Source organism: Streptomyces sp. NBC_01471 (genome assembly GCF_041438865.1).
Lineage (GTDB): Bacteria > Actinomycetota > Actinomycetes > Streptomycetales > Streptomycetaceae > Streptomyces.
This window is the reverse complement of the sequence record NZ_CP109450.1, coordinates 4,737,987-4,793,081: the sequence shown is the minus strand read 5'-3', so window position 1 is coordinate 4,793,081 and position 55,095 is coordinate 4,737,987. Positions and strand designations below refer to the sequence as shown.

The 55,095-nt window shown below is 70.6% G+C and carries 60 protein-coding genes and 2 pseudogenes (2 of these 62 running past the window's edge); 38 read left to right on the top strand and 24 right to left on the bottom strand.

The window, feature by feature from the left end; all coding sequences use genetic code 11:
- The 8 genes from OG285_RS21455 to rsmI form a co-directional block, all read right to left on the bottom strand.
- Positions 1-1,301, bottom strand: the 5' portion of a protein-coding gene (locus tag OG285_RS21455; RefSeq protein ID WP_356834104.1) for a PQQ-binding-like beta-propeller repeat protein. 643 nt of this gene lie to the left of the window's left edge; only the first 1,301 of its 1,944 coding nucleotides appear in the window; it begins with the start codon at positions 1,299-1,301; its stop codon lies beyond the left edge, outside the window.
- 43 nt (positions 1,302-1,344) lie between these two features.
- Positions 1,345-3,153, bottom strand: a complete 1,809-nt coding sequence (locus tag OG285_RS21450; RefSeq protein ID WP_371791933.1) for a PQQ-binding-like beta-propeller repeat protein — start codon at positions 3,151-3,153, stop codon at positions 1,345-1,347.
- Positions 3,154-3,383: 230 nt separating this feature from the next.
- Complete coding sequence (locus tag OG285_RS21445) at positions 3,384-5,192, bottom strand: ABC-F family ATP-binding cassette domain-containing protein (protein WP_356834100.1); 1,809 nt, start codon at positions 5,190-5,192, stop codon at positions 3,384-3,386.
- Between the two features lie 92 nt (positions 5,193-5,284).
- On the bottom strand, positions 5,285-6,208 hold the full coding sequence (locus OG285_RS21440) for a 4-(cytidine 5'-diphospho)-2-C-methyl-D-erythritol kinase (RefSeq protein WP_371791932.1): 924 nt from the start codon (positions 6,206-6,208) through the stop codon (positions 5,285-5,287).
- Positions 6,205-7,113 (bottom strand): 16S rRNA (adenine(1518)-N(6)/adenine(1519)-N(6))-dimethyltransferase RsmA, encoded by a 909-nt coding sequence (gene rsmA, locus OG285_RS21435; protein WP_356834096.1) that lies wholly within the window; start codon positions 7,111-7,113, stop codon positions 6,205-6,207. Before rsmA ends, OG285_RS21440 begins: the two co-directional genes overlap by 4 nt.
- Before the next feature lie 86 nt (positions 7,114-7,199).
- A complete protein-coding gene (locus OG285_RS21430; RefSeq protein ID WP_371791931.1) occupies positions 7,200-8,081 on the bottom strand; it encodes a TatD family hydrolase in 882 nt (293 codons plus the stop codon).
- A gap of 98 nt (positions 8,082-8,179) precedes the next feature.
- The gene (locus OG285_RS21425; protein ID WP_356834092.1) at positions 8,180-8,605 is read right to left on the bottom strand and encodes a hypothetical protein; all 426 of its coding nucleotides are present in this window, start codon (positions 8,603-8,605) and stop codon (positions 8,180-8,182) included.
- A 246-nt stretch (positions 8,606-8,851) separates the two neighbouring features.
- Positions 8,852-9,793 (bottom strand): 16S rRNA (cytidine(1402)-2'-O)-methyltransferase, encoded by a 942-nt coding sequence (rsmI, locus tag OG285_RS21420; protein ID WP_356834090.1) that lies wholly within the window; start codon positions 9,791-9,793, stop codon positions 8,852-8,854.
- Positions 9,794-9,854: 61 nt separating this feature from the next.
- Here rsmI and OG285_RS21415 point away from each other — a divergent pair, with 61 nt between their 5' ends.
- Positions 9,855-11,624: a phospholipid carrier-dependent glycosyltransferase gene (locus OG285_RS21415; protein ID WP_356834088.1), complete on the top strand. Its 1,770-nt coding sequence runs from the start codon at positions 9,855-9,857 to the stop codon at positions 11,622-11,624.
- A 253-nt stretch (positions 11,625-11,877) separates the two neighbouring features.
- Positions 11,878-12,663 carry an NUDIX domain-containing protein gene (locus OG285_RS21410; protein WP_371791930.1) on the top strand — a complete coding sequence of 262 codons (786 nt, stop codon included), beginning with the start codon at positions 11,878-11,880 and terminating at the stop codon, positions 12,661-12,663.
- On the opposite strand, the gene OG285_RS21405 is transcribed toward OG285_RS21410, so the two are convergent.
- A complete protein-coding gene (locus tag OG285_RS21405) occupies positions 12,647-13,654 on the bottom strand; it encodes an XRE family transcriptional regulator (protein ID WP_371791929.1) in 1,008 nt (335 codons plus the stop codon). The genes OG285_RS21410 and OG285_RS21405 overlap by 17 nt on opposite strands.
- A gap of 885 nt (positions 13,655-14,539) precedes the next feature.
- On the opposite strand from OG285_RS21405, the gene OG285_RS21400 reads away from it, so the two are divergent.
- The 19 genes from OG285_RS21400 (at position 14,540) to OG285_RS21310 (ending at position 28,561) form a co-directional block, all read left to right on the top strand.
- Positions 14,540-14,743 (top strand): hypothetical protein, encoded by a 204-nt coding sequence (locus OG285_RS21400; RefSeq protein WP_356834082.1) that lies wholly within the window; start codon positions 14,540-14,542, stop codon positions 14,741-14,743.
- Positions 14,744-14,854: 111 nt separating this feature from the next.
- Positions 14,855-15,121 carry a DUF6284 family protein gene (locus OG285_RS21395; protein WP_371791928.1) on the top strand — a complete coding sequence of 89 codons (267 nt, stop codon included), beginning with the start codon at positions 14,855-14,857 and terminating at the stop codon, positions 15,119-15,121.
- On the top strand, positions 15,118-15,309 hold the full coding sequence (locus OG285_RS21390; RefSeq protein ID WP_371791927.1) for a hypothetical protein: 192 nt from the start codon (positions 15,118-15,120) through the stop codon (positions 15,307-15,309). The genes OG285_RS21395 and OG285_RS21390 overlap by 4 nt, the downstream gene beginning before the upstream one ends.
- Positions 15,309-15,593, top strand: a complete 285-nt coding sequence (locus OG285_RS21385; protein ID WP_371791926.1) for a DUF6303 family protein — start codon at positions 15,309-15,311, stop codon at positions 15,591-15,593. Before OG285_RS21390 ends, OG285_RS21385 begins: the two co-directional genes overlap by 1 nt.
- On the top strand, positions 15,590-16,591 hold the full coding sequence (locus tag OG285_RS21380) for a DUF2637 domain-containing protein (RefSeq protein WP_371791925.1): 1,002 nt from the start codon (positions 15,590-15,592) through the stop codon (positions 16,589-16,591). The genes OG285_RS21385 and OG285_RS21380 overlap by 4 nt, the downstream gene beginning before the upstream one ends.
- Positions 16,588-17,097 (top strand): hypothetical protein, encoded by a 510-nt coding sequence (locus OG285_RS21375; protein ID WP_371791924.1) that lies wholly within the window; start codon positions 16,588-16,590, stop codon positions 17,095-17,097. Before OG285_RS21380 ends, OG285_RS21375 begins: the two co-directional genes overlap by 4 nt.
- The gene (locus OG285_RS21370) at positions 17,094-17,432 is read left to right on the top strand and encodes an RRQRL motif-containing zinc-binding protein (protein WP_371791923.1); all 339 of its coding nucleotides are present in this window, start codon (positions 17,094-17,096) and stop codon (positions 17,430-17,432) included. The genes OG285_RS21375 and OG285_RS21370 overlap by 4 nt, the downstream gene beginning before the upstream one ends.
- Before the next feature lie 21 nt (positions 17,433-17,453).
- Positions 17,454-17,786 carry a hypothetical protein gene (locus OG285_RS21365; protein ID WP_371791922.1) on the top strand — a complete coding sequence of 111 codons (333 nt, stop codon included), beginning with the start codon at positions 17,454-17,456 and terminating at the stop codon, positions 17,784-17,786.
- An 80-nt stretch (positions 17,787-17,866) separates the two neighbouring features.
- The gene (locus tag OG285_RS21360) at positions 17,867-18,199 is read left to right on the top strand and encodes a DUF6257 family protein (protein ID WP_371791921.1); all 333 of its coding nucleotides are present in this window, start codon (positions 17,867-17,869) and stop codon (positions 18,197-18,199) included.
- Between the two features lie 95 nt (positions 18,200-18,294).
- Positions 18,295-20,481: an FtsK/SpoIIIE domain-containing protein gene (locus tag OG285_RS21355; RefSeq protein ID WP_371791920.1), complete on the top strand. Its 2,187-nt coding sequence runs from the start codon at positions 18,295-18,297 to the stop codon at positions 20,479-20,481.
- A 242-nt stretch (positions 20,482-20,723) separates the two neighbouring features.
- A complete protein-coding gene (locus tag OG285_RS21350) occupies positions 20,724-20,888 on the top strand; it encodes a hypothetical protein (protein WP_371791919.1) in 165 nt (54 codons plus the stop codon).
- 22 nt (positions 20,889-20,910) lie between these two features.
- Complete coding sequence (locus tag OG285_RS21345) at positions 20,911-21,069, top strand: pRL2-8 (protein ID WP_371791918.1); 159 nt, start codon at positions 20,911-20,913, stop codon at positions 21,067-21,069.
- 71 nt (positions 21,070-21,140) lie between these two features.
- On the top strand, positions 21,141-21,782 hold the full coding sequence (locus tag OG285_RS21340) for an XF1762 family protein (RefSeq protein ID WP_371791917.1): 642 nt from the start codon (positions 21,141-21,143) through the stop codon (positions 21,780-21,782).
- A gap of 92 nt (positions 21,783-21,874) precedes the next feature.
- On the top strand, positions 21,875-22,765 hold the full coding sequence (locus tag OG285_RS21335) for a bifunctional DNA primase/polymerase (protein WP_371791916.1): 891 nt from the start codon (positions 21,875-21,877) through the stop codon (positions 22,763-22,765).
- A 161-nt stretch (positions 22,766-22,926) separates the two neighbouring features.
- Positions 22,927-23,118 carry a hypothetical protein gene (locus OG285_RS21330; protein WP_371791915.1) on the top strand — a complete coding sequence of 64 codons (192 nt, stop codon included), beginning with the start codon at positions 22,927-22,929 and terminating at the stop codon, positions 23,116-23,118.
- The gene (locus tag OG285_RS21325; RefSeq protein WP_371791914.1) at positions 23,115-24,671 is read left to right on the top strand and encodes a DUF3987 domain-containing protein; all 1,557 of its coding nucleotides are present in this window, start codon (positions 23,115-23,117) and stop codon (positions 24,669-24,671) included. The genes OG285_RS21330 and OG285_RS21325 overlap by 4 nt, the downstream gene beginning before the upstream one ends.
- Positions 24,672-24,973: 302 nt before the next feature.
- A complete protein-coding gene (locus tag OG285_RS21320) occupies positions 24,974-25,222 on the top strand; it encodes a helix-turn-helix transcriptional regulator (protein ID WP_371791913.1) in 249 nt (82 codons plus the stop codon).
- A 71-nt stretch (positions 25,223-25,293) separates the two neighbouring features.
- Entirely contained in the window at positions 25,294-26,550 is a 1,257-nt protein-coding gene (locus OG285_RS21315) for a tyrosine-type recombinase/integrase (protein ID WP_371791912.1), read from the top strand.
- A gap of 343 nt (positions 26,551-26,893) precedes the next feature.
- Positions 26,894-28,561: a penicillin-binding transpeptidase domain-containing protein gene (locus OG285_RS21310; protein WP_371791911.1), complete on the top strand. Its 1,668-nt coding sequence runs from the start codon at positions 26,894-26,896 to the stop codon at positions 28,559-28,561.
- Positions 28,562-28,765: 204 nt separating this feature from the next.
- On the opposite strand, the pseudogene OG285_RS21305 reads toward OG285_RS21310, so the two are convergent.
- Positions 28,766-29,620, bottom strand: a pseudogene (locus tag OG285_RS21305) (LysR family transcriptional regulator); the annotation flags it as partial.
- Between the two features lie 176 nt (positions 29,621-29,796).
- Between OG285_RS21305 and OG285_RS21300 the strand changes: the two are divergent.
- The 3 genes from OG285_RS21300 to OG285_RS21290 all read left to right on the top strand — a co-directional run bounded on the left by OG285_RS21300 (position 29,797) and on the right by OG285_RS21290 (position 32,595).
- A complete protein-coding gene (locus OG285_RS21300) occupies positions 29,797-31,152 on the top strand; it encodes an MFS transporter (protein ID WP_356834049.1) in 1,356 nt (451 codons plus the stop codon).
- A gap of 112 nt (positions 31,153-31,264) precedes the next feature.
- Positions 31,265-31,753, top strand: coding sequence for a YbaK/EbsC family protein (locus OG285_RS21295; RefSeq protein ID WP_356834046.1), 489 nt, complete (start codon positions 31,265-31,267; stop codon positions 31,751-31,753).
- Positions 31,750-32,595, top strand: coding sequence for a DMT family transporter (locus tag OG285_RS21290; protein ID WP_356834044.1), 846 nt, complete (start codon positions 31,750-31,752; stop codon positions 32,593-32,595). Before OG285_RS21295 ends, OG285_RS21290 begins: the two co-directional genes overlap by 4 nt.
- 60 nt (positions 32,596-32,655) lie before the next feature.
- On the opposite strand, the gene OG285_RS21285 is transcribed toward OG285_RS21290, so the two are convergent.
- Complete coding sequence (locus OG285_RS21285) at positions 32,656-34,410, bottom strand: ankyrin repeat domain-containing protein (protein ID WP_371791910.1); 1,755 nt, start codon at positions 34,408-34,410, stop codon at positions 32,656-32,658.
- 221 nt (positions 34,411-34,631) lie between these two features.
- The gene (locus tag OG285_RS21280; RefSeq protein ID WP_371791909.1) at positions 34,632-35,972 is read right to left on the bottom strand and encodes an MFS transporter; all 1,341 of its coding nucleotides are present in this window, start codon (positions 35,970-35,972) and stop codon (positions 34,632-34,634) included.
- A gap of 62 nt (positions 35,973-36,034) precedes the next feature.
- Here OG285_RS21280 and OG285_RS21275 point away from each other — a divergent pair, with 62 nt between their 5' ends.
- From OG285_RS21275 to OG285_RS21265, 3 genes are all read left to right on the top strand, one after another.
- Entirely contained in the window at positions 36,035-36,400 is a 366-nt protein-coding gene (locus tag OG285_RS21275; protein WP_371791908.1) for a MerR family transcriptional regulator, read from the top strand.
- 61 nt (positions 36,401-36,461) lie between these two features.
- Positions 36,462-36,956 (top strand): MerR family transcriptional regulator, encoded by a 495-nt coding sequence (locus OG285_RS21270; RefSeq protein ID WP_356834035.1) that lies wholly within the window; start codon positions 36,462-36,464, stop codon positions 36,954-36,956.
- Between the two features lie 76 nt (positions 36,957-37,032).
- Positions 37,033-37,365, top strand: a complete 333-nt coding sequence (locus OG285_RS21265; RefSeq protein WP_371791907.1) for an NIPSNAP family protein — start codon at positions 37,033-37,035, stop codon at positions 37,363-37,365.
- Positions 37,366-37,385: 20 nt separating this feature from the next.
- Here OG285_RS21265 and OG285_RS21260 read toward each other — a convergent pair whose 3' ends face one another.
- The gene (locus tag OG285_RS21260; RefSeq protein ID WP_371791906.1) at positions 37,386-38,282 is read right to left on the bottom strand and encodes a helix-turn-helix domain-containing protein; all 897 of its coding nucleotides are present in this window, start codon (positions 38,280-38,282) and stop codon (positions 37,386-37,388) included.
- Positions 38,283-38,478: 196 nt separating this feature from the next.
- Between OG285_RS21260 and OG285_RS21255 the strand changes: the two genes are divergently transcribed.
- Positions 38,479-39,204, top strand: a complete 726-nt coding sequence (locus OG285_RS21255) for an alpha/beta hydrolase (protein WP_371791905.1) — start codon at positions 38,479-38,481, stop codon at positions 39,202-39,204.
- 18 nt (positions 39,205-39,222) lie between these two features.
- On the opposite strand, the gene OG285_RS21250 is transcribed toward OG285_RS21255, so the two are convergent.
- The 6 genes from OG285_RS21250 to OG285_RS21225 all read right to left on the bottom strand — a co-directional run bounded on the left by OG285_RS21250 (position 39,223) and on the right by OG285_RS21225 (position 41,866).
- Positions 39,223-40,140, bottom strand: a complete 918-nt coding sequence (locus OG285_RS21250) for a hypothetical protein (protein ID WP_371791904.1) — start codon at positions 40,138-40,140, stop codon at positions 39,223-39,225.
- The gene (locus OG285_RS21245; protein ID WP_371791903.1) at positions 40,080-40,499 is read right to left on the bottom strand and encodes a hypothetical protein; all 420 of its coding nucleotides are present in this window, start codon (positions 40,497-40,499) and stop codon (positions 40,080-40,082) included. The genes OG285_RS21250 and OG285_RS21245 overlap by 61 nt, the downstream gene beginning before the upstream one ends.
- Before the next feature lie 19 nt (positions 40,500-40,518).
- Positions 40,519-40,827: a chaplin family protein gene (locus OG285_RS21240; protein WP_371791902.1), complete on the bottom strand. Its 309-nt coding sequence runs from the start codon at positions 40,825-40,827 to the stop codon at positions 40,519-40,521.
- A 148-nt stretch (positions 40,828-40,975) separates the two neighbouring features.
- Positions 40,976-41,170, bottom strand: coding sequence for a hypothetical protein (locus OG285_RS21235; RefSeq protein WP_371791901.1), 195 nt, complete (start codon positions 41,168-41,170; stop codon positions 40,976-40,978).
- Positions 41,160-41,588, bottom strand: a complete 429-nt coding sequence (locus tag OG285_RS21230; RefSeq protein WP_371791900.1) for an ATP-binding protein — start codon at positions 41,586-41,588, stop codon at positions 41,160-41,162. The genes OG285_RS21235 and OG285_RS21230 overlap by 11 nt, the downstream gene beginning before the upstream one ends.
- Positions 41,588-41,866 (bottom strand): hypothetical protein, encoded by a 279-nt coding sequence (locus OG285_RS21225; protein WP_371791899.1) that lies wholly within the window; start codon positions 41,864-41,866, stop codon positions 41,588-41,590. Before OG285_RS21225 ends, OG285_RS21230 begins: the two co-directional genes overlap by 1 nt.
- A gap of 173 nt (positions 41,867-42,039) precedes the next feature.
- On the opposite strand from OG285_RS21225, the gene OG285_RS21220 reads away from it, so the two are divergent.
- The 7 genes from OG285_RS21220 to OG285_RS21190 all read left to right on the top strand — a co-directional run bounded on the left by OG285_RS21220 (position 42,040) and on the right by OG285_RS21190 (position 48,540).
- On the top strand, positions 42,040-42,861 hold the full coding sequence (locus tag OG285_RS21220) for a helix-turn-helix domain-containing protein (RefSeq protein ID WP_371791898.1): 822 nt from the start codon (positions 42,040-42,042) through the stop codon (positions 42,859-42,861).
- Positions 42,851-43,069, top strand: coding sequence for a DUF397 domain-containing protein (locus OG285_RS21215; protein WP_371791897.1), 219 nt, complete (start codon positions 42,851-42,853; stop codon positions 43,067-43,069). The genes OG285_RS21220 and OG285_RS21215 overlap by 11 nt, the downstream gene beginning before the upstream one ends.
- A gap of 200 nt (positions 43,070-43,269) precedes the next feature.
- Positions 43,270-43,443 (top strand): Rv0909 family putative TA system antitoxin, encoded by a 174-nt coding sequence (locus OG285_RS21210; RefSeq protein ID WP_356834012.1) that lies wholly within the window; start codon positions 43,270-43,272, stop codon positions 43,441-43,443.
- A gap of 426 nt (positions 43,444-43,869) precedes the next feature.
- A complete protein-coding gene (locus tag OG285_RS21205; protein WP_356834010.1) occupies positions 43,870-44,499 on the top strand; it encodes a hypothetical protein in 630 nt (209 codons plus the stop codon).
- A 194-nt stretch (positions 44,500-44,693) separates the two neighbouring features.
- The gene (locus tag OG285_RS21200) at positions 44,694-46,127 is read left to right on the top strand and encodes a chloride channel protein (RefSeq protein ID WP_371791896.1); all 1,434 of its coding nucleotides are present in this window, start codon (positions 44,694-44,696) and stop codon (positions 46,125-46,127) included.
- Between the two features lie 220 nt (positions 46,128-46,347).
- The gene (locus tag OG285_RS21195) at positions 46,348-47,418 is read left to right on the top strand and encodes a serine hydrolase (RefSeq protein ID WP_356834008.1); all 1,071 of its coding nucleotides are present in this window, start codon (positions 46,348-46,350) and stop codon (positions 47,416-47,418) included.
- A gap of 339 nt (positions 47,419-47,757) precedes the next feature.
- Positions 47,758-48,540, top strand: coding sequence for a DUF4232 domain-containing protein (locus OG285_RS21190; RefSeq protein ID WP_371791895.1), 783 nt, complete (start codon positions 47,758-47,760; stop codon positions 48,538-48,540).
- Positions 48,541-48,665: 125 nt separating this feature from the next.
- Here the strand turns inward: OG285_RS21190 and OG285_RS21185 are convergent, their stop codons facing one another.
- Together OG285_RS21185 and OG285_RS21180 are read right to left on the bottom strand one after the other, a co-directional pair.
- Positions 48,666-49,445: an SDR family NAD(P)-dependent oxidoreductase gene (locus OG285_RS21185; protein WP_371791894.1), complete on the bottom strand. Its 780-nt coding sequence runs from the start codon at positions 49,443-49,445 to the stop codon at positions 48,666-48,668.
- A 7-nt stretch (positions 49,446-49,452) separates the two neighbouring features.
- Positions 49,453-50,610, bottom strand: a complete 1,158-nt coding sequence (locus tag OG285_RS21180) for a serine hydrolase domain-containing protein (RefSeq protein ID WP_371793578.1) — start codon at positions 50,608-50,610, stop codon at positions 49,453-49,455.
- A gap of 261 nt (positions 50,611-50,871) precedes the next feature.
- On the opposite strand from OG285_RS21180, the gene OG285_RS21175 reads away from it, so the two are divergent.
- Positions 50,872-51,900, top strand: a complete 1,029-nt coding sequence (locus tag OG285_RS21175) for an SDR family NAD(P)-dependent oxidoreductase (RefSeq protein WP_371791893.1) — start codon at positions 50,872-50,874, stop codon at positions 51,898-51,900.
- Positions 51,901-52,065: 165 nt separating this feature from the next.
- Here the strand turns inward: OG285_RS21175 and OG285_RS21170 are convergent.
- A pseudogene (locus tag OG285_RS21170) lies at positions 52,066-52,221 on the bottom strand (IS630 family transposase); the annotation flags it as partial.
- Between the two features lie 138 nt (positions 52,222-52,359).
- Complete coding sequence (locus OG285_RS21165; RefSeq protein ID WP_371791892.1) at positions 52,360-53,025, bottom strand: TetR/AcrR family transcriptional regulator; 666 nt, start codon at positions 53,023-53,025, stop codon at positions 52,360-52,362.
- Positions 53,026-53,121: 96 nt separating this feature from the next.
- Between OG285_RS21165 and OG285_RS21160 the strand changes: the two genes are divergently transcribed.
- Positions 53,122-53,964 (top strand): NmrA family NAD(P)-binding protein, encoded by an 843-nt coding sequence (locus tag OG285_RS21160; RefSeq protein WP_371791891.1) that lies wholly within the window; start codon positions 53,122-53,124, stop codon positions 53,962-53,964.
- Positions 53,965-53,995: 31 nt separating this feature from the next.
- Positions 53,996-54,724 (top strand): SDR family NAD(P)-dependent oxidoreductase, encoded by a 729-nt coding sequence (locus tag OG285_RS21155; protein WP_371791890.1) that lies wholly within the window; start codon positions 53,996-53,998, stop codon positions 54,722-54,724.
- A gap of 72 nt (positions 54,725-54,796) precedes the next feature.
- Here OG285_RS21155 and OG285_RS21150 read toward each other — a convergent pair whose 3' ends face one another.
- Positions 54,797-55,095: the 3' portion of an ABC transporter ATP-binding protein gene (locus OG285_RS21150; RefSeq protein ID WP_356833994.1), read on the bottom strand. It continues 487 nt past the right edge of the window; 299 of the gene's 786 nt are visible here — the last part of the coding sequence; its start codon lies off the right edge, out of view — the gene reads right to left on this strand; it ends in the stop codon at positions 54,797-54,799.

Sequence of the window (55,095 nt, the reverse complement as noted above, 5' to 3'; positions counted from 1 at the left end):
AACGTGGAGAGCGGCGCGCCCGTCTTCGGGTTCAGGTTCTGAACGCTGATCTGCGGGCTGCTGTAGTCGCCGCACTTGCGGACGGCGACCAGGGCCGTGGCTCCGCCGGCGTATCCGGCGTCCTCGCACTGGTCGGTGCTGACCTTGGGCGACCAGCGCAGCTCGCCCTTCTCCAGGCCCCACGCGGCGCCGCCGCTGGTGCTGCCGGTGGCGACGGTGTCGCCGCCCAGGGTGACTTCGTCGACGCTGACCTTGCGGTCGCCGTCCTTGTACGACTTCTGCCAGAGCAGCTTGCCGCTGTCGAGGTCGAGCGCGGCGACCTCCGAGCAGCCCCAGAACGGCTTGGCCTTCGTCGGCACCTTCGGCTGGAAGGCGATGGCCGTCTTGTCGTCCTTGCTGACGTGGCTCGTCGCGGCGCAGAGCGGGCCCGGCAGCGGAAGCTTCCAGACCTGGGTGCCCTTGACCGCGTCGTAGCCGTAGACCGCGTCGACGCCGGACTTCACATACAGCTTGTCGGTGGCCCAGGACCCGTTGACGCCGGTGACGTCCTTGACCTTCGGGGCCGGCATCTGGAAGAGGACCTTGGAGTTGGTGTCGGCCGGCACCTTCTCCTTGCCGCCGGCGCCCGCTGTGCCGGAGCCGTTCTTGCCGCCGCCGCCCGTGGGGCCCGCGCTCGACACGTTGGGCTCCTTGTCGCCCTTGCTGGACGAGTAGACGAAGCCCGCACCCACGATCAGCACGATGGCGACGACCGCGGAGGTGATGATCTTCGCGTTGATGCCGAACTTCGCGCCACCGGTGCCGCCGCCCACGAGGCCGCCGTGCTGCGGCTGCATGGGCACCGTCGGGTACTGGTTCGCCGGGTACGGGTGCGCCGGTACGCCGGGCTGTTGCTGCTGGGGGAAGCCGTACGCGGGGCCGCCCGGCGGCGGCTGCTGCGGATAGCCGTAGCCGGGCTGGTCCGACTGCTGCGGATTCGGATAGCCGTACACCGCGCCCTGCGCGGGCCCGGCCTGCGGCTGACCCGGCGGGGTCTGCGGCGGACCGGCGGGCGGCGGGGTCTGCGGTGCCGGCGGGGTCTGCGGTGCCCGGGAAGGCATCTGCGGCGGGACCGGCGGGGTGGTGCCGGGCGGGGTGTTCGCGGGCGGATTGTTCCCGGGCGGGGCCGGGGCCGGGGCCGGGGCTGGGGCCGGAGCACCGTACCCGCCTGCCGGGGACTCCTTGGACGCGCCGAACCCTCCCTGCGGTGGTCCGTTGGGCGGCTGCGGTGGTCCGTTGGGCGGCTGTGGCGGCTGATTCATCGTTCTGCCTTCGAGGAGGGGGAGTTGAGGATCCGGGGACAGCTCACTTGCCGAAGACCAGCATCGTCTTCTCGGTGGTGTCGCCCCTCTTTCCCCTGACCTGGCCCGACATCAGGAAGAACCGGCCGTCCTGATAGGCGACCAGCTTCGAGTAGAAGGAGTTCTCGATGCTGGACGTCGACTGCGGGTTCTGGAGGACCACACTCGCCTTGCCGCCCGTCGACGGAATGCTGACGACCGCGCCACCGCCGTCGTACGAGGGCTCCTTGTACGCGATGAGGTTGGGGCCGTCCATCCGCAGCGGCAGCATCGTACGGTCGCTGCCCGCGGGCGCCCGCCACTTCTCCTTGCCGGTGTTCAGGTCGAACGCGACCACGTCGTTCGCGCCGCTCTTCACCTCGGTCGGCAGATACAGCGTGTTGGCGTCGGCCGCCGTGCCGACACAGCCCTGGAGGTCACGGTCGATGATCGACAGACCGCACTCGGGCTGGAAGCTGTCCTTCGTGGTCAGCTGGGAGCGCCGGGTTCCGTCGTGCTTGAGGACGGAGATGTTCCAGGACTTCTTCTTCTCGTTGGTCGAGTAGATGACCAGCGGGTCGAGCGAGTAGACCTTCTTGACCTGCCAGCCCGCGGGGAGCGGGAACGTCCACCTGGACTTGCCGGTCGACGGGTCGAGCTCCTGCATCTGCTCGGACGCGTCCGGCTGGTTGTTCTTGGTGCACGACTCGACCGCGATCAGCTTGGCGCCGCCCGCGAACGCGTCCGGCTGGCACGCGCCTGCCATCCGCCCGAAGATCTTGTGCCCGTCGCTGACCGAGAAGGCGCTGGAGGGCCCCATCCGGCTGGCGGTCACGGTGTCGCCCGCGATCGTCAGCTCCAGGGAGCTCATGATGTCGAAGCTGCCCTCCTGCGGGATTTCCTTCTTCCAGCCGCCCTTGCCCGTCTTCAGATCGATGGCCTGCATCTGGTTGCAGTCGGCCTTGTCGGTGTCGTTGCTCTTGTACGCGATGACGATCTTGCTGTCGGGAGTGGTCTGGCGGGGCGCCGCGCAGATCGTGTGCGGTACCGGCACGCTCCACTTCTCCTTGCCGTCGTTCACCCCGTACGCGGTGACCGTCTTGTACATGGCGCGCACGACGACATCGCCGGAGAACCACATGCCGTAGTTCTGGGCGCCGTCCCGCGGCAGCGCGACCTTGTTGGTCTGCAGCCACAGGACCTTGTCCTCACCCGCCTTGCGGCCGGAGTTGAGGTTGTCGTCGCCCGCGCGCCCGTCACCGCTGCCGTCGTCCTGGTCGGCACTGGCGGAGGCCAGCGGATCGCCGTCCGTGTTCTTGCTGTCGCTCGCGACCGGCTTCTCGCGGCCGCCGTCACCGCTGTTGACGGCGAAGAAGACCCCGCCACCGATGACGAGCAGCGCCGCGACGGCCGCGCCGATGATGATGCCCGGCTTGCCCTTGAAGGGGTTCTTGCCCCCGCCCTGCGGCGGGACCGGTGCGCCCGGGTACTGCTGCTGCGGGTAGCCGTAGGGGCCCTGCTGCTGGCCGTACGGTCCCTGCGGCTGCTGCCCGTACGGACCGGGCTGCTGCGGATACCCGTAGGGGCCGGGCTGCGGCTGCTGCGGGGCCTGTTGCGGGTATCCGTACCCGGGCTGCGGCCCGGACGGCGGTCCCTGCGGCGGTCCCTGCGGCGGCTGGGCGGGTGCGGACGGCTGCCCCGGCGGTGTCTGGGGCGGCGGCGGCATCTGCGGCGGCCGGGCGGGCGGCGGCGGGGCGCCGAAGCCACCCGGCGGAGGGTCCTGCGGAGCGCCGAAACCGCCCTTCGGCGGCTGCTGGTCGGGCGGCTGAGTCATCAGCACATACCTCTTTACGCGGGGTCCGCTGCCCGACCGGCCTCCCCCGCAATTCCGGCAGCCATAAGCGCCGGAAAGGAGCGAATCGGGTGTGGATCCCACACATCAACGTCAGTCGAGCGGGAGTTCTTTGTATCACCCGGAGAACATGGCGAGAGGGCCCGGTCCGCCCCTGTGCCCAAGGGAGAACCGGGCTGTGATGCCGCCGTTATGGATGTCCCGCCACCGGACTACGCGTCCTCGGCGAGCTCCAGCCAGCGCAGTTCCAACTCTTCGCGCTGACCGGCCAGTTCCCGCAGCTCGGCGTCCAGTTCGGCCACTTTTCCGAAGTCTGTGGCGTTCTCGGTGATTTGCGTGTGCAGCTTGCTCTCCCGGTCGGAGAACTTGTCCAGCTGCCGCTCGATCTTCTGGAGCTCCTTCTTCGCGGCGCGGCCGTCCTTGGCGGACACCGCACCGGGGACCTCCTTGGCCACGGCCTGCACGGCGGCCGGGGTCTGCGCGTCGATCACCTTCCGGCGGCGCTCCAGGTACTCGTCGACACCGCGCGGCAGCATCCGCAGGCTCGCGTCGCCGAGCAGCGCGAAGACGCGGTCCGTGGTGCGCTCGATGAAGAACCGGTCGTGCGAGATCACGATCATCGACCCGGGCCAGCCGTCGAGGAGGTCCTCCAGCTGGGTCAGGGTCTCGATGTCCAGGTCGTTCGTCGGTTCGTCGAGGAACAGCACGTTGGGCTCGTCCATCAGCAGCCGCAGGATCTGCAGGCGCCGCCGCTCACCGCCGGACAGGTCGCCGACCGGCGTCCACTGCTTCTCCTTGGAGAAACCGAACTGCTCGCAGAGCTGGCCCGCGGTCATCTCGCGGCCCTTGCCGAGGTCGACCCGGTCCCGTACCTGCTGCACCGCTTCGAGGACCCGCAGGGTGGGCTTGAGTTCGGCCACCTCCTGCGAGAGGTAGGCGAGCTTGACGGTCTTGCCGACGACGACCTTGCCCGCGGCGGGCTGGGCGTCGCCCTGCGTACGGGCCGCCTCGGCCAGCGCGCGCAGCAGCGAGGTCTTGCCCGCGCCGTTCACCCCGACCAGGCCGATCCGGTCGCCGGGGCCGAGCTGCCAGGTCAGGTGCTGCATCAGCAGCTTGTCCCCGGCGCGGACGGTGACGTCCTCCAGCTCGAAGACGGTCTTGCCGAGCCGCGCGTTGGCGAACTTCATCAGCTCGGAGGTGTCGCGCGGCGGCGGCACGTCGGCGATGAGCTCGTTGGCGGCCTCGATGCGGTAACGCGGCTTGGACGTACGGGCGGGGGCGCCGCGCCGCAGCCAGGCCAGCTCCTTGCGCATCAGGTTCTGCCGCTTGGACTCCTCGGTGGCCGCGATGCGTTCGCGCTCGGCCCGCGCGAAGACGTAGTCGCTGTAGCCGCCCTCGTACTCGTGGACGGCGCCGCGCTGGACGTCCCACATCCGGGTGCACACCTGGTCGAGGAACCAGCGGTCGTGGGTGACGACGACGAGCGCGGAGCGGCGGGCGCGGAGGTGGCCGGCGAGCCAGGAGATGCCCTCGACGTCGAGGTGGTTGGTGGGCTCGTCGAGCACGATCAGGTCCTGCTCGGCGATGAGCAGCTTCGCCAGGGCGATCCGGCGGCGCTCACCGCCGGAGAGCGGGGCGATGACGGTGTCCAGGCCCTGGGCGAACCCGGGGAGGTCGAGCCCGCCGAAGAGCCCGGTCAGCACGTCCCTGATCTTGGCGTTGCCCGCCCACTCGTGGTCGGCCAGGTCTCCGATGACCTCGTGCCGGACGGTGGCCTGCGGGTCGAGGGAGTCGTGCTGGGTGAGGACGCCGCTGCGCAGGCCGCCGTTGTGGGTGACCCGCCCGGTGTCGGGCTCCTCCAGCCGGGCGAGCATCCGGATGAGGGTCGTCTTGCCGTCTCCGTTGCGGCCGACGACGCCGATACGGTCTCCCTCGGAGACGCCGAGTGAGACACCGTCCAGCAGGGCACGGGTGCCGTAGACCTTGCTGACGGCCTCGACATTGACGAGGTTGACGGCCATTGACGCTCCAGAGACGGGGGTGATCGATCTCCAGCGTACTGGCCCTGGCCAGTGGGACCTGCGGCCGCTGCCCCGGAGCAGCTCCCCCGCGCTCAGCCCCGCAGGACCGTCGCCCCCGCCACCCCCGACACCGCGACCCGCGCGGACCGGCACGTGCCCGATGCCGGCAGCTCCGCCGCGATCCGCTCCGCCGCGTCCGCGTCCTTCGCCAGGAACGCCGTCGTCGGGCCGGAGCCGGAGACCAGCGCGGCCAGCGCACCGGCCGCGGTGCCTGCCGCGAGGGTGTCCGCCAGGGACGGGCGCAGCGAGAGCGCCGCCGGCTGGAGATCGTTGGACAGGGCGCCCGCCAGGGCCGCCGTGTCGCCGGTGCGCAGCGCGGCGATCAGCGCCGGTGACGCCTGCGGCGGGCCGGCGCCGGGCGTGAGGCGGTCGAACTCACGGAAGACCGTCGGGGTGGAGAGCCCTCCGTCGGCCATCGCGAACACCCAGTGGAACGGACCGCCCACCTCCAGCGGCGTCAGCCGCTCGCCCCGGCCGGTGCCGAGCGCCGCTCCGCCGACCAGGCTGAACGGCACGTCACTGCCCAACTCGGCGCAGAGACTGAGGAGTTCGTCGCGCGAGGCGCCCGTGGACCAGAGTGCGTCGCAGGCCAGCAGGGCGCCCGCGCCGTCCGCGCTGCCGCCCGCCATACCGCCCGCGACGGGGATGTCCTTGGCGATGTGGAGGTGCACGCGGGGCTCGGTGCCGTACCGGGCGGCGAGGAGTTCGGCCGCCCGCGCCGCGAGATTCGTACGGTCCAGGGGGACCAGCCCGGCGTCGGGGCCGGTGCAGGTGACGCGCAGGGTGTCGGCGGGGGTGACGGTGACCTCGTCGTACAGCGACACCGCGAGGAAGACATTGGCCAGGTCGTGGAAGCCGTCGGGGCGCGCGCCACCCACCGCGAGCTGGACGTTGACCTTGGCGGGTACGCGGACGGTGACGCCCGCCGTCGTCGCCGTGCCGTCATGGACCGTCATGCCTTGTCCTCCGGCGCCTGCTTGCCCTCCGCGATCCGGGCGAACTCCTCCACCGTCAGCGACTCCCCGCGCGCCTGCGGTGAGATCCCCGCGGCGACCAGTGCGGCCTCGGCCGCCGGCGCCGACCCCGCCCAGCCGGCGAGCGCGGCGCGGAGGGTCTTGCGGCGCTGGGCGAACGCCGCGTCGACGACCGCGAAGACCTCTTCCCTGGTGGCCGTGGTCGCGACCGGTTCGGTGCGCCGGACCATCGACACCAGGCCCGAATCGACGTTCGGCGCGGGCCAGAACACATTGCGGCCGATGGATCCGGCCCGCTTGACGTGTGCGTACCAGTTGGCCTTGACCGAGGGCACCCCGTACACCTTGTTGCCGGGTTCGGCCGCGAGCCGGTCGGCGACCTCCGCCTGGACCATGACCAGCGTCCGCTCGATCGAGGGGAACCGGGCCAGCATCGTCAGGAGGACGGGGACCGCCACGTTGTACGGGAGGTTCGCGACCAGCGCCGTGGGCGGCGGGCCGGGGAGTTCGGTGACCTGCATCGCGTCGGAGTGGACGAGTGTGAAGCGGTCGGCGCGGGCGGGCAGCCTGGCCTCGACCGTCGCGGGCAGCGCGCCCGCCAGCACGTCGTCGATCTCGACGGCGACCAGCCGGTCGGCCGCTTCGAGGAGCGCCAGGGTCAGCGAGCCGAGGCCGGGGCCCACCTCCACGACCACGTCGTCCCGGGTCACCTCGGCGGTCCGGACGATCCTGCGCACCGTGTTGGCGTCGATGACGAAGTTCTGGCCGCGCTGCTTCGTCGGGCGTACGCCGAGCGCGGTGGCCAGTTCACGGATGTCGGCGGGGCCCAGCAGGGCGTCGGAGACTTCGGATGCCTGGGGGGATGCCTCGGGTTCAGTGCTGCTCACCCGTCAAGCCTACGGCCGCGCGGAGGCCCCGGGGCGCGCTGGGCGCGCACCCCGCTCGCACGGCGCACTTCACGCTCACGCCGGTCTCACACGGTGTCGCCGTCGAGACCGAAGGCCCGGACCGTGTTGGCCATGATCGCGGCGGCCAGTTCGTCCTCACCCGTGTTCCGCACCGCCGCCATCGCCCGGACCGTCACGGGAATGAGATACGGCGCATTCGGCCGTCCTCTATAGGGGGCGGGGGTAAGAAAAGGCGCGTCCGTTTCGACAAGGACGAGTTCCAGCGGGGCGACGGCGAGTGCGTCACGCAGCGGCTGGGCGTTCTTGAACGTCATGTTCCCGGCGAAGGACATGAAATAGCCGCGGGCCGCGCAGACTTCGGCCATTTCGGCGTCACCGGAATAGCAGTGGAATACGGTCCGGTCCGGCGCCCCCTCCTCCGCCAGAATGCGGAGTACATCGGCGTGGGCCTCGCGGTCGTGAATAACCAGCGCCTTGCCGTGCCTTTTCGCCATCTCGATGTGCGCCCGGAACGAGCGCTCCTGGGCGGCCACGCCCTCCGGCCCGGTCCGGAAGTGGTCGAGGCCGGTCTCGCCGACGGCCCGCACCTGCGGGAGCCCGGCCAGCCGGTCGATCTCGCCGAGCGCCTCGTCCAGCGCGCCGTCGCCGCCGGGGGCGCGGGCCTCCTGCCGCGACCAGGTGTCACTGTCCCCCAGCACGATGCGGGGCGCTTCGTTCGGGTGCAGGGCGACCGCCGCGTGCACGTTCTCGTACGCGGCGGCCGTCTCGGCCGCCCAGCGGGAGCCCTTCAGGTCGCACCCCACCTGGACCACGGTGGTCACTCCGACGGACGAGGCCCTGGCCAGGGCCTCGTCCACGGTGGTGTCCTGCATGTCCAGATGGGTGTGCGAGTCGGCCACCGGCACGGCGAGCGGTGCGGGCAGCGGCGGCGCGGTGTCCTTGCTCATGGCACCCGATCTTATGGGGGCACCTCCCAGCCCCTGGGGCTGGGGGAGGGCCGCCTCGCGAGGGCCCGACCCGCGGTGGACGCGGTGCGCGCGGCGCTCTAGCCGCGGTGCTGGAAGGGGTGCAGCAGATCCCGGAGCTGCCAGTGGTGGTGCTCGTCAGGTGCGGGGGTCGCCCCGCCCACGGTCGCTGCGGACCCGGCGTCCGTCCCCCGGTGTGCGGTGTCCCTGTCCGCCCCGGCCGGACCGGCGGGGGACGTGACGTTGTTCGGGTAGTGGAGCAGATTCTGCACCGATGAGACCCGCCCAGACCTCATGATGCGTACGACGTGACCGCCGCAGTTCACACAGCTCGGATTGGAAAGCGGCGATGGCACCCGGTCGCCGTCAGCGCGGTATACGACAAAGTTCTCACCGGAAGCGCCTACGTGGTGCTCTATCTCGTACGCCTGCTCCCAGCCATGACCACACCGCATACAGGCGAAGGAATACGCCTCGTGGGCGGTGCTTTCAACTATCTCACTCATGCCAGCTCCTCTTGTCCGACGGACAAGCCTTCCGTGGGGCGATTCCGTCCCACTTCCCAGTGGACGCCTCCGGGTCCCGGAATGCATCAGGTGCTGCCTACTATTGGACCGGTTTTGGCCTGCTCGTGGCCTAAGGCCCCGTGATCACGTTGCCCGCTTTGCCAAGCGCGCGGGTCCTTTACCTCCCGGTGGCACAGGGTCCCGTCCGGCGCCGCACGGCCACCGCCCGCAGCCGCTCGCGCACCCTCAGGAGCCGTGCGGGCCACGGTCCTTTGCTGCGTCTTTGGCTGCGTCTTTGGCTGCGTCTTTGGCTGTGCCCTTCGCCGAGTCCTTGGCCGCGTCCCTGGCCGCGTTCTTGGCCGCGACCACCGCGTCGAACACCTCGCGCTTGGGCAGCCCCGCGTCGGCGGCGACCGCGGCGATGGCCTCCTTGCGCCGCTCCCCCGCCTCCTCGCGCACCTGCACCCTGCGCACCAGCTCGGCGGGGTCGAGCTCCTCCGGCCCGGTGTCGGGGGCGCCCTCGACCACGACCGTGATCTCGCCCCGTACGCCCTCCGCCGCCCACTCGGCGAGCGCCTTCAGCCCCCCGCGCTTCACTTCCTCGTACGTCTTGGTCAGCTCACGGCAGACCGCCGCCCTGCGGTCGTCGCCGAAGACCTCCGCCATCGCGGCGAGGGTGTCGTCCAGCCGGTGCGGGGCCTCGAAGTACACCAGCGTCCGGCGCTCGGCCGCGACCTCGCGGAGCCTGCCGAGCCGCTCGCCCGCCTTGCGCGGCAGGAAGCCCTCGAAGCAGAAGCGGTCCACCGGCAGCCCGGAGAGCGCCAGCGCGGTCAGCACGGCGGACGGGCCGGGGACCGCCGTGACCTTGATGTCCTGCTCCACGCACGCGGCGACCAGCCGGTAGCCGGGGTCGGAGACCGACGGCATCCCCGCGTCCGTGACCAGCAGCACCCGCGCCCCGCCGGTCAGCGCCTCGACCAGCTCCGGGGTGCGGGCCGACTCATTGCCCTCGAAGTACGAGACGACGCGTCCCGTCGTCTGGACGCCGAGCGCCTGGGTCAGCCGGCGCAGCCGCCGGGTGTCCTCGGCGGCGACGACATCGGCCGTCGCCAGCTCCTCGGCGAGCCGGGGCGGCGCGTCCGACACGTCACCGATGGGGGTCCCTGCGAGTACCAGCATTCCTGTCACGACTCCATTCTCCCAGCCCCGTGCACACCACTCTCACAGTCGGGTTCCCTACGATGGCGCGGTGACGAGTACAGCGCCTCAAGCCGTGAAGGGCCACGACGCCGGGGAACAGCCGCCCGCCTGGGGGCGCGGGCTGCGCCGCTTCGGGTACGCGGGCCCGCGCGAAACGGGTCTGCGCGAGCGGCTGGTGCCGCCGTACGCCTCGCCCGGGCCACAGGTGTGGAGCGTGCTCGGCCTCTCCCCGGCCTTCGCGGAGCGGCTGCTGCGCTGGTCGGCCTGGGGCGGTCCGCTCCTCGTCACGCTGGTCGCCGGGGTGCTGCGGTTCTGGAACCTCGGCAGCCCGCACGCCGTGATATTCGATGAGACGTATTACGCGAAGGACGCCTGGGCCCTGATCCACCAGGGCTACGAGGGCCACTGGCCGGACGACATCAACAACGCGATCCTGGCCGACCCCTCACGGGTCTCGGTGCCGTCCGACCCCGGCTACGTGGTGCACCCTCCGATGGGCAAGTGGCTCATCGGGATCGGTGAGCACTTCTTCGGGTTCACGCCGTTCGGCTGGCGCTTCATGACCGCGCTGCTCGGCACGCTCTCGGTGCTGATGATCTGCCGGATCGGCAGGCGGCTGCTGCGCTCGACGTTCCTGGGGTGCCTGGCGGGCGCGCTGCTGACGGTCGACGGGCTGCACTTCGTGATGAGCCGCACCTCGCTGCTCGACCTCATCGTGATGTTCTTCGTCGTGGCGGCCTTCGGGGCGCTGCTGATCGACCGGGACAGAACCCGGGCCCGGCTCGCCGCCGCTCTGCCGGTGGGCGAGGAGGGCGGGCTGCGGCCCGACAGCGGTGTGGCGAGCACGCTCCGGCTGGGCGCGCGGCCCTGGCGGATCGCCGCCGGGGTGCTGCTCGGGCTGTCCGCGGCGACCAAGTGGAACGGCCTGTACGTCCTGGTCTTCTTCGCGGTGATGTCGGTGCTCTGGGACGTGGGCGCCCGCCGCACGGCGGGCGCCGTCCGTCCGTACCGGGCCGTCCTGCGCCACGACGTGCTGCCGGCCTTCGTCTCGACGGTGCCGGTCGCCGTGGTGACGTACCTGCTCTCCTGGACCGGCTGGTTCGTGACCAAGGGCGGTTACTTCCGCGACTGGGCGAACCAGCGCGCCGGTCTCTCGCCCGACCACGTCAAACTGCCGGTGCTCGGCACGGTCCACCTGCCGCAGTTCGACATGAGCTGGGTCCCGGCGTCGCTGCGCAGCTTCTGGCACTACGAGGCCGAGGTCTACAGCTTCCACGTCAATCTGACCGAGGGGCACCAGTACCAGTCGAACCCGTGGAGCTGGCTCGTGGTGGGCCGCCCCGTCTCGTACTTCTACGAGTCCCCGAAGCCGGGCGTCGACGGCTGCCCGCAGGGCACCGAGAGCTGCGCCCGCGAGGTGCTGGCGATCGGCACCCCGCTGCTCTGGTGGGCGGCGTGCTTCGCGGTCCTGTACATCCTGTGGCGCTGGGTCTTCCGCCGGGACTGGCGGGCCGGAGCCATCGCGTGCGGGATCGCGGCCGGGTATCTGCCCTGGTTCATGTACCAGCAGCGGACGATCTTCTTCTTCTACGCGGTCGTCTTCGTGCCGTTCCTGTGTCTGGCTGTCGCCATGATGATCGGGGCGATCCTGGGGCCGCCCGGGTCGAGCGAGCGGCGCAGGGCGGTGGGCGCGATCGGCGCGGGTGTGCTGGTGCTGCTGATCATGTGGAACTTCATCTATTTCTGGCCGCTGTTCACCGGGGACGCGATCCCGCTGAGCCAGTGGAACAACCGGATGTGGCTGAACACCTGGATCTAGCAGCGAACACAAGGCGCGCGGCGCAGAAGTCGTCGCGCTTTCCCGTGGTCGACGGCGGTCGTTGTTGGTCGTCGTTGGGTGTCCTCAGACGGCCCACACACGGCCCCGTACCGAGGTGCATCCCGAACGGTCACACCGGATCGCCCTGCCTCTGAGTAGGAGGGGTCCGTAAGGCGCCTTACGGACCCCGCGCAAGCGCTTTACGCTGGTCCGCGCCACCATTAAGCCCCTAGGAACGGAGAGTGCTTCACGGATGGGACCCAAGTCAGCAAAGGTCTACGAAGCAATCCGTGCACGGCTCGCATCCGGCGAACTGGCGCCCGGCGACAAGCTGCCCTCCGAACGCACCATGGTGGAAGACCTCGGCATCGGCCGCACGGCCCTGCGCCAGGTACTCGCGAAACTGGTTGCCGAGGGGGCTATCGAGGTCCGGGGCCGCAGCTCGTACCGGGTCCCCGGAAGGGCCAGCGTCACCCGCCCCGAGGAACTCGCCCCGTGGAAGATTCACGGCGAACGAACCCTCTACGACAATCGCTGGGTCAAGCTCGAACTCTGGGATGTCGAACCCCCCGGCGTCCAGCGGTTCGAGCATCACGTAGTGAAGCTCCAACACGTCGCAATCTCCGTCGTGCTGGATGATCGGGACCGTGTACTCCTGCTCTGGCGGTACCGATTCGTTCCGCAGCAGTGGGGCTGGGAACTTCCCGGGGGGATCGTGGACCCGGGCGAGAGCGCACACCAAACGGCAGTACGCGAAGTCGAGGAAGAGACAGGGTGGCGGCCAACCAACCTGGACCACGCGGTGACCTATCAGCCGATGGTCGGGATGGTCGACTCCCCGCATGAAATCTTCGTGGGCCGGGGCGCCGAGCACGTGGGAGAACCCACGGATGCGGAAGAGGCCGGCCACGTCGAGTGGGTTCCATTGGCTGACGTGCCGCGCTTGATGGCTCAGGGCGATCTCATGGGCTCCGGGACCCTGGTCGGCCTGCTGCATGTGCTGGCGAACCGCAGTGGATCCCCTACAACTCCCGCGTAAGGAGATCGATACGGCGGCGATGCCGTACGGACCCCGTACGGCTGGCCAGTAGTCGCGCCGCGCGCAGGTGAGTATCGACCTGGTCGTACTCACCGCGCGCCAGGTGCGCCTGCGCAAGATCGCACCGGAGCCCCGCCTGTGCCCGGACGAACGTCGGGTCCACTCGCTCAAGAGCCCCGTACAGTTCGGTGACTGCGTCGCCGTCACCTAACATCGCAAGGACGTTGCCTCGCCATCGTTCGAGGTGAGACCCGTTGAGGAAGATGCTCAGCATGTCGGGGTCTCGGTCCTCCGCCCCGGCCGGAATGCTCGCGGCCGCAGCGTCGAGCGCTCGTCTGCTGTCGATCGGCAATCCTGCGCGGGCGCACACTTCAGCCTCTGTTGAGTAGAGCCACGCCAGCAGTCGGGGAGAGCCTTGCCGGCCAAGGATCCTCTGTGCGTCACGCACGAGATCGACAGCCAGAGCAGGGCGGCCCGCATCGCACAGGACGTACGCCTGCTCCCCCATCGCATGAGCCAGGTACATGGGGGCTTCCGCATCCCTGGCGGCCCTCTTCGCAACCTCGTAGTGGCGCCAGGCCCGCTCAACTGCACCAGCGTCCAGCCCCTGCCAAGCCGCCAAGGTGGAGGCACCGGCCAAGGCGAGCGCCACGGGCCGACGAGTGCCCGGCAAGACAGCGAAGTTCAGCGTTTCTTCAAGCTTGGCCAGGTGACCAGCCATCTGGTCAACAAGACCCGATGAACCCATCTGACGGTCCATGGTCCGCAGTAGCTCTGTCTGTGCGTTGAACGACTCCACCATGCTGCCGCCGATGCTGCTCGCCGTGTCGATCCGGCTGAGCAAGTCGTCATAACCGTCTGCGGCCAGCCCCTGCACAACTGTGGCTGCGGGCCTCAACTCGGCGTCCGTAACCCCGAGAAGACGACGAAGGATCACTGCGTAGCGGTCTGAGATCACCCGCTTGCCGTTCTCCCACTCGGAGACGTACACACGCAAACTCGCGGTCGAAGCGACATCCGTTGCGTGCTGCCTGGCGTACTGCTCGATCTCTCGGACTAGCCGCTCCTGGGACCATCCGCGATTTTTCCGCGTCCCCCGAAGTCCTTCACTCACTGGTCACCGCCGGGCGATAGGTGCCTCGCTGTCCACTCCAGCATGCACTACATCACCGCAGGTCAACAGGGGTTAACAGGCCGCGTGTTAAGCGCTGTTGGCTACCGGACACCCCGCCTTCTGGAGTCTTCTGATTAGGCGCCAGCAAGGCGGAACGGCGATGGAACCGCCGAACATCCTTGACTCTGGTGCGCACCAGATGCTTATCTATTGGTGCGCACCAGATGGACCCCGGTCCGATGGCGCAACGCCCGGAGGGCCCCGGCGACGGGAGTGAGCCCGAAGGAAGCCGTGTTACTTGAGAACTGAACAGTGAACTCAGAAGGGGTGAGAGACCCCATCCCCGTGACGACCGGGTGATGTTCGTCGGCAGCGGTACCGGGTGTCGGCTCGGTACGCACCGCACACCGGCTCTGGAGAACGCCCCTCGGGGCGCCACCCGCTGTGAGCTGCCCTGCTCAGCGCCAGGCAGAGACATGGCGCCCGACCCTTCCATCACTTCGGAGGTTGTTGTGTTCCGTCGAAATACGGGGGCCCCGCCGTACTGGACCGGTACGGCCGGCGTCGCCCTCCGCGTCATTGCTTGACCCGCTGCGTGAGGCAGTACCGGTCCATGCCGGTGCCGTCGCACGCAGTCGAGCCACACTCCGCACCGCCCCTGGCGGTGCGGCCGGTTGCCTCCTCCGCCCGTCCGGCCATTGGTCGTACGGGCGGGGCTGAGGGGAGCCGGAACCGGTCCGGACCACCAGGAGGGAACACCCCGTGAGCAGCCAGCAGCACTACAACGCCGAGATCCACGTCCGTACCAAGGCCGGTGACCTGGTCACCATCTACCACGACATGTCCGGTCCGGTTGGCATGTCTGACTCGCAGGTCCGCGCCGCCGCCGCGAAGGCCGCCCTGGCCAAGGTTCGCGGCGGCAGGGTCGAGGGCTCCCGGGTCAGCACCGACGGCAAGCGGCGCTGACCCATCCATCAGGCCGGGCTCAGCCGGGCCTGCCCCAACAGAGTGCGGCCCCGGTGTTCGAGCACCGGGGCCGCTTTCGAGCCGTACCACCTGCTAGGGAGAACACGACCCATGAAGACCATCGCAGCACTTCAGGCCATCGTTACGGCCACCCCGTTCGAGGGTGAGCCGACGGCCGCCGAGCTGGATGCCATCGAGTTGGAGATGCCGCTCATCACGGCGGAAGTCGCCCTGCTCGACGCGCAGATCATGACCCTGGACCGCCCGGCGAACGAGGTGGACGCGCGGCGTATCCGCCGGGCCCGCCGCCGGGTACTCGCCGCCCGCCGCGAGCTGGCGAACCGCACCGACACGGTGCTTCCGGGCGGTGCGGCATGACCGCGAACCTCTCTGCTCAGCGAGGCGCCCTGGTGCTCGTGTTCGTCGGCATCGCACTGGCCCTCGCCGGGTCCGTGCTGGCGCTCCTGACGGACGACCCCAAGTGGCGCTACCTGGTCGCCGGCGGCGGCGCCGTCCAGTTCGTCGGCTGGGTGCTGTATGGCCGCGGCCGTAGGGGGGTGGCGTGATGGCGCATACCGCGCAGTTCTCCAACCGCGGCGGCCGGTGGCGTCTGTACGTGGTTGTGATGGACCTCCCGATCTCCCAGTGGCCTGAGCACGACTTCGGCCCGGCCTCCTTGGTGCCGACACCGGCTGAGCGTTCACGCGTGCTCACCGACCTTGGCTACGTGTTCACCGACGACGCCCAGTGGGAGTGGACGGAGTACAGCGAGGCGCACGGTGACGACACGTCGCCGGTGCGGCTGCTGGCCTCGGTCCTGGTGCGTTCACGGGACGGGGGCCCGTCGTGAACAGTGTTCAGATCCGTTCAGCCGACCGTGCCCTGTCCGTCGGGACGTGGCTGATCGTCGGTGGGGCCATGCTCTACTCGATCCTCACCGTGACACCCCTCGCGGCCCGCCACACCCCCGCCCCGTGGCAGTGGACAGCCCCGATCCTGCCCCTGGTCGTAGACGCCGCGGTGGTGATCGTGGTCCGCCTGGACGCCACGATGGCCCGCCTCGGCGGGCAGGGCGGATGGTGGCCCATCGCGCTGCGCTGGATGACCGGCGTCATGACCCTCGCCCTGAACGTCGCGCAGTCCGCCCTGCAAAGCGACCTGGTCGGGGTAGCCGTCCACGCGGTCGCCCCACTGCTGCTCATCGTCACCGCAGAGACCGGACTCGCCTACCGCCGCGCCATCGCAGCCGCGCTGAACGACGTGAACGCCCGGCAGCAGGCAGAGAAACAAGCCCGCGAACAAGCGGCCGTCGACCGGCGGGAAGCAGCCGAACGGCGTGCCCGTGAGGAGCGCGAGCACAGGGCGGCGCTCGCCCGTGAACAGCGTGAGCATGAAGCCGGCCTGGCGCGTGAACAGCGTGAGCACGAAGACCGTGCCCGGCGCGAAGAGCAGGCCGCGATTGACGCCCGTGTGCGGGCCGAGCGGGAGGCCCGTGAACACGCACAGGCCGAGCGTGAACAGCAGCAGGCCGAGCGTGAACGCCGTGAACGCGAGGCCGCCCAGCGGCGTGACCGTGAACGCCGTGAGCGCGAGGCGCGTGAACACGCACAGCGTGAGCGTGAACATGAGCAGGCCCAGCGTGAACAGGAAGCGCTGCTGGCCGCTGGCCCCGCCGAGGAGAAGCAGCCGGAAGACCTCGCCCGCTCCACCGTCCGTGCCGCGTACGCGGCCGGGCTGACGGTCCGGTCCGCGGCCGAGCTGACCGGCTGGTCCATCGGCTGGGTCACCGCCCGATACCAGGAACTGCGCGACACCACCGCCCCGGCCTTCGAGGGAGCTTCCGCATGATCACCATGGTTCGCACCCGCACCCTGAACGCCCTGCGCGCCAGCCTCTCCGGTGCGGAAGCGGAAACCGCCACCGCCCGCGCTGAGGCCGACCGCTACCGCGGAGAAGCCCAGACCGCCACCGACTCCACGGCCCGAGCGGAAACCGCCCTGGAGGAGCTCCGCGGCGTACTCGCACGTTCCACCGCAGACGCCGCACGGCTCGAAGGCGAACTGACGGCACTGCGGGCACAGATGCTGCTCGACACCGAGGACCGGCAGACGCTGCGGACCCTGCTGCGCATCACCCGCAAGCAGAACGGCCGGGCCGACCGCGTCTACGCCCTCTTCCACCGCGGCCAACTGCACAGCATCCACGCCACCTTGGACGCGGCGGAAATCGAGGCCGAGACCCAGGGCGCGTCCCGCTCGGGCTGGACCACCCACACGCCGGGGGCAGCGCTGCCCCCGGCCAGCGAGGTCCTGTGGCGGGTCCAGCCGCTCCCCCTGAAGAGCACGACACCGTGAGCGGCCTGCCCACCTACCGGTGGCGTCTCGCCCCGGACGGGTTGGCCACCCGCCGACAGCTCCGCGCCATGGGGCTGCGCCCCGGTGGTCAGGACGTGGCCGCCCAGCTCGAACGCCCTCGTCGTCGACGGGGCCCGCTGGTCGCCTACCTCTACCTGGTCGACCAGGCCAAGCCGGTCCGCCCGATGACCCCGGGCCGCTGGGCGGCGCTCGCCAAGGCCAACGCCGCACAACGCATCTGCCCCGAGTGCGGCCGGGACGCCGGGTACCGCATCCCGCCGACGCTCGGCATGTGCGTTCCCTGCGCGGACGCCGGCCACCAGCTCGCCGCCTGACCGATCCCTGAAGGAGAAACCGTGGAACCCCTGCCCATCCAGCCCGGCGCCCGCAGCGACATCGGGGCCGCCGCCAAAGCAGCAGTAGAAGCCGCCCACAACACGGAACAACTCGCCCTCATTCAGGCCGTGTTGAAGGCGCAGCAGCTCACCCAGCAGCCCGCACCCACCCCTCCGCCGGTCCAGCAGTCGCCGGCCTCGGCCGGGAAGTGGATCGGGATCGGCGTCGGAGCCTCCGTGTTCCTGCTGACCGTCGCCCTGTCCGCCGTCGCCGTCGCCATCTCCGTGGTGTCCCTGACCGTGTGTGTGCTCGTCCTGCGTTCCGTCTGGCACGACATCCGCAAGGGCCACTGACGGTCCTCCGTCGCCCCCGGCCGGTGAGGCCTGCCGGGGGCGGCGGAGGACCGGACAGTCCGGCCCGTGGAGGGAGCACCGTGGCAGAGCCCAAGCTCACTACCCGCGAAAAGGCCCAGGTCGCCGGATACGTGGCCCGCATGTGCAAGCGCGGTATCGCCGGTGAGCACGTCTATCAGGGCGACTTGGAGCGCAAGATCGAGCGGATCCATGACGGCGCGGCCAGGCGGCATGACCGTGAGGCGGCCGTCATGGCGGTCCATCTGGAGACCGCGCGGCAGGCTGTGGCCGTCGCCAAGACCGCACTGCGGACCGCGGACCGTGCGGGCCGTCCGGCGGCGAAGGCCGCTTTGAAGTCGGCTGAGGACGCGTTGCGCCGCACGGAGCGTGCCGCGCGCGATCTGGGCCTCTGACTGTCCCCGGGGGCGGCTGCCATCCGCCAAGACAACCGGCCGCCCCCGGGTCCTCACTCATCCGCCCCGCCGGGGCAGACAGGAGTACCGCCATCATGTCGGACAACGTCATCAGCCTGCGCAAGAACGCCCCGGACAATGACGAGCTGGGCCCGCCCGTGCTCACCGTGGTGCCCGATCCCGCCCCGGCGGTACCGGTGCCCCTGTGGGTGCGTTCCGGTCGCACGATAGGACGCGCCGTCACACACGAGCGCACCCGGGCCGGTGCCCGTGCCCTGGTCCGGCATTCCCTCTACGTTGCCGGTGGGGCGGGTGTGGTCGCCCGGCGGACGTGGCAGGGCCGGACGGTGGCCGTGCACCACCAGATGCGGGCCGCCGCCGTGGCCGCGGGCAACCACGAGCTGGCCGCGGAGTGGCAGGAGAAAGCCGACCGCTTCCGCACCGACCGCCACCGCCGCCGGATGGAACTGATCACGGGCGTCCCGCAGATGGCCAAGTCCGCAGCGATCGGCGCCGCAGGCACCGAGGGCGCGTTGCTGCTGCTCGGTGCCTGCATGGCCGTACACGACCACCACCTGCACGACGTGATCGCGCCGACGCTGGCCGCCGTCGACGCGGTCCGCGCCCTGTGCTGGTTCATCGGCGTCGCCTGGGGCCCCGCGCTCGCCCTGATGCTGCTGGCCGGGCTGTCTCACCTGTGGCGGTCCGGCCAGCAGCAGCAGACCGCGCCCGCATGGGCCCGGCCCGCCACAGGGGCCACGGACGATGTGCCGGTCACGCCGTCGGCCGTCGTCAAGGCCCTGTCGGACCTGGGTATTTCCTCGCTGCGTAAGGCTGTCAAGGAGATGGCCGACGGTGCGGCCGGGATGCTCGGCCCCATCACGCTGGCCGGGTGCGGCGTCGAAGTCGACGTCACCCTGCCGTCCGGAGTGAGCACCGAAGAGGTGCTGGGCAAGCGGCGCAAGCTCGCGGAGAACTTGAACCGCCACGAACACGAGCTGCACATGACGATCCCGCCGGCCGCACGGACCGTGCGCCTGTGGATCGCAGACTCCGGCGCCCTCGACCAGCCGATCGGCCCTTCCCCGCTGGTCACCGACCCGGACACCACAGCCGACATGCACCGGGGCCGCGCCCCCTGGGGTGTCGACCTGCGCGGGGACGCGGTGCTGGTCTCGCTGTGGCAGAAGCACATGCTCATCACCGGCCTGTCCAACCAGGGCAAGACCGCGTCCTTGCGGGCGCTGGCCCTGTGGCTGGCACTCGACCCGCGGGTCGAGTTCCACATCGCCGACCTCAAGGGCGTCGGCGACTGGCAGATGTTCGACGGCATCGCCACCGTCCTCATCCAGGGCCCCACCGATGACCACGTCATCCAGGCCACCGAGATGCTCGAAGAGGCCGTTGCGGAGATGGCCGACCGCATCGCGTTGATGCGGGAGCTGACCGCCAAGGGCTGGAGCCAGGACAAGATCCTGGCCGACCCGCGATTCAACCCCCTGATTCTCCTCATCGACGAGGCGCAGGTGGCCTACGGCTCCGGCGCCCGGGAGACGTTCACCACCGACAAGGGCACCGTCCGCTACGGCGCCCCGTACGGGGGGTCGAAGGCTGACAGCCGCTACTTCCAGGCCGTGAAGAAGATCCACGACCAGGGACGCGCGGTGAACGTCACCACCTGGGAGGGCACCCAGGACCCGACCAACGAGAACCTGCCCAAGCGCTCCCGGGAGGGCAACCACATCCGGGCCTCACTGGTCCTGGGCACCGAGTCCCAAGCCCGCATGGCCGTGGGTGACTCCGCGGTCGACGCCGGCGCGGCCCCGCACAAGCTGCGCCAGGGCCTGGACAGGGGCACCCTCGTGGTGGCCGGTGACGGGATCAAACTCGCCCCTGGCCAGCCCTCGGTGACCGCCCGGACCCACTACATCGGGCCCGAGGACGCCGACGCCATCGCGGAGCGGGCCAAGGCCCTGCGGGCCGGAGTGAAGACCTCCACCGGGACAGAGTCCGCGCCGCGGGAGGCCGACCACCTGGCTGACGTGGCCGCCGTCCTGGGCGCCGAGGAACGCATGAAGTCCGACGAGGTCCGCCAGCACCTGGCCCACCGGTGGCCGGAGGTCTACCGGACGTGGTCCGCCTCGGACCTGGTCCAGGCCCTCAAGCCGTTCGGCGCCGAACCGCGCAAGTACAACGGCAACCAGACGATCTCCCACGCCCGCGTCCTCGCCGCGATCGAGACCCGCGCCGACGAAACCGAGGACACCGAAGACGCCGGGTAGATCGACGCACAGTGACAGGGAGGGAGTTGGGGAGACGCGCACATCCTGGGGAGTTCTCCCCAACCGCCTCCCCAACCCGCCTCCCCAGCACTGATCTGCGACAACACCCCAGCTGGGGAGCCTAGGGAGGCTGGGGAGGCACCACCTCCCGGACCCGGAATCACCCCGGAAACAGCCCCCGCACAAGCACCCCCAACACCCTTCCCTGAAACGCACAGTAACCACGCCCGGGAGGACTGAACGTGCACGACGACCACAACGAGGGCTACGCGCCCCAGCCCTGCGGTGAATCCGGCTGCCTCTGCTACGGCGTCGGCGAGGAACACGCCGACCACGCCTGCGGCTGCGACTGCCCCCGCTGCTGGGACTGCCAGCAGCTCGCCCAGAACTGCGAATGCGAGTACTGACCGAGCAACGGAAAGAGGAGTCATGGCCGACCCCTACAGCCCCCCGCGCGGCCAGTGCCGCCAGTGCTGGGCACACGCCTACGACCGAAGCATCCACGCCGCCCAGGACCAGCGCACCGACTGCGCCGAGTGCGTCAGCCACATGGGCGGACGCCACCCCAACCACCTGATCGTCAAGTAGCACAACCGAGGGCGGCCCCCGTCTCGCCAAAGTCCGGGGCCCCGCTCTCCCCGTGGAACCGGAGGCTTCGTGTGTCTCAGTCCAAGCTGACCATCGTCCCGCTGTCGTTCGATGAGGCGTGCGCGACGATCGACCGTCTCCACCGCCATCACCGCCACCCCCAGGGCTGGAAGTTCGGATGGGGCGTGACCACCACCCCAGAGGGCCGTCTGGTCGGGGCCGCATCTGCTGGGCGGCCCGTCGCCCGCGGCCTCTGGGACGGCTTCACCCTGGAAGTCACCCGAGTCGCCACCGACGGCACCCCCAACGCCTGCTCCGCCCTCTACGCAGCTGCCTGGAGAACCGCGTCAGCTGCCGGATACCAGCGCACCATCACCTACACCCAAGATACCGAACCGGGCACGAGCCTCCGGGCGGCTGGCTGGCGCCTGGTAGCCGTATTACGGCCTCGCAAGGGCTGGGACACCCCATCCCGCCACCGAACAGACCGCGGCACGGACGGAGTCGGCCGCTTCCTCTGGGAGCAGTCACGCAGCATCGCACCACCGCTGTCGCTGGCCGACCTACGTAACGCAATCCGTAACGAAAACACCTGCACGGCCGACGACTGCAACAACCCCCTGCCCCACGCCACACGCGGTCGCCCAGCCCTCTACTGCTCACCCGCCTGCCGCGTCCGCGCCCACCGCGCACGACACACCAAAGCCACCTGACCCACCGCACAACCGAGGGCGGCCCCCGTCTCACCAAAGCCGGGGCCGCCCTCGTCCAGCACAACTCAACAGTGGAACTGGAGACACCCAGCATGACTCAACCCACCGCCATCCGACGAGCCCCCGCACCTCTCCTCATCGAAACCGCGTTGTCCCTCGCCGGTGCCGGGGTGCCGGTCCTGCCCCTACGGGCCGGAAAGCTCCCGTTCGGGAACTGCCGCAGGTGTGCGGACAACGCGTGCGGCGGCCGGCCGAACATGAAGACCGCCGGCCCGTGCGCCTGCCCCGGCGTCTGTCACGGTTGGGCCGCTGCCACAACCGACCCCGCCCTCCTTACCTCCTCCGCCTGGGCACGAGCGTGGGAGCAGGCACAGACAGTGGCCTATCACCCCGGCGGGGCAGGGCTGACCGTCGTGGACCTGGACAACGCAGACGCAGTGGGCTGGGCCCACGCATCGCTGCCCGCCACCCGGGCCGTGCCCACAACGCGCGGTGAACACTGGATCTACCTCGGTGCCATGCAGTCCGCGAACGCGGTCCGTGACAGCGTCGACATCAAGTCCACGATGCAGTACGCCCGGTGGCTCGGTCCCGGGACCGGCAGCATGTCCCGCCTGCCGTCCGTCGTCCTGGCGCTGGTCGAGAAACAAGAGACCACCCCCGCTCGCGAGGAGGTGGTCTCTTCCCTCCCCGGACGCACCGCATGGGACGCAACCGTGGCCACCGGGTGCCGCCACACCGAACGCTACGTCCGCACCGGACTGGACCGAGGCATCCACCTGGTCCACTCCCACACCAAATCCGGCGCCGGATCCCAGGCGTTCGGCGTGGCCCAGTTCCTGGCACGCCAGCACGCGCAGTGCCCCGGGCCCTGCGGACTGGACTCCCTGGGGCGGCAGATCATCGCTGCGGCCGTCTCGGTTGGCGTCCCTGAGGCGTACGCGGTTCGCGCCGTCAACAACGGGCTGAGGGCAGCCGCATGAGCGCGGAGCAGTTGGGCTTGGCCGGGCTCCCGGACGCCCCCGAGCCCCGGCCCACAACGGTGCGTGCGGCTGTTTCCCGAAAGTCGTCGGCCGCAGGCCGTCCGCTTCGATCTGTTCGCCCTGACCAGCAGGCACCCGCTCCCCGGAGCCAACGGCCGCAGGTGACCGCACTGCTCACGATCACCGCGCCCCCGAGCTGGTCGGCCATGCCGTCGGGGCGGTCCTGGTGCGTGTGCGGCTACGAGCGCCACGCCATCGGCCGCGCCGCCACCCTCCAGCTCATCGAGAACCACACCGCGCACCGCGACCACTGCCCCCTGCTCGCCCCCGTGGAAGGGAGGACCGCAGCATGAGCACCCCCAACGAACTCGGCTCCGATCTCTGGGAAGGGTTCGACGACCTGACCCCCGAGACCATCACCGGCCCCACCTGGGACGAGCCCGTACCCCTGTCCGCGCGCAGGCAACTGCCCGCCTTCCCCGTGCACGCCCTCCCCGCCTGGCTGGGGGACATGGTCGCCGGGGTGGCCGAGGAGACGCAGACACCGGCCGATCTCGCCGGGTGCCTGGCCCTGGGAGTCATCGCCACCGCCGCCGGCGGACGGGCCACCGTCTGCGTACGCGGGCACTGGCGCGAACCCGTGAACCTCTACACCGCCGTTGCCCTGCCCCCCGGCAACCGCAAGAGCGCCGTATTCGCCCTCATGACCGGCCCACTCCTCGCCGTGGAAAAGACACTCGTGGAACTGTCGGGCCCCGTACGGGCCGAGGCGGAAACCACGGCACGCCTCGCCAAGGCAGCAGCGGACAAGGCCGCGCAGAAGGCGGCAGGAGCCGAACCCGGCCTACGTGACCAGCTCACCGCCGAAGCCGTCCAGCTCGCCCAGCAGGCCGACGAACTCACCGTGCCCGCCAAGCCGCAGCTCATCGCGGACGACGTCACCCCGGAAAGCCTCGCCACGCTCCTGGCCGAGCAGGACGGGCGCATCAGCGTCATGTCCGCCGAAGGCGAGATCTTCGACATCATCGCCGGACGCTACTCCGGGGCCCCCAACATGGGCGTCTTCCTCAAAGGCCACGCAGGGGACATGGCGCGCGTGAACCGGCAGGGCCGCGACCCCCAGCACATCGAAGCCCCCGCCGTCACGATGGCCCTGGCCATCCAGCCCGAAGTCCTCGACTCCATCGGCCGGGTCAAAGGCGCCGATGGGCGCGGCCTGCTCGCCCGGTTCCTCTACGCCAAGCCCCTGTCCCTGGTCGGCTCCCGCAACCTCACCCCCGACCTCCTCAGCGAGGAAACCACCGCCGCCTACACCAGGACGCTCGGGGGCCTGACCATGGCACTCGCGGACTGGACCGACCCCGCCGTCCTCACCCTCAGCCCCGAAGCCGACACGGTCATGCTCGCCTACCAGAAGGTCACCGAATCCAGGCTCGGCAAAGGCGGCACCCTCGCCCCCGTCGTGAAATGGGCCTCCAAACGAGACGGAGCAGTCGCCCGCATCGCCGGACTGCTCCACCTCGCCACCCACCCCGACAACGGATGGACGCTGCCCATCGAAGCAGCCACCATGGCCGCCGCGACCGAGCTGGGCGACTACTTCACCGCCCACGCCCTCGAAGTCTTCGACGCCATGGGCGCCGACCCCGCACAAGAAGCCGCCCACCAAGTCCTCGCCCACCTCAAGGACCAGCGGCTCACCGGGTTCACCAAGCGAGAACTCTTCCGGGGCCTCTCCCGCGGGGACTTCCCCGCCATGGCCGACCTGGACCCCGCCCTGACCCTCCTCGAAGAACACGGATGGGTCCGCCAACAGCCCCAACCCCCACGCAGCGGACGCGGGCGGCCCCCCTCGCCCCGCTACGACAGCCACCCGAGTACCGCCCCGCCGCTCACCAGCGCGTGACGGAAAACCCCAACCCGCTGACAGAACTGACAGAAATCGCTGGAACGGCCTCTGACCTGCGGTGATACCCGTTTCGGACTCCGTGACAGAAATCAAAAGAAGTCCGACAGAAATACGGCACCCACCACGCGCCCTCCAGCGGACGGTGCGTGACAGAAATACCCCGCAGCTATTTCTGTCAGATTTTCCGCGATTTCTGTCACGAGCCCCCCAGACGACAAAACCGCAGGCCAGACCCCACATCCACGATTTCTGTCAGTTCTGTCACGGGAAACCGGCCCCACCGTCCCGCAGGAGCCCCGGTGACCACCAACCACACCCCAGCACCCGACCCCCGCACCACCCTCCGGGACGGCCTCCCGGACCGCTACCTCACACCCGAAGACCTGGCCGCAATGTTCAGCCTCCCGAGCGTCGAAACCGTCTACGCCTGGCGCAAGAAGCGCATCGGCCCACCCGCCATCCGCATCGGCCGGCACCTGCGTTACGACCCCCGCGCCGTCCGCGATTGGGTCAACAGCCTCGCCACAGACGACGACATCGCCGCATAACCCATCCCAGCCTTCAGGGGCACGACCGGATACCAGTCGTGCCCCTGCCCCATCACGCCCAGGAGCCCCCCGTGGCAGGCCACATCCAAGACCGCTGGTACAAAACCGAAATCATTGATGGAAAGACCGTCCGCACGAAGACCGACCGTCACGGCACAGGAATGCGGTACCGAGCCCGCTACGTCGGCCCGGACGGAACGGAGAAGAGCAAGTCATTCCCTGACAAGCAGAAGCGGCTTGCGGAGCAGTGGCTCGTCACAACTGCTGCCGACATGTCGCGCGGCCAGTACATCGACCCCCGCGCCGCACGCATCACCTTTCAGCAGTTCGCCGAGAAGTGGGTGGCCACCCACACAACCGAAATCAACAGCCGTGAGGCCGCTGAGCGTCGACTCCGGCTGCACGCGTACCCGTACATCGGGAGTCGTCCGCTCGCCTCATTCCAGCCCGGCCACATCCGGACGTGGCTCGGGGAACTGGAATCCGTAGTCGCCGCCTCCTCTCATCGGCGCATCATCTTCGGCACCGTTTCGGCGGCCCTGAGTGCGGCTGTGGATGACACGCTGCTCGCCAAGAATCCCTGCCGGGCCCGGTCAGTACAGATTCCCAAGGCGAGCCCGCCACGGGTGGCTCCGTGGACATCGGATCAGGTTTTCGCTGTACGCGCCGCGCTAGTCGAACGCCTGCGGGCGACTGTCGATGTTGCAAGTGGATGTGGTCTGCGACAAGGCGAAGTCTTCGGCCTCTCGGAAGATGAACTCGATTACGAAGGCGGCTGGCTCGGAGTTCGACATCAGCTCAAGCGGATCCGTGGCAAGTTCGTCTTTGCGCTGCCCAAGGGCGGGAAAGTCCGAGACGTTCCCCTGCCGAAAGCGGTAGGAGCCGCGCTCCGAGCCCACTCCGAGCAGTTCCCCCCGGTCAGAGTGACGCTGCCCTGGCGCACGCCCGATGGGCCACCCGTCACAAAGACGCTTCTCTTTAGCGGAACTTCCGGCAGCCACGTGCGGGTAAGTCACTTCAATGACCACCTGTGGAAGCCTGCTCTGGCCGCTGCGGGCGTCATCCCGGAACCGAAGACAGGCGAGAGGTACGCATCAGCGTCTGAGGACGGCATGCATGCTCTGAGGCACTTCTACGCTTCCGTCCTGCTGGATGCCGGAGAGAACATCCGGGCCCTGAGTGCGTACCTAGGTCACAGCGATCCCGGTTTCACTCTGCGGATCTATACGCACCTCATGCCGAGCAGCGAGGGGCGTACCCGCTCGGCCGTCGATGCCCTGTACAAGGCGCCTGCGGACCATGATCACGGCCCAGAGGCGGCCCAGTAGCCGCGCTTACGCCCTGGTCAGCGGTTAACCTGCTGGTCAGGACGTAGGTCTCCCTTGGTAGCGAGACTTCATCTATTTCTGGCCGCTGTTCACCGGGGACGCGATCCCGCTGAGCCAGTGGAACAACCGGATGTGGCTGAGTACCTGGATCTGACGCCGGGCCCGGCTCCCCGCCCTCCACTCCGCTCCCTCTGCAACTGCGGAACTGCCGAACTGCGGCCTGTGATACGGCCCATGGTTCCGGTCGGGTAACGACACCCCCGGCGCCACTCGGGTCCCGTACGCTGCTTGACGTAACTCTCTTGAACATGTTCAAAGAGACTCCCGGGGAGGGGACGCAGCAGTGCGTAACGGGGTAAAGATAGGCATCGTGGGCGGGGCGTTCGCGGTCGTGGTCGGCGGGGTCGGCTACGGCGCGTACAACATCTGGAACGCGGTGGACGGTTCGGGCGGCGGAGCCGGAGACTCCACGGGGACGACCCAGGCCGCGCCCGTGCGCACCGGCCCGCCGACGGCGGACGAGATCAGCGGTGCGGCGAAGGACTTCCTCGCCGCCTGGGCGAAGGGCGACGCGGACACGGCGTCGCGGCTGACCAACAACGCGACGGACTCGCAGGCGCTGCTGACCGGTTACCGCGAGGACGCGCACGTCACGAGGGTCACCCTGACGCCCGGCGCGGCCTCCGGTGCCAAGGTGCCGTTCACGGTGAAGGCCACCGTCTCGTTCGAGGGGAAGACCAAGCCCTGGTCCTACACGTCCTCGCTGAGCGTCGTACGCGGGCTGACGACCGGCCGGGCGCTGGTGGACTGGGCCCCGTCGGTCGTCCACCCGGACCTGGCGAAGGGCGAGACGCTCACCACGGGCGAGGCGGAGTCCGCGCCCATCAAGGCGGTCGACGACAACGGCGCCGAGCTGACGAAGGAGAAGTACCCCTCGCTCGGGCCGGTCCTGGACTCGCTGCGGCAGAAGTACGGCGACAAGGCGGGCGGCAAGCCGGGCATCGAGACGTACATCGCGGGCGCCGGCCCGGCCGACAGCACCGCCCCCGCCAAGACGCTGCTGACCCTCTCCAAGGGCACCCCCGCGCTGCTGCACACCACGCTCGACGCGCGGGCGCAGGCGGCGGCCGAAACAGCGGTGAAGAAGTTCAGCGAGTCGTCGGTGGTGGCGGTCAAGCCGAGCACCGGTGAGATACGCGCTGTCGCCAACAACCGTGAGGACGCCTTCAACGCGGCGATGCAGGGCAAGCTCGCGCCCGGCTCCACGATGAAGATCATGACGGCTGCGATGCTCATCAACAACGGGCTGGCCGCCGAGAAGAGCCCCATCCTCTGCGAGCCGTCGGTCATGTGGCAGGGCCAGACCTTCCACAACCTCGACAACTTCTCGATCCCCAGCGGCACCATGGAGCAGAGCTTCGCCCGCTCCTGCAACACCGCCTTCATCAAGCCGGTCGGAAAGCTGAACGACCGCGGCATCGCGGACACGGCGCTGCCGGACACGGCGAAGAAGTACTTCGGTATCGGCTCCGTCTGGAACGTCGGCATCCCGACCTTCGACGGCAGCGTGCCGCAGACGAGCGGCCCCAACACCGCCGCGGCGATGATCGGTCAGGGTCTTGTCCAGATGAACCCGCTCAACATGGCGTCGGTCACCGCCACCGCCCGCAGCGGCGCCTTCCACCAGCCGGTGATCGTGCCCGCGTCACTGCGCGACGGGAACACGGCCTCCGCGCAGCCCCTGCCCGCCAACACCGCGCAGCAGCTGCGCGACATGATGCACACGACGGCGACGGCGGGGTACGGGACGGGCACCGTGGCGATGTCCGGGGTCGGCGGGTACAAGGGCGCCAAGACCGGATCGGCCGAGGTCGACGCCCAGGGCAAGTCCAACAGCTGGTTCGCCGGATTCAGCAACGACCTGGCCGCGGCTGCGGTCGTCCAGTCCGGCGGCCACGGCGGGGACGCCGCGGGTCCGGTGGTCGCGGCGGTGCTGGCGGCGGGGTCCTGAGGCTGATTCCGGCAGGGTCCTGAGGCTGTTCCCGGCGGGGTCCTGAGGCTGATTCCGGCGGGGAGGGGGAGCCCTGCGGGGTGAGGCGAGCCGGGGGTCAGTTCTCCGGGGTCCCGCCCCCCCCCCCGCCGGGGTCTCCGCCGGTGCCTCCGCCGGTGCCCCGTCCGAGAACCCGTCCGAAGCCTCCGGTGTGCGTTCGCGCAGGAGCTGGAGGAAGGCGCGGGCCGCCGGTGAGGCCGCGGAGGCGATCCAGACCGCGCGCACCGTGCGCGGCGGCACGCCTTGCGTCGCCACGGCGCTCACCCCGGGCATGCCGGCGGCCGTGGCAGCGGGCACCAGACCGATACCGAGGCCGCGCCCCACGAGCTGTTCGAGCAGCGCCATGGTGTCGGCCTCGTACGCGACGGTGCGGGTGGCCCCGGCCGCCGCGAACGCCGCGTCGTTGTGCCGCCGGATCCCGGAGCCCGGCGGCATGTCGACCATGTCCTCATCGGCCAGCAGACCCGGCGTGACCGGTGCGGCCCCGGCCAGCCGGTGCCCGTGCGGGACGATGGCGACCAGCTCCTCGTACGCGAGCACCCGCCCGGCCAGTCCGGCCGGAGGTCCCCCGGGGCGGGTGTCGACGAACGCGAGGTCGAAGACGTGGTCGCGCACCTGTTGCAGCAGGTCCCGGACCGGCCTGGCGCAGAGCGAGACATGCACGGCCGGATGCCGGTCCCGGTAGGTCGCGAGCAGGTCGGGCAGGTCCACCGCGGTGAGCGGGGTGATGGTGCCGATGCTCAGCCGGCCGCGTACCTCGCTGCCGCAGGCCGCCACCTCCCCGCGGGCTCGCTCGACGGCCGCCAGGGCCTCGCGGGCCGGGCCGAGGAACGCCTCACCGGCCTCGGTGACCCGCACCCGGCGGCTGGTGCGCTCGAACAGCAGGGTGCCCAACTCGCTCTCCAGCCGGGCGATTTGGTGGCTCAGCGCGGACTGGACCACGAAGCAGCGGTGAGCGGCGCGGGTGAAGCTGCCGGTCTCGGCGACGGCGACGGCATAGGTGAGCTGACGGAGTTCCACGCGTCCATCGTGTCACCCGTGTCCGCCATCCATCGCGTTTCACGATCGCTGGCATGACAACCATCTGTTGGATTCATCCGTCCTGGCCGGGGAGCATGAACGCGAGTCCGGACCGGCCGGCGCCGAGGGCGCTGTGCCGCGCCCCCGGACGGTGAACTCCCGGAAAGGAAACGGACGTGGCCACCTCCTCGGCTTCCTCAGCTGCTCACCCCCCGTCCACCGCGGGCGCTCCCCCGCTCCCTGCGGGCGGCGCCACCACCGACGGCCCGGGGCGCGGCACGGTCGTGCTGATGTCCGTGGCCGTCGGGCTGTGTGTGGCGAGCAACTACTACGCCCAGCCCCTGCTGGACACCATCGCCCGGGACCTGCGGCTGTCCGCCGCCTCCGCCGCGCTGGTGGTGACCGTCGCCCAGGTCGGCTACGCACTGGGGCTTGTCCTCGTACTGCCGTTGGGCGACCTGCTGGAACGCCGCCGGCTGGTGTGCGGCCTGACCCTGGCCACGGCGCTCTCCCTGGCGCTGACCGCGGTCGCCCCCAACGCCGGGCTGCTGCTCGCCGGCACCGCGCTGACCGGTCTGCTGTCGGTGACCGCGCAGGTGCTCGTACCGTTCGCCGCCGATCTGGCCGCCCCGCAGCAGCGCGGCCGGATCGTGGGGACGGTGATGAGCGGGCTGGTGCTCGGCATGCTGCTCGCCCGTACCGCGTCCGGCGCCCTGGCCTCGGTCGGCGGCTGGCGCACGGTGTACTGGGCCGCGGCCGTGGCGATGGTGCTCCTGGCCGCCGCCCTGCACCGGGCGCTGCCGCAATACCGGGGAAACGCCGGCCTGCGCTACGGACGGCTGCTGCACTCCACCGCACGTCTGCTGGTCGAGGAACCGGTGCTGCGCGCAAGGGCGTTGATCGGCCTGCTGGCCTTCGCCTGCTTCAGCGCGCTGTGGACGTCGCTGGCCTTCCTGCTCTCCGGACCCGGCTGGGGCTGGTCGGACGGCGAGATCGGACTGCTGGGTCTGGCCGGTGCCGCGGGCGCGGTCGCCGCCCAGCTCGCCGGGCGGCTGGCGGACCGCGGACGGACCACGCAGACCACGATGGTCAGCGCGCTGCTGCTGCTCGGCTCCTGGGGGCTGCTGGCCCTGGGAGGCCACCAGTTGGCCCTGCTGATCGCCGGCATCGTGCTGCTGGACCTGGCGCACCAGGGCGTGCACATCACCAACCAGTCGCTGATCTACGCCCTGCGCCCGGACGCCCGCGGCCGCATCACCTCCGCGTACATGACGTGTTACTTCGTCGGCGGGGCGATCGGCTCGGCCCTGGTCGGGGTGGTCCACGCCCACGCGGGCTGGAACGGGGTGTGCGTACTGGGTGCCGCGCTCGCCCTGCTGCTGTGCCTGGCGGGTGCCGCGGATGCCGACGTCGTACGGAACTGGTGGCAGCGGCAGACCCGGCTGCGGGAGCTGGGGGCCGTGCCGTACGCGAGCCTCCTGGCCTTCGCCGTGCTCGTGCTCATCGCCCTGGCGATACGCCTGGCCACGTGACGCGGGCTCGGTGGCACCGGACGCGGCGGCTCAGGACCAGGCTCCGGAGTCTTCCGGGCGGGGGATCAACTGGTTCGCGTGGTAGGTACACCGGACGTTAGCGTTACGGGCCATGAGCACTTCCGAACCCACTGCCAATCCCCGGTTCGCCGAGGCGCTGCGCGAACTGGGCCTGGAGGTCGAGGTCCGTGGCTTCCCCGAGGCGACGCGGACAGCGGCCGAGGCGGCGGCCGCGATCGGCTGCGAGCTCAGCGCGATCGTCAAGTCGCTGATCTTCGAGGCCGACGGGGCGCCCGTCCTGGTCCTGATGGACGGGGCGTCCCGGGTCGACGTCGACCTCGTACGGGAGGTGCTCGGCGCCGAGAAGGTCAAGCGCGCCGACGCCGGTCTCGTACGGGAGACCACCGGGTACGCGATCGGTGGGGTGCCGCCCTTCGGCCACCGCAACCGCACCCGGGTCATCGCCGACCGGGGCCTGCTGGAGCACCCCGTCGTCTGGGCCGCCGCAGGCACTCCGCACACGGTCTTCGCCATGGAGCCGAAGTCGGTGGTCGCCCACGCGGGCGCCACCCTGGCCGATGTCCGGGAGTCCGCCGCGTGACTCCCACGGTCATCCTCGCCGTCGTCGTCGCAGCGATAACGCACGCCAGCTGGAACGCCATTGCCCACCACATCAAGGATCAGCTGGTCTCCTTCACGCTGATCTCCGCGGGCGGGCTGCTGATCGGCGTGCTGGGCGCGCTGTTCGTCCCCTTCCCGGCCGCCGCCGCGTGGCCGTATCTGCTCGTCTCGGCCGCGCTGCACGTCACGTACATGCTGCTCCTCATGCGGTCGTTCACGCTCGGCGACTTCGGCCAGATGTATCCGATCGCGCGCGGCACGGCGCCGCTCGTGGTGACCGTGCTGGCCGCCGTCTTCGTCCATGAGATCCCGAACGGCTGGCAGTTGGCAGGGGTGGCGGTGGCCTGCGCCGGACTCGTCGGCGTGGCCCTCTGGGGCCTCAAGGGGTCCCGCCCGCAGTGGCCGGCGATCATCGCGGCGCTCGCCACCGGCCTGGCCATCGCCTCGTACACCACGGTCGACGGCGTCGGCGTCCGCGACTCGGGCACCTCGCTCGGCTACATCGCCTGGCTGATGGTCCTGGAGGGCATCGCCATCCCGGCATACGCGCTGTACCGGCGCCGTGGCCAACTGGTGGCCCAGGTACGCCCGTACGCCACCAAGGGGCTGGTCGGCGGCGCGATGTCGGTGGTCGCGTACGGCCTGGTCCTGTGGGCCCAGACCCGCGCCCCGCTCGCCCCGATCGCCGCGCTGCGGGAGTCGTCGATCATCGTGGGCGCGGCGATCGGCGCGCTCTTCTTCAAGGAGAAGTTCGGGGCGCCGAGGATCGCCGCGGCCGGGCTGATGGTGGTCGGCATCGGGCTGATGCTGCATACGGCTTAGCCTCTGCTGAATCCCGGCGCTCCTGCTCCCGGTACGCCCGCTGCGGGGGGCGTACCGGGCTCATCCCCGCTGCAACCGCTCCGGCAGTGCCACCCAGCGCCGAGGGGTGCTGGGATCGGCCGCTTCCCGGCCGTCGCTGATCCTCAGCCCCGCCGCGGCACACGCGTAGGCAAGGCTGTTGGCGCCGTAGGGGAACGTGTGCTCGTTCTGCCAGAAACGGAAGTTCCAGTACGCGGGCGGATCCGACGCGTCCGGGCAGAGGCCGGTCTCCTCGGATACGACGATCTCGCCATCGCGTGCCAGGGTGCCAAAGGTGCCGCCCTTGGGATTGAAATACAGCCCATACGCGGAGGTGCCCGCCGATATCGCTTCCAGCACGGCGGCGTCGCCGGGCATGTACCCCTCCTGTGTGATCACGCACCCGCCGGGGTCACCGGCCACACCCGTCACACCGACATGGCGCAGGCACTCGTCGCAGTTCTCCGGGTCGAAAGGCGCCTCGTCGAGGTCCGCCTCCGGGCACTGCGCGGGGTCGGCGCCGAGCCGCCGGATCACCTCGTCCTCGCTCAGACCGCGCACGAACGCGACACCAAGTCCCTCGGTCCACAAGGGCCCCTCGCCGAAAGCGGCGATGAGCGCATCCGCCGCCCGCACAGCGGCGGCCTCGCCGGCGGGCAGCTCCACCGCTCCCGGCAGACCCGCGACGAACGGCGCGAGCGGCGTGGTCAGCAGCAGTCGGCCTGGCGACCAGGGGCCCGACTGAGGCGTCCACACATCCGCCCCGGCACCGATCAGCGCACGGACAACGGCCTCGTCCACACTCCGGGCGGCGTGCCACAGCGGCGTGTGCCCCTCCTCGTCGCGTGCGTCGACCTCCGCCTCGTACGTCAGGAGCGCCGCAACCGCATCCGCCGCCCCGGCCCCGGCTGCCCTGTGCAGCGGCATGGTCCCGGACGGCCCGGCGCCGCCGGGCGGTGCCCCGCCCTCAAGCCGGGCCCGGACCAGGGCCGCATCACCCCAGTCCTGGTACCCCATCCGCTCCCAGTCCGCCCGGGGTACGTAGCGCTGCCGGGCCTCCTCCTCCTGACGCGCCGTCTCCAGCTGGGAGCGCGTCAGCGGCGGCGCCAGGAACGACGGCGGTCCGCCCCTCTCCACATACACGGAGGCACCCTGCTGTTCCGGTGGATCCAGAAGCTCAAGTCCCGGCCAGACCTCGACCACCCGCTCCGACGCGGCACGGAGCGCCGCCGCATCGACCGGGGTGCGGGTCTCGGTTATCCCCTCGTCCGGCCACTCGACGATCAACCACGCTTCCCCGGGCGCCGGCAGTTCCGCCAGGTAGAGGTCGACGTCCGTCTTGAACAAGGACCGCCGGGCATGGTGCAGGCCGGGATCCAGCGGGATCAGACCGACTGCCTGGTCCGTCACCGCCGTCCTGGTCCGTCCCGGCGGCCCGGGGATCGAGACGCTCCGCGTCGTCGTGCCGTCCAGCGAGGTCACCCGGCGGCCGTCGGCCGGCAGCAGGCCCACCCGGAGCCCGGACTGACGTCCCGGATCCGCGTCCTGCCTGCGGACCTTGCGGAAGACCGCCAGGTGCAAGGTGACCGACCGCGGCCACACCGACCAGCCCGTCAGCAGCACCCGGACATCCGGACCGGCACCGACCACGTCGCACTGCGGCAACACCACGGGCGCGAACCGGTCGACGGGCGGCGTGTACTGCCCGTCGTCCTCCGCCGCCGGGCGTAACCGGACCAGCACGGACCGCTCGGCGGCCGTTTCCTCCGGCATCACCAGATCATCGAAGAATCCCATGCACCGAGCGTGACACGGGGGTCTGACAACGCCCTCGGATCGCCGGTGGCCATCGGCCCGCCGTCGGCCACCGGTCGGCGGACGGACTCACCGCCGGTGGCCTGCCCGTGGCACCAGCCAGCGCCACCGGTCACGAACAAGGCCTGGCTCAGCCTCCCCCGGGCGCACGGCGACATGCGGGTTTCCGTCAACTGCCGTCCCCCCACGGCAGATCGGTACGCTCAGTCACACCTCACCGTGGTTGACCGTTCCGGAGACGAAGGGCTCGCGGCGTCCGCTCGGCCGATGTCGGCGGACGGCCGGGCGATGAGTGGCGCCTCGTCCGCCTCGCGGGGCACGCTGTCGCCGCTGTCCCGTTCCGACCGGGCGCCGGCACTGGCGATCGGGCGCCGGGGGAAGGCATGGCGGCGGGCGCCGACGACGATGAACCATGCCGCGGTCGTGGGCACGACGGCGAGTAGCGGCAAGGACGCCACTCCCAGACGGTCCAGTACCTGCCCGCCCACGATGGACCCGCCGCCGATACTGAGGTTGACGCCGATGACGTACAGCGCGGACACCGCGGCCTGGGCCTGCGGTGCGGCCGTGAGCGCGGCGGACTGCAAGAGGGTGGGCAGACCCGCGAAGAGCAGGCCCCATACGACGATCAGGACGAGACTCACGGACGTGGCCCTGCCCGTGGCGGCCAACGCCGCGAAGACCAGTGCCATCGCGCCGACGAAGAGCAGGGTCGCGCCGCGGGGACGGTGATCGACCAGTACGCCGGTCGTCCACACTCCGGCGACTCCCGCGAGTCCGAAGGCGAGCAGCGCCGGGCCTGCCGCTGCCGAGCTGACGCCGATGTGCCGCAAGTAGGGCGAGACGTAGGAGTAGAGGCTGAAGTGGCCGAGCATGACCAAGGTCGTGGCGACGGTGACGGTGAGCACGCCCGGGAGTTTGAAGGCGGCCAGGGCCGTGACCCGCGTCTCCGGTGAGCCGGACGCCTCAGGCAGCAGGAGTGGCGCGGTGACGAGGGCGAGTGCGGCCACCGCGGCGAGCAGGACGAAGGCGCTGCGCCAGCCCAGCGCGTTGCCGACGGTGGTTCCCAGCGGCACACCAAGGGCCAGCGCGGCGGAGTTGCTCGCGAATACGGCGGCAACGGCGCGGCCCGCCCGCTCCGGCGGGACGAGGCGGGTGGCGTACACGGGTAGGACCGACCAGAGGACCCCGTGCGTCGAAGCGGCGATCAGACGGGCGACGACAGCCACAGCGTAGGAAGGGGCCGCGGCGAGCAGCAGATTGCTCAGCACGAACACGGCCATGATGACGAGGAGCAGACGCCGCTGCGGCCAGTGCGCGGTTCGGGCCGTGATCGGCAGCGTCACCACCATGATGACGAAGGCGTACAGGGCCACCAGCAGGCCGGCCCGCGACTCCGAGACACCGAGGCCACCGCTCACCTGGGGCAGCAACCCCATGGGCAGCGTCTCCGTAGTGATCGACATGAAGCCGGCCAGGAACAGGACGGCCAGGCCGGCACGCCCGGACCGGAGAGATGACGTGGTTTTGACAAGGCTGTTCACGGCTGGAACGGTAAACTTTCACACCGATGTCAAGGTCAAGACGACGGCGAACAGGATGCGGCGTGAAGATCAGTGAGCTGTCCCAGCACACCGGGATCAGCAGCCGCTCGCTGCGCTATTACGAGCAGCTGGGCCTGCTTCACCCCCGTCGTCTCCCCAACGGTTACCGGGATTACTCCGAGGAGTCCCTCGTATGCGCCGAGCGGGTTCGCGACCTGCTCAGGTCCGGCCTCGGCACCGAGGCCATCAAGGACATCGGCTGCTGTTTCACCGGGGCGGGGGAGTCGCTGCGGGCGAAGGCGGACACGGAACTCGCCGCCGGCCTGGCCCGCGAGCTGGAGAACATCCAGAGCAGGATCGACATCCTCACCAGGCACCGCGACGCCATCCAGGCCCACTTGGCTGAAGCACGTCTCGCGGCGGATTGAGCCCGCACTCGCCCGACCGGCATGCCCGACGGCACCAGTCGAGAGGGGGCTAGAGTTCACTATGCGTCCCCATGCCTCGAATGACCCGTCCAGTGATGGCGCTGCGGCGTCTCCAAGGGCCCTCCCGCCGCGCGGGAGCAGGCCGGCGCACAGCCTCGAATCGACCTCCGAGTCCGGCCCCGAGCGGAACCCCGATGCGAACCCCGTCTCGCTGTCGATCAGCGAACTCGCTCACCGGTGCCGAGTGAGCACGCGGTCACTGCGGTACTACGAGGAGCAAGGTCTCCTGCTCCCGTCGCGCAACGCCGTGGGGCACCGCAGGTACCAGGCCAAAGACGCCGACTGTGTCGGGTTCATCCAGCGTCTGTACGGCGCGGGCCTGCCGAGCGACCTGATCCGTACGGTGGTCCAGGAGTGGAAACTCCCCGACTCCGCGCCCCGGGTCGAGGCTCTTCTGCGTACGCGGCACGCCGAACTCTCACGTGAAGCGGAAGAACTGCACGCCAAGCTGACCGGCCTGGAAGCCGTACTGAACGCGGTGACCGACAACAGCTGACTTGCCCTTCACGCCAGTGTGAACGTCTACCTTCCTGGCGAAGGCCCCGAGCGGGACCCGCAGGAAAGGCAGACGGATGAGCAGCTACATGCTGGCGCAGCTCCAGCTCAAGTACGGTTTCGCGAATCTGGCGCGCTACGAAGCCGCCATGGTGACCATCCGCGAACTCTTCGAATCGCGGGGCATCTCGCTGGTCGCGGGCACGGTGACGCAGGTCGGGCCGCTGTATGAGGCATTCAACCTGTGGGAGATCGAGGACCAGGGCCACCTGGAGCGCGCACTCGGTGCCATGACGCTCAGCGATCCCCGTGCCGTGGAGGCCATGGGCGAGCTGGACGCCACGGTGGAACACGAGCAGACGCGCTTTCTCGGATCACTCGCGTTCGCAGGGGGCCCGAACACCGCGTGAGGCTTCAGGGCGGGGTTGGTTCAGTCAGCACGCCCTGCCCGTGGTCGCGCCGCCGGGTCTCCCGCCTGTTCGCCGGTGATACCTCGCGGGGCAGCAGGCGTCCGGGTGGCGGAGGCGAGGAGGGCCAGTCTTTCGGCGCTGTCGGTGCCCGGGTCCGGATGGAAGATGACGAGCGTCTGGCCTGCCGTGCCGGCGATGCCCAGCCGCTCCCGGTTCAGGGAGAGGCCACCGACCTGGGGGTGGTCGATGTGCTTGGATGCGCCTTCGCACGCCGTGACGTCGTGGCGGGCCCAGATCCGGCTGAAGCGGGGGCTGGCGAGGGAGAGTTCACCGACGAGCTCGATGACCCGGGGGTCGTCCGTGTCGGCGCCGACGGACTCACGGAACCCGGCGACCATGCCCGCGGCCGCGCTCTCCCAGTCCGGGTGGAGGTCCTTCTCGGCGGGGTCGAGGAACACGTCCCGCAGGCGGTTGGCTCCCGCCGCGAGACGCGGTGACAGTGCGGTCGCCAGGGCGTTCGCGGCGAGGACGTCGAAGTAGCGGCCCTCAACCAGCGCGGGCAGCGAGAGCGTGGCGACGAGCTGGGCGATGCCCGGCGGAACGGTTTCCCTGCGGGGCCGTCGCCGTCGGCGCCGGGGTGTGCCGGCACCGAGGTTCAGCAGGTACGCCGTCGCGTCGTCATCGAGCCGCAGCACGCGGGCGAGGGATTCGAGGACCTGCACGGAGGGGTTGCGGTCGCGGCCCTGCTCCAGGCGCAGGTAGTAGTCGGCGCTGATACCGGCGAGCATCGCGACCTCTTCCCGGCGCAGACCCGGCACGCGCCGTACCCCCAGGACCGGGATACCGGCCTGTTCAGGGGTGACGAGCTCGCGGCGGGCGCGCACGTAGTCGCCCAGCAGGTTCGGTTCGCCGGTCATGCCGCCACTGTAAGTCGCTCGCCCGAGCGCGTGCCTGGTCCTGTCACCCCCAGGATCGCTGGGGCCCTGGCTCGGCCGGAGCCCGGACAGCAGCCTGGTCACCGGCTCACCGACCCGGTCTTTCCCCGTACGTCTTGCCCCGTACGTCTTTATCCGTACGCCCTTCCCCGCACGACACACAGCAAGGAGCGAACCCATGTCGACGTATCTGCTGGTACACGGTGCCTGGCACAGCGGGCAGTGCTGGGAGCGGGTGGTCCCGTTGCTGGAGTCGGCCGGACACCGGGTGGTGACTCCGTCGCTCGCCGGCTACGGCGACCAGGCGCACCGGCTCGGCCCCGAGGTGGGGCTCGACACCCACGTCGACGACATCGTCGGGCTGATCACCGAGGAGGACCTCAGCGAGGTGGTACTCGTGGGACACAGCTATGCCGGGCTGGTCATCTCGTCCGCGGCCAACCGGGTCCCGGACCGGATAGCACAGTTGGTGTACCTCGACGCGATGGTCCCGGAGGACGGCGAGAGCGCGGCCGATGTCATGCCCATCACCCAGCCCCTGATCGATCTCGCCCTGCGGTCGGACAGCGGCTGGCGGGTTCCGCCGCTGCCCGAAATGCCGCCGCCCATGGGCCTGTTCGGGGTCACCGACCCGGCGGACGTCGCCTGGCTGCGCAGCATGCTGTCGGACCAGCCGGTGCGCTGCCTCCAGCAGCCGGTCCGGCTGGACAACCCGGACGCGCGCCCGATCCCCCGGACGCACATCCACTGTGAGGTCGGCAAGCCGGAAGGCTTCACCCGGCGCCCCGTCCCCGCGATCCAGCCCAACGGCACACCGGCCCAGGTGTGGACGTTGGCGACCGGCCACGACTGCATGATCACCACGCCGGCCGAGCTCGCCGGCCTGCTGCTCAAGCTGGGCTGACAGCAGGGGCGGTGGGCGTCAGTGGGGACCGGCCGCGTCGGCCGGAGTACGTACGGCGAGGAGGAGGTCCTCGTAGGTGTGGTGGCGACGGGTGGTGGTGCGGTGGTGCAGGAGCCCGGCCGCGCGGACGTGCTCGCCGGAGTCCACGAGGGCGCGGGCCAGGGTGTCCTGGATGATCTCCCGCTCGACGCGTACTCCACCGGTCCGTTCCGCGCTCTCGCCCAGGCCGGACAGCAGATCCACCGCGACACGGGGACGGCCTGCGGTGACCTCCGCCAGCGCCCGCACCACAGGGGCCAGGACATCGCGGAAGTCGGCGCGTTCGTCGGCGGCGGCCCGGCGGGCCAGGATGTGCAGGTCGTCGGTGGCGGCCTCCACGGCAAGCGCCAGGGCCAGGTTGAAGGTGTGGAAGATCTCCGCCATCCCGCCCGGTGCGGAAAGCAGCTCCCGTACCTGACCCGGATCGCTGCGCCCGGCCGGCGACTGTCCGACCAGGAACAGGCGCCAGTTCGTCGCGGCCCGCATGCCGACATCCGTACGCGCCAGTGCCGTGTCCGCCCGGCGGCGCGCGTCCGGGAAATCGCCGCAGGCGATGGACTGCAGCGCGGCATGCCAGTTCAGGTGCCGTGACTGCACCGCCTGCGGGTCCTCCCGGAGCCACTGGTCCAGGAAGTCGGCCGCGTCCCGGCCGGTTCCCAGCTCGTGCTCGGCGTGCGCGAGGGCGTGCGCGGCCACTCCCGAGCGCGGATACAAGTCCAGTGCGTGACCGGCCAGTTCGTACGCTTCACGCACCCGGCCCTGCTCCGCCCTGGCCGCGGCCAGCCAGCTCTGCCACGGCCAGCTGTCCGGACCGGCTGCCGCCGCCTGCCGCTCCGTCAGCACATCGCCGTGCGCTCGGTAGGCGGCGTCCCCGCACGAGGAGAACGCGCCCAGCATGAGCCGGCCTGCTCATCGGCGGGCCACCGGTCGAAGTGCTCCACCAGGTGATCGGCGGTCAGGCGGTACTGCCGGTGGGTGTGGAGAAAAACCCCGTACACGAGACTCGCCTCCCGCTCACCGGCGGCCAGCGCGTCCCGGTGCGCGATCGACAGCTGCTCCTTCAGCACCGCGTCGTCCCACCGGTCCCCGGTCGCCAGCGCCAGCAGCGCCCGCGCCACGCCGGAGCCCGGATCGTCGCCGGCCCACTGACGCAGCAGAGGCAGTACCCGCCCGCTCAGGGACAGCAGCGCCTCCACCGCCCGCTCCGCCAGTGGCGTACCCGCCACTGCCGCCCCCACCGCCGTCCCGCCGCTCATGCCCGGCTCACCGGCCCGTTCACACGCTCGACATGAACACGGCGGTGCAGACGATGCCGCTGTTGCCGCAGTGGTTGCGCGGCAGATCCAGCGGCAGGCCGGCCTGGTTGCCGCTCCCCACCCCGCTCCCGGCCACCGTGGAGCCCACGGCCCGAGCACCGCCCTGGCTGACACAGGTGTTGCCGAACACCGCGTTCCCGATACCGATCACGCTCGCGTGAGCGGCAGTGGCCGGAAGCAGCGCCACCCCGGCCACCGCACCCAGTACCGCGGCCCGCGCACCCGCACGTCCCGCAACACCACCCGTGCTCCGCGTCTCCACGCCCATCGCGCTCCTCCTTCATCCGGAACCGTGTCCCGGTGCCCGTACAGCTGACGCCGGCCGGACGAACCCGGGCCGCACTCCCACCAACGACAGAACCCGGCTCCCGACAGGTGGGCACCACCCGGCCCCTCGCGGCAAGGCCCCGACTGGTTCAGCGGGACACCTCCAGCCGCAGGAACACCGGCACCCGCAGCGGCGGCCGTTCCGCCAGGGTCAGCACTATGACCGCGCCGCCGGTCATGAACCGCTCCAGCCGTGATGCCCGCACCTCGTGCCACACCCCCTGGACCCTGATGAGGTCGCCACGGACCACCAGGACGGCGCACAGGCCGTACTCACCCCGCACGCCCGCCACCGCCGCCCCGGCCCAGCTCGGCCCAGACGACCTTGCCGGGTCCGACCCGCTCGCCGAAGCCCCACGTGTCGGCCAGCGCGTCCACCAGGAAAAGGCCCCGGCCACCGTCCGCATCCAGGTCCGGACCGACCATCCGGGGAGGCACGGACGACGCGTCGTGCACCTCGATACGGATGCCGGGTCCGTGCGCGTCCGGCATGAAGCGGGTCTCGATCTCCCGCCCCGGCGAGACCACGGCGTGCCGTCCGGCATTGGTCAGCAGCTCGGAGAGGACGAGGGAGGCCACGTCCACGAGCGGTGCGAGGCCCCAACCCTCAAGTGCTGTACGGAGTTCCGCACGCGCCCGGGCGACACAGGCGGGGTGTCGGCTCCACCGCCGTACGACTGCGTTCCTGGCGATCCGCTCCATCAGCGCACCACCACACCGTGCAGCGGGCAGGGCGGTCCGACGTCGACGCCGTGCAGATCGAACCACGCGATCCGGCTGTGCTCCAGCCGCTCGTACGCCAGGGACGAGAACGAGCCGAGGTTGGGACGGAGTTGATGGCCGAGCGGCAGATACGCACGGCATACGAGGAGACGGCGCCGACGCAGTACGAGCGGGGGCGGCGGACCGGGCCGCCGTCTCGCCGACCGATTCAGGAATCGGGCCACGGGGTCGACGAGACGGGCAATAAACTTCAGCATGTCGGCGCTCCTGGGTAGGCGTTGGCCACGCCCCCGGACCGTTGCTGCGGTCGCGGGGGTCTCGTGCGTTCCTGTCGCACTGTGACCAATAACTCACAGCCTGTGGTTTGCGTCGCTACGCTTCTAGGGGTTTCGACCTGACAACGGGCAATTCAAGTGAGGGAGTTGGGCTCGTGGCGGCAGCAAACAAACGGCGCTCGATGCGACAGAAGTACGGGGAGGAGCTGAGGATCCGGCGCATCGCTGCGGGCCTGACGCAGGAAGAGGTGAGCGAGGTGGTGGTCTGCTCACCGACACTGATCAGTCACTACGAAGCGGGGCGCCGTCTGCCCAGCCCGGACGACGCACAGCGGCTGGACCGCGCCCTGGGGACGGACGGGTTCTTCGCCCGCTGGCTGAAGGATTTGGACTCGAAGTACGCGAGCCACTTCGCTCCGGTAGCGGAGTTCGAGCAACAGGCCAAGGAAATCCGGCACTACGGCAGCTCACTGATCCCCGGCCTTCTCCAGACGGCCGCTTATGCAAAGGAGGTGCTCAGTGCCCATGCCGCGCTCGACCCGATGACTCCGGTTGACGAACACGTCGTCAACCGCATGGACCGTGCACCGATCATTGAGCGTCCATCCGACACAGTATTTTGGGCCCTACTGGACGAAGCGGCACTGCGGCGGCGGATCGGTGGTCCGCAGATCATGGCTGAACAACTGCACAAGATCGCCGACCTGGCCGAGGCTCTACGAATCCGATTGCACGTCTTGCCGTTCGGAGTCGGGGCGCACGCCCTGCTCGCTGGAATGCTGTATCTGATGAGCTTCGACGACGCTCCGCCCATCGCCTACGTGGAAGGCGTCGGGACCGGCCATGTCTTCGACGATCCGATCATGGTGAAGCACTGTCACCTCGCCTACGATTTGGCCCTCGGCGACGCGCTGTCTGCCAAGGAATCGCTGGCCCTGGTCAGGGCCGCAGCAAAGGAGTATGAACGTGAACGGTAACGCGCGCATCGACCTCGCGTTCGTCAGCAACTGGCGCAAGTCCAGCTACAGCGGCCCCGGCAACGACGATTGCCTGGAAGTGGCTGACGGATACGCCGCCGTCCCCGTCCGCGACTCCAAGAACCCCCACGGCCCCGCCCTGGTCTTCCCCGCCGAAGGCTGGTCCTCCTTCGTCACCGCCGTGAAGGGCGGACACCTCACCGCGTAACGCGAACCGGTCACCCCGCGCGAACAGCCCTGGCCCCTCCCCCGGCAGCCAGGGCGTTCGCATGTCCGTACCGGGGCCGAGCCCCGAAGTGCCACAGCCGACAACGCTCAATTCCCTCGTAGGAGTCGCGCGCCGGGACGCCGTGCGGCTCAGTCGGCGTGGATGATGTTCCGCGACCTTTCGACACAAAGGAGACGCGGATGGGAATCTTCGACAAGTTCAGGGACCAGGCGAAGGCCAAGGGGAGGGATATCTCGGACAACCTTGAACAGGAGGCCAACGAGAGGACCGGCGACAAGTACGCCGATCAGATCGACAAATCCCAGCAGCAGGCGGAGCAGCGTCTGGGGATTGACGACGATCCCAACAAGTAGCCCGAACCAGCAGTCGCGTTCGTGCTGCGTGCATGCTCTGAGCCGGCTGCGGCCCGCCCGTCCTGATACGAGGTCTCCCGACCGCTTTCCGGTTTCCCGGCGGAGGAGGTGATCTTGGACGGTGCGGGCCGCCGGCCCCTTCAGAGCCTGCGTTCAGCGGCGCTCCCGGCGGTGCCTGCGATGGCGGCGGCGAGACCGAGAGCGGCGAGGGCAGTACGGAAGCGCATGTCACTCCAGTGCTGGTCGTGGAACAGAGACAGGCACCAGTAGACCCAGCAAGCCAATACATCCGGATCAATTCGCCTGATCGTCGGAGTGTCGGCACGAGGGTGAGGGCCGGGGCGTGACCCGTGCGGCGTGGTCGCGTTGATCAAGCGCATCCGACCTCAGCCTCAACAGCTGCACCCTCATCACCTGGAGTCCGTCATGAAGAAGCCGTCCCTGCGTCTGGCTGCCCTGGCCGCCCTCTCCCTCGTAGCGCTCGCACCGGTGGCCTCGGTCTCGGCACAGGAGCGTGGTCTGCTGCCGCCGCTCAAGCTCAAGGCGGGAGACCCGTACACGTTCTGTCTGACCGACGCGTCCCAGAAGGCCCTCAGCAAAGCCCGGATCACGCTGGGCGCCGTCGCACCCGGCACGATCGTGACCGACAAGGGGCACCGGTGCATGCGTGCGACGCTCAAGAGCGGTCAGATCAACACCGACCTGACCGGTCTGGAAGGGGAAGGGACCGGCGGTTTCACCTTCAGCCGTGACGGTCACCGGGCCGAGTTCACCCACCCCCGGGTGGCACTTCACCCGGACAGGACCGGGTCGTGGACCGCGGAACACCGTGGCAAGCGCATCGAGATGTTCACCTCCGCCAAGGCCGGAGCGAAGCTCTCCCTGACCAAGGTCAGCGCGGAACACCTCCCGATGAACCTCACCGCGGCAGGAGCCGCCGCCCTGGCCGACACCTTCGGCACCAGCCCCGTACAAGCCGGCCGTCCCTTCTTCGAAGGCAACTCCAGCTTCGACGTACTCCACTCCGTCACCTCACCGCTGACCGGGCACCGCTGACCGCCTCACCCGCAGCCCATGGCGAGACGGGGCGGGTCGACGTCCGGCTTGGCGCCCCCGTCCTCGTCGCGCCGACTCAGCCTCCGTATGCGGGGAAATATCCGCATTGCTGACATTATCGTCAGGCAGCCGACCGCCCCGGAAAGCCCCGGAAGGCCTCGGAAAGCTCCGGACAGCCCTGAGGAGACGCCCTGATGTCAGCGGACGAACCGGCGGCCGAGTCAGCGGACGAACCAACAGCCCAGTCAGCGGCCGGCCCCACGGCCGAGCCCGCGGCCGATCAGCAAGCCGCTCTGCTCGCCGACCCGTTCGGGCCGCTCAGGAGCAGGGACTACCTCATGCTCCTCGTACTCACCGCTGTCTTCGGCGTCGTACTCTCGGCCGGTGCCTACGGCTTCCTCCAGGCGGTCGAGCACCTTCAGAAGGTCCTTTACTCCAGCCTCCCGCACGCGCTCGGCCTCCACCACGTTCCTGTCTGGTGGCCGCTGCCCGTGCTCGCCCTCGGCGGGCTGCTGGTCGCGCTGACCGTGCGGTATCTGCCGGGCAACGGCGGTCACCAGCCCGCCGAGGGGCTCAAGACGAAGGGCGCCGCTCCGGCCGCCGAGCTGCCGGGCATCCTCCTGGCCGCTGTCGCCTCCCTCGCGTTCGGTGCGGTGATCGGGCCCGAGGCCCCCCTGATCGCGCTCGGCGGCGGCCTCGCCCTCTACGGCTTCCGTCTGCTGCGGCCCGGGGCCCCCGCGCCGGCGCAGGCCCTGGTGGCGGCGGCCGGCAGCTTCGCGGCCATCAGTGCGCTGCTGGGTTCGCCGCTGGTGGGCGCGTTTCTGCTGATGGAGGCTTCCGGGATCGGTGGGCCGATGCTCGGGATCGTGCTCGTCCCCGGGCTGCTGGCCGCCGGGATCGGCTCGCTGGTCTTCACCGGGCTCGGCACCTGGGCGGGGTTCGGCGCCGGCACGCTGGTGATCCCCAGCCTCCCCCACGTGGGGCGCCCCGATGTCGCCCAGTTCGGGTACGCGCTGGTGATCGGCATCGCGGCGGCGTTCCTCGGTACGGGCATCCGCCGGGTGGCCCTGCGGATGCAACCGGGGGTGAACCGGCGCAGGACGGTGTGGACACCGGTGGCCGGCCTTGTCGTGGCGGGGCTGGCCATCGCGTACACCGAAGGGACCGGGAAGGACTCGTCCGACGTGCTGTTCTCCGGGCAGAGCGCCCTGCCGCACCTCCTCCTCGGCACCAGCACGTACTCCCTGGGCGCGCTGGTCCTGCTGCTCGCCTGCAAGAGTCTCGGCTACTGCGTGTCGCTGGCGGCCTTCCGCGGCGGCCCGATCTTCCCGGCGCTGTTCCTCGGCGCCGCGGGCGGGATCGCGCTGTCCCACCTGCCGGGGCTGCCGTTCGTCCCCGCCGCCGCGATGGGGATGGGGGCGATGGCGGTGGCGCTGCTCAGACTGCCCATGACCTCCGTGCTGCTGGCCACGCTGCTGCTGGGACTTGACGGGGTGAGTGTCATGCCGCTGGTCATCGTCGCGGTGGTGGTCTGCCATGTCGTATCGGCACGGCTCAACCCGCCGCGGACGGAGGGCGCCACCACGCCTGCCGCGCCCGCCACTTCGCCTTCGCCGTCGCCCGCCTGACCCGCCGGGCTCCGGTGCCCCAGGGGAGTCGGCCGGGCACCGCGGGCGAGGAACACCACAGGCCCCACCAGTCACCCGCGCAACATCTTCACAGGAGTGAACGTCGTTACGTGGCTATGACATACCCAGCTTGACAGTCGCTGTCATCGCACAAGTAGGTTCGGTATAAACCTAATTTCCACTGCATACCGGCGTCCCCGCGCCGGGAGAAGGGACGCCCATGGGTTCCCACGCCCGCCCCAACCGGATACACCGCACCGGAGTCCGGATCGCGATGGTCGCACTCGTCGGGGCAGCCCTGCCCATCACCGCAGGCGGTCTCGCCGAGGCGGCCACCCCCGGCGCCGGTGCCACGCACTCCGCCGACGAGAACGGCCAGCAGGGCAGCGAGGCCACCACTCCGGCCCACCAGGACCAGGCCGTGCAGCAGCAGTCCCAGCCAGCCGGGTCCGCGCAGCACGCCGTCAAGGCCGCCGCCGCTCAGGACCCGAAGGACCAGGCCGCTCCCCAGATCACCGCCGACCACGCCTTCCTGCTGGATGCCCGTGACGGCAGCCAGGAGCGGGAGATGTGGGCCGGGGCCAAGGCCGACGAGAGCGTGCCGATGGCCAGCACCACCAAGATCATGACCGCCCTGGTGGTGCTCAAGCACCCGGAGTGGCTGGAGCACCAGATCACGGTGAAGCAGGAGTACCGGGACTACGTCCAGAAGGCCGGCGGCAGCACCGCCGACCTTCAGACCGGCGACAAGCTGACGGTCAGGCAGATGCTGAACGCCATGCTGATCCCGTCCGGCGACGACGCCGCCATGGCCCTGGCCGACAACTTCGGCACCGGCGCCACCCAGGACGCGCGGATCGCCGACTTCGTGGCCCAGATGAACGCCGAGGCGCAGCAACTGAACCTGACCGGGACGCACTTCGACACCTTCGACGGCATCTCGCACGGCAACAACCACAGCACCGCCCGCGACCTGGCCAAGCTCGGCCAGCGCGCGATGCTGCAGCCGGTGTTCGCCGACGTCGTGAACAAGACGCAGTACAAGACCGAGGCCCCGGCGGCCAACGGCCACACCCGGTACTACACCTGGAACACCACCAACGAGCTGCTGGGCAGCTACGACGGTGCCCTGGGCGTGAAGACCGGCAGCGGCCCGGAGGACGGCTACTGCGTCGTCTTCGCCGCCAAGCGGGACAATCGCACCCTGGTCGGCGTGGTCCTCGGGGACACCACTGACAAGGCCCGCTTCGACGACGCCGCCAAGATGCTCGACTGGGGCTTCGCCCACTGAGTAACTGACTGACTGAGCAACCGACACCCCCGGCGCTGCACACGCACTGAAACGTGCACGGCGCGCACCACGCGCACGTTCGGCGCCCCAGGCCCCTGCCCCGTCCCCACCCCCACGGCGGACGAGCGGGGGCCTTCCGTGTGTGGGCGGAGCCCTTCTGCACGGGTGGGGCGGGCACGGCGTTCCGGGCCGCGCGGAGGGCACGGTCGGCTGTTACGTGCCGTTACAGGTTCCGGACAGTCCCGCGAGAACTCCCCCGGCGGCCGGCCCATCTCACTTTCCGTAAGACGCACTCGACATGGAGGACCGGCCCGGGGCCGGCGCCGGAAAAGGGGAACCATGACCGCCAAGCTGAACCGAGCCGTCCGCTGTGCCGCCGCCGTACTGGCCGTCGTCGCGGTCGGCGCCGGTGCCACCGCGTGCGACTCGTCCTCCGGGTCCTCACCCAAGGCCGGTGCACAGGCCGCCGGTACGGCGCAGGACTCGTCCGGCCAGCAGGACGGCTCGCAGGACAAGGCCCAGGGAGGCACGGAGGACGCGGCCCAGAGCGCCGCACCGGACAAGGCCCCCGGCGGCGCATCGGACAAGGCGGAGAACCCCTCCTCCAGGCCCGGCATGAAGACGGCGGCTCAGACGGCCTCGCGGACCGATGCCGTGAACCCCGCATCGGCCGGCACCAGCAGCCGCTGCCACACCGGCGACCTGCGCTACACCTGGGGTGGCCCGCACGGTGGCGCCCCGGACATGCAGGACTCCACCGACCAGCAGGTGGCGACGATCCAGCTGAAGAACAGCGGCGGGCGCACCTGCACCCTGCGCGGCTTCCCGGGCCTGCGCCTGGTCAGCAAGTCCGGTGTGGCATGGGACCTGCGCCGCTCCGGGGACACGCCGAGCACCATGACCCTGCACCCCGGCGACGCCACGGCCATGGTCAGCTTCAACCTCCTGGCGATCCCCGCGGACTCCAAGGACACCAAGCCCTTCGTACCGAGCAAGGTCCTGGTCACCCCGCCCAACGAGACGACGCACGTCACCCTCGACTGGCCCTACGGCGGCGCCATCCTGGACCAGTCCGGCGCCACCCACCCCGGCACCTTCGTCAACCCGATCGGGGTGGGCTGAACCCCACCGCGCGCCGTGACCTGCCGACGGCTGCACCGTGGCCCGCCCGGTGCGGCCCGGGAGACGGAACCGGCGCGGCGCCCCGGTGCGGCGGGTGGCTCCGCTCCCCCGCCCCGTACCGCGGATCAGCCCAGCGAGGCGCGCAGCCCCAGGTTGCTGTTCAGGAGGCCGCCGTCCACCGGCAGCGTCACCCCGGTGATCCACGCGGCGTCGCGCGACGCCAGGAACGCGATGGCCGCCGCGATGTCGTCCGGAACCCCCACCCGGCCCAACGGGTAGTGTTTCGCGGCCTGTTCGAGAGTGCCCTCCACGCCGCGCAACGCCCATACGTCCGTGTGGATCGTGCCCGGCGCCACCAGATTGACCCGGACCCCGCGCGGCGCCGCGTGGCCCGCGAGCGTACGGGTCAGGCTGGTCAGGCCCGCCTTCGCGGCGCTGTACGCGTGGTTGCCGAAGTCCTGGGCCCCGTTGACCGATCCGACGCTCACGATCGCGCCCCGGCCGCCCGCCGCCGCGAGATGCGGCAGGGCGGCGCGCGAGACACGGAACGCGCCGCTCAGCGTGGCGTCCAGGTCGCGGTGCCAGGACGCGTCGTCCTCGTCCTCGAAGAGCGGGGCGTCCGGCGAGCAGGCGTACGCGTTGTTGACCAGCACGTCGAGTGCGCCGAACTCCGCCACCGCGTACGCGACGGCCGCCTCGACGGCGGACCGGTCGGTGACGTCGCACGTGAACGGCAGCGCACCCGGCAGTGCCGCCGCAGTCTTCTCCGCGCGGTCCCCGTCCAGGTCGGTGACCAGGACGCGGGCGCCCTCGTCGGTGAACCGGCGGGCGGTGGCCGCGCCGATTCCCCTTCCGGCGCCGGTGATCAGGACCGCGTAACCCTCGAACCGCCTCGTGGTATCCATACGCCGATCATGTCGCCGAGCGGACCGCCCTGACCAGGGCCTGGGCGCGCGGATCGGCGGTGACGCCCTTCTGGAGCGCGTTGGTCACATATCCCAGCGCGACCCCCGACTCCGGGTCCGCGAACCCGAGCGAGCCGCCCCGGCCGGGGTGGCCGAACGAGCCGGGGCCGAGCAGCGGGGCCGACGGGCCGTGCAGCATGAAGCCGAGGCCGAAACGGGTGTTCACCACGAGCACGCGGTCCGGGCCCGACGACTCCTCGCTGCGGGCCAGCGCGAGGGTGGCGGGGGCGAAGAGGCGGGGGCCGTTGTCGACGCGGCCGATCATCGCGGCGTAGACACGGGCCAGGGCGCGGGCGGTGGAGATGCCACCGGAGCCGGGGAGTTCGGCGGCCCGGTAGCCGGCGTCGTTCTCGTCGGGGAACGGTTCGATCGCACCGAAGGCGCGGCTGGTCAGCGAGGAGGGGTCCTGGTACGCGTCGCTGACGGACCGCTTCGGCTTGAGCTTGAGGCCGCTGCCGACCGGCGGCGCGGCGACGGTACCGATCCGGCCGACCCGGTGCGCCTCCTCGGCGGGGAGGCCGACCCAGAAGTCGATGTCGAGGGGGCGGGCGATCTCCTCGGCGATCCAGCGTCCGATGGTGCGGCCGGTGACCCGCCGGACGAGTTCGCTCAGCAGCCAGCTGTACGTCTGCGCGTGGTACCCGTGCTCGGTGCCGGGCTCCCAGACGGCCTGCTGGGCGGCGACGGCGCGCGGGCCCGACACACCGTCGACGGCCTCGGCGGGGGTGAGCGGGCGGTCGATGAGCGGGACGCCGGTGCGGTGCGCCAGGAAGTGCCGGACGAGGGCGCGTTCCTTGCCGCCGGCCTTGAACTCCGGCCAGTACGTGGAGACCGGGGCGTCGAGGTCCAGCTGGCCGCGCTGGTGCAGGAGCAGCGGGACGGCGGCGGCCACCCCCTTGGTCGCGGACCTGACGACCTGGGCGGTGTCCAGGGCCCAGGGTTCGGCGCCGTCGACGTCCTTCGTACCGGCCCAGAGGTCGACGACCTTGTGCCCGTCGCGGTAGACGGTGACGGCGGCGCCCCGCTCCGCACGGTGTGTGAAGTTCCGTACGAAGGCGTCCCGGACCGCCTCGAATCCGTCCGCCACTGTGCCCTGGACGTCCACCACGTCGCACTCCCACATCTAGCTGTACGCCCGGACTGGCGTACAGGGTCCATGGTGCGGTGCGGCTGCGGCGGCGAGTGCCGGGGGGTGGGTCTTTCCGTGTGACCGGCCGGGTCCGTGCGGGCGGCCCGGGTGTCGGCAGGTTGTCGGTGCGTGGTGTCCGCTGTCGGCGGGCTGTCGGCCGGGGCGGCCAGAGTGAAGGTCTGACCGGCAGCCCCGGCCGGAACAGCCGGCCGGTCCGCTCGTACGCAGGAGTTCGCCATGCCCACCACGCCCGCCACGCCCGCCACGCCGTCCGGAAATCCGTCTGCCCGGGCAAGGACCCGGCCGTGGGACGTCCACCGGCTGCCCCGGGCCGACGGCAGGACCTTCCTGATCACCGGTGGCAACGCGGGGATCGGATACTTCACCGCCGAGCAGCTCGCCGGGACCGGGGCCACCGTGGTCCTCGGCAGCCGGGACGCGGCGAAGGCCCGAGCCGCCATGGCCTCGATCCGCTCCCGTGTCCCCGGGGCCCGGCTCCGGCACCTGCCCCTCGATCTCGCCGACCCCGCCTCGGTCCGGGACGCGGCGGCCGTGCTGGGCCCGGACCCCCTCGACGCGGTCGTGCTCAACGCCGGGGTGCTGCTCGACCGGCCGCAGCGCCACGAGACCGCGCAGGGACATGAGTTGATGTTCGCGACCAACCATCTCGGCCATTTCGCCCTGGTCGCCCGGCTGGCACCGCTGCTCCGGGCGGCGGCCGCGAGCCGTGTCGTGACCACGGGCAGCTTCGCGGCCCGCTCGGAGCGGCTGGATCTCGACGACCTCCAGTGTCTGCGGGACTACCGGCCCAAGCGGACCTACGGACGGTCGAAGCTGGCCCAGATGCTGTTCGGCTTCGAGCTGGACCGCCGTCTGCGGGCCGCCGGGAGCGGGACGCTGAGCGTGGTGGTGCATCCGGGCGGCGCGCTCGACTCCCTCACACCGGACCGCCCGCCGGTCCACGCCCGGACCACGGGTGAGCGGCTGCGGGGCCTGCCCGCGGGCCTCCTCCTCCAGGGCAAGGAGGCCGCGGCCCGGCCCGCTGTCCGGGCCGTCCTCGATCCGGCGGTGGAGGGCGGACAGCTGTGGGGCCCCCGGGTGTTCGGGCTGCGGGGCAGGCCGAAGCCCGAAGCGGTCCGTCCGCACCTGGCCGATCCGGCGGTCGCCGCGCGCCTGTGGGAGGTCAGCTGCGAACTGACCGGCTCCGACCCGGCTTCCGGGCTCGTACGGGCGGCCACCGGCGGGCGGCCACCGGCCGCGTCTTAGGGCACAGGTGGCTTTGAGCGGGGTGCCGTCGCAGGTCCATCGACAGGGCTTGGCGTCGTGCTCGTCGTAGGCCGTGACGAACTCGCCGATCGCGTGGGCGAGGTCGTCACGAGAGGCGAACTGGCCTCGGCGCACCACCCGCCGGGTGAGCGTGGAGAAGAAGATCGTGCCGTGGCGGACGTACTCGGATTCTCGGCGGGCCGGCTGCCCGGGACGGGCGGGAACGTCGGGGTGTTTCCGGGACCGCGCGGTGATCCCGGTCTTCTCGTCCACCGAGAGCACCACTGCGTTCGGCGGGCAGACGCGGTACTCGGCGCAGACGTCGGCGGCGAACCGTTTGCGCCGTCGTTGGGTCGATACGGCGCTGCGGACGCTCACTGCGGTCGTGCAACGGACCGGGCTGCTCGGCCCAGGCGTGGGAACAGTCTTCTGGCACGCGACGGTGGGGCGGCGTTCGGATCAGTGCGGGGTGGACGGCTCGGTGCGTGCTGGGTTCCTGCCTCGCGGTGCGGCGGCCGGCCCGCTGGAGGCGAGGGCGATGAGGGTGTCGAGCGCGGTTTCGAGGGCACGGGGGTCGCGGTGGATTTGCGCGAGGAGCAGGCCCCCCTGGAGCACGGCGAGGAGGGTGACAGCGAGGTCGTCCGGGTCGATCTCGCTCGCGAGGTGCCCGGCCGTGTGAAGGGTTCGCAGGCCGTCGCCGATGGTGGCGGACCACTGGTCGAATCCGGCGGCGATCAGGGCGCGGGCCTCGGGGTCGGCCTCGGCGAGTTGGCCGCCGAGCGATCCGAGGGGGCAGCCTCCCCTGGCTTCGGTGCTCTTCGCCTGGCTGATCACCATGTCCCGCCAGCCTGTGAGCCCTTCGATGCTGCCGAGGTCGGCCTGTCGCTGATTGCCCAGGATGGTGTCGGCCTGGTGGTCGATGACCGCCTGGACGAGTTCGTCCTTGTCGGCGAAGTAGTGATAGAGCTGCGATCCGCTGACCTCTGCCGCAGCCCGCACATCGTCAAGTGTGGTGCTCGCGACGCCCCGCTCGTGGATCAGCCGGGCGGCAGCGTCCACGATCCGGGCTCGGGTGCGCGCCCCCTTTGCGGTCAGCTTCGGCCGGTCCCGCCCATCAGTTCCCATGAGTCCGATCCTAACATTTTATGGGTTTGACAACCCAGTCTGAATGCCGAAGAGTGGGTTGTGTAACCCAGTTTGAGTAAGGGAAAGAGGCCCCTCATGATCCTTGTCACCACTGCCGGGAAGGTCGGCTCCGAAGCGGTGCGCCTGCTCACGCAGCAGCAGATGCCGGTCCGGGTGTTGGTCCGGGACCCGGCGAAGGCGAAGGCGCTGGCGGATGCGGGCGCGCACGTCGTCGAGGGCGACTTGCAGGTGCCGGCGAGCATCGATGCGGCAATGGCGGGAGTGGCCGCGGTGGTGCTGGTCAGCCCCGCCGTACCCGCGCAGGAACTGAACGTCGTCGCCAGCGCCGCGCGGGCCGGGGTCGGGCACATCGTCAAGGCCAGCAGCAAGGCTTCGCCCGACTCGCCGATCGCCCGGCGGCGCGGGCAGAGCGAGATCGAGGCAGGGCTGGCCGCCAGCGGGATGCCCCACACCGTGCTGCGCTCGAACGCCTACATGCAGAACGTCCTTGCATTGGCGCCCGCGATCACCAAGACCAGCGGCTTCGGGTCCGCAGCCGGCAAGGGGCGCACCGGCATGGTCGACGCCCGGGACGTGGCGGCGGTGGCCGCCAAGATCGCCGCCATGCCCGCCGCGCACGCCGATAAGACCTACTGGCTCTCCGGCCTGGAAACGCTCTCCAACGACGAGGCAGCCGCCGTGCTCTCCAGGCTGCTGGGCCGGACCATCACCTACCGGGAACTGAGCTTCGAGGAGAACAAGGACGCGATGATCCGCGCCGGGGTCCCCGAGCGGATCGCCCACATGAACGCCCAGGCGTTCAGTCTGACCGCCGAGGGCGACGCCGACTGGGTCACCCAGGACCTGCCGACCCTACTGGGCCGCCCGGCACGCTCGTTCGAACAGTACGCCGGCGACTACGCCGCCTCGTTCGCGTAGACGGCACACCGAGAGACGAAGGAACGGGACCATGACGCTTCAGGGAAAGACCGCGCTCGTGACGGGCGGCACTTCGGGTATCGGCCGCGCCGTTGCAATGAAGCTGGCGCACCGCGGCGCGCACGTGATCGTGACCGGTCGCGACAAGCGGCGCGGCGAGGAGGTCATCGCCGAGATCGACGCGCAGGGAGGCAATGCCCGGTTCATCGCCGCCGATCTCGCGAACTTCGACGACGTGCGGCGCCTGGCCGGGGCCGCGGCGGATGTCGACGTGCTCGTGAACAATGCCGGCGTCTTCCCGGGCCGCCCGACCGAGCAGACCACGGAGAAGGACTTCGACCTCGTCTTCGACGTCAACGTCAAGGCACCGTTCTACCTGACCGCGACAATCGCGCCGCGGATGGCCGCCCGGGGCGGTGGCGCCATCATCAGCATCTCGACAATGGCGGCGACCATCGGCATGAGCGGCCTGGCCGCCTACGGAGCCTCCAAGGCGGCGATCGAGGCCCTGACCAAGTCCTGGACTGCCGAGTACGGCCCGCAGGGCGTACGGGTCAACGTCGTGGCCCCGGGACCGACTCGCACCCCGGCGAACGCCGCGATGGGCGAGATGTTCGACGCCCTGACCGCAACCGTGCCGGCACGACGAGGAGCGGATCCCGACGAGATCGCCGCGGCCGTCTGCTTCCTCGCCTCCGACGAGGCCAGCTTCATCTACGGGGCTGTGCTGCACGCCGATGGGGGCCGCGTCGCGGTCTGACCGCCGCTTGCGCGCGAACGTGCTGATGGGCGGAGGCCGATGGCGGCCCCGCAGGATCAACGCGGCGCTGCACTAGGCGGTGGCGGCCGGTCGGGCCGCCGCGCGCGGGTCGAAGCCGAACGGCAGCTCAAGCCGGTGCGCCCGCATCAGCGTCTCGTCCGCCAGGATGTCGCCGGTCGGCCCGTCGCCGACGATCACGCCGTCGCTGAGCACCAGGGCGCGCGGGCACAGCTCCAGCGCGTACGGCAGGTCGTGCGTCACCATCAGCACCGTCACCTCCAACGACCGCAGGATGTCGGCGAGTTCGCGGCGGGACGCCGGGTCGAGGTTGGACGACGGCTCGTCCATGACCAGGATCTCCGGCTCCATCG

What these genes read in the sequence shown, in the direction of transcription:
- OG285_RS21165 (WP_371791892.1), bottom strand. Translation starts at nt 53,025, where the DNA reads ATGGGAACTGATGGGCGGGACCGGCCGAAGCTGACCGCAAAGGGGGCG.
- OG285_RS21390 (WP_371791927.1), top strand. Translation starts at nt 15,118, where the DNA reads ATGACCGCGAACCTCTCTGCTCAGCGAGGCGCCCTGGTGCTCGTGTTC.
- OG285_RS21245 (WP_371791903.1), bottom strand. Translation starts at nt 40,499, where the DNA reads ATGAGCGGCGGGACGGCGGTGGGGGCGGCAGTGGCGGGTACGCCACTG.
- OG285_RS21205 (WP_356834010.1), top strand. Translation starts at nt 43,870, where the DNA reads ATGAAGAAGCCGTCCCTGCGTCTGGCTGCCCTGGCCGCCCTCTCCCTC.
- OG285_RS21270 (WP_356834035.1), top strand. Translation starts at nt 36,462, where the DNA reads ATGCGTCCCCATGCCTCGAATGACCCGTCCAGTGATGGCGCTGCGGCG.
- OG285_RS21230 (WP_371791900.1), bottom strand. Translation starts at nt 41,588, where the DNA reads ATGGAGCGGATCGCCAGGAACGCAGTCGTACGGCGGTGGAGCCGACAC.
- OG285_RS21225 (WP_371791899.1), bottom strand. Translation starts at nt 41,866, where the DNA reads ATGCTGAAGTTTATTGCCCGTCTCGTCGACCCCGTGGCCCGATTCCTG.
- OG285_RS21385 (WP_371791926.1), top strand. Translation starts at nt 15,309, where the DNA reads ATGGCGCATACCGCGCAGTTCTCCAACCGCGGCGGCCGGTGGCGTCTG.
- OG285_RS21445 (WP_356834100.1), bottom strand. Translation starts at nt 5,192, where the DNA reads ATGGCCGTCAACCTCGTCAATGTCGAGGCCGTCAGCAAGGTCTACGGC.
- OG285_RS21430 (WP_371791931.1), bottom strand. Translation starts at nt 8,081, where the DNA reads ATGAGCAAGGACACCGCGCCGCCGCTGCCCGCACCGCTCGCCGTGCCG.
- OG285_RS21410 (WP_371791930.1), top strand. Translation starts at nt 11,878, where the DNA reads ATGGGACCCAAGTCAGCAAAGGTCTACGAAGCAATCCGTGCACGGCTC.
- OG285_RS21250 (WP_371791904.1), bottom strand. Translation starts at nt 40,140, where the DNA reads ATGCTGGGCGCGTTCTCCTCGTGCGGGGACGCCGCCTACCGAGCGCAC.
- OG285_RS21335 (WP_371791916.1), top strand. Translation starts at nt 21,875, where the DNA reads ATGACTCAACCCACCGCCATCCGACGAGCCCCCGCACCTCTCCTCATC.
- OG285_RS21450 (WP_371791933.1), bottom strand. Translation starts at nt 3,153, where the DNA reads ATGACTCAGCCGCCCGACCAGCAGCCGCCGAAGGGCGGTTTCGGCGCT.
- OG285_RS21185 (WP_371791894.1), bottom strand. Translation starts at nt 49,445, where the DNA reads ATGGATACCACGAGGCGGTTCGAGGGTTACGCGGTCCTGATCACCGGC.
- OG285_RS21160 (WP_371791891.1), top strand. Translation starts at nt 53,122, where the DNA reads ATGATCCTTGTCACCACTGCCGGGAAGGTCGGCTCCGAAGCGGTGCGC.
- OG285_RS21395 (WP_371791928.1), top strand. Translation starts at nt 14,855, where the DNA reads ATGAAGACCATCGCAGCACTTCAGGCCATCGTTACGGCCACCCCGTTC.
- OG285_RS21155 (WP_371791890.1), top strand. Translation starts at nt 53,996, where the DNA reads ATGACGCTTCAGGGAAAGACCGCGCTCGTGACGGGCGGCACTTCGGGT.
- OG285_RS21190 (WP_371791895.1), top strand. Translation starts at nt 47,758, where the DNA reads ATGACCGCCAAGCTGAACCGAGCCGTCCGCTGTGCCGCCGCCGTACTG.
- OG285_RS21355 (WP_371791920.1), top strand. Translation starts at nt 18,295, where the DNA reads ATGTCGGACAACGTCATCAGCCTGCGCAAGAACGCCCCGGACAATGAC.
- OG285_RS21240 (WP_371791902.1), bottom strand. Translation starts at nt 40,827, where the DNA reads ATGGGCGTGGAGACGCGGAGCACGGGTGGTGTTGCGGGACGTGCGGGT.
- OG285_RS21440 (WP_371791932.1), bottom strand. Translation starts at nt 6,208, where the DNA reads ATGACGGTCCATGACGGCACGGCGACGACGGCGGGCGTCACCGTCCGC.
- OG285_RS21175 (WP_371791893.1), top strand. Translation starts at nt 50,872, where the DNA reads ATGCCCACCACGCCCGCCACGCCCGCCACGCCGTCCGGAAATCCGTCT.
- OG285_RS21425 (WP_356834092.1), bottom strand. Translation starts at nt 8,605, where the DNA reads ATGAGTGAGATAGTTGAAAGCACCGCCCACGAGGCGTATTCCTTCGCC.
- OG285_RS21325 (WP_371791914.1), top strand. Translation starts at nt 23,115, where the DNA reads ATGAGCACCCCCAACGAACTCGGCTCCGATCTCTGGGAAGGGTTCGAC.
- OG285_RS21260 (WP_371791906.1), bottom strand. Translation starts at nt 38,282, where the DNA reads ATGACCGGCGAACCGAACCTGCTGGGCGACTACGTGCGCGCCCGCCGC.
- OG285_RS21195 (WP_356834008.1), top strand. Translation starts at nt 46,348, where the DNA reads ATGGGTTCCCACGCCCGCCCCAACCGGATACACCGCACCGGAGTCCGG.
- OG285_RS21285 (WP_371791910.1), bottom strand. Translation starts at nt 34,410, where the DNA reads ATGGGATTCTTCGATGATCTGGTGATGCCGGAGGAAACGGCCGCCGAG.
- OG285_RS21200 (WP_371791896.1), top strand. Translation starts at nt 44,694, where the DNA reads ATGTCAGCGGACGAACCGGCGGCCGAGTCAGCGGACGAACCAACAGCC.
- OG285_RS21255 (WP_371791905.1), top strand. Translation starts at nt 38,479, where the DNA reads ATGTCGACGTATCTGCTGGTACACGGTGCCTGGCACAGCGGGCAGTGC.
- OG285_RS21345 (WP_371791918.1), top strand. Translation starts at nt 20,911, where the DNA reads ATGGCCGACCCCTACAGCCCCCCGCGCGGCCAGTGCCGCCAGTGCTGG.
- OG285_RS21265 (WP_371791907.1), top strand. Translation starts at nt 37,033, where the DNA reads ATGAGCAGCTACATGCTGGCGCAGCTCCAGCTCAAGTACGGTTTCGCG.
- OG285_RS21375 (WP_371791924.1), top strand. Translation starts at nt 16,588, where the DNA reads ATGATCACCATGGTTCGCACCCGCACCCTGAACGCCCTGCGCGCCAGC.
- OG285_RS21210 (WP_356834012.1), top strand. Translation starts at nt 43,270, where the DNA reads ATGGGAATCTTCGACAAGTTCAGGGACCAGGCGAAGGCCAAGGGGAGG.
- OG285_RS21295 (WP_356834046.1), top strand. Translation starts at nt 31,265, where the DNA reads ATGAGCACTTCCGAACCCACTGCCAATCCCCGGTTCGCCGAGGCGCTG.